This is a genomic window from [Bacillus] enclensis (assembly GCF_001456935.1).
In the GTDB taxonomy this organism is placed as follows: domain Bacteria; phylum Bacillota; class Bacilli; order Bacillales; family Bacillaceae_B; genus Rossellomorea; species Rossellomorea enclensis.
On record NZ_KQ758492.1, the window covers coordinates 1 to 57,671 of the forward strand.

Sequence of the window (57,671 nt, forward strand, 5' to 3'; positions counted from 1 at the left end):
CACTTTATGTGAGTAAGATCCCTGGAAGATGACCAGGTAGATAGGTCAGAGGTGGAAGCATGGCGACATGTGGAGCTGACTGATACTAATCGATCGAGGACTTAACCACAAAGAGTCATTTTTAAATGAACAACGGCAATACCGGTATTCTTGACATCAATCCTTTATCTAGTTTTGAAGGAACAAACCTTCAATTGAATATTCGTCTGGTGATTATGGCGAAGAGGTCACACCCGTTCCCATGCCGAACACGGAAGTTAAGCTCTTCAGCGCCGATGGTAGTTGGGGGATCTCCCCCTGTGAGAGTAGGACATCGCCAGGCAAATAAAAAAAGGACAGCTCTTAGGAGTTGTTCTTTTTTTGTGTGGAGCAAAACGATAAAGGTATAGCAGTGGATAATGTTGACCAAAACGTCTTCACATCTTTTTAATAAAACCATCAAATTTTTCACCTTTTAAGCCCGTTAATTTGTTTATTTTAATAAAAACCCTCGTCCATGTTGAAAAGAGAGTCGTGTTCTTCTTAAAATCGTGCCTATTTCATATAAATATCAAGAAATTGAATAACAGGTTCGCGGCCAGATCCGATTTATTATCGGAAATCGGCTTTTTATTATCGAAATCAACGAAAGGATTATCGGAAATCGAACTTTTATTAGCGAAACGGAAAGTCCTTTTTTCAAATGCGTTTAGATATAATCGAAACCGTATTCTAATTAACGCAACCCAACATTTATTATCAAAATTAACACTTTAAGAATCCAAATAAAATCAGTTACTACATGATTTCACGCCAATGCCAATCAAATGCTCCAATACAAATACCCATACACCATCCCACTCACTCTTACACCCAAACACCGTCCCCAAATCAATTCTACAAACTTTTTTAACAAGACATACACAGACTGGGCGCTCCCTACATAAGATAAAAGTACACTTGATAATTCTGTTAGTTTAAAAGTTTAAAATATTGTATACAATTGGAGCACTTGGGGCACAATAGATTGTATGGAGGTGGGGAACCTTATGATGAATGCAGAGCGTAAGGCGGTTGAAGAGCAGTGTATTGTGTGTCAAAGTGAAAAGTCGGTCGGAATTCATCTGTACACATCATTTATCTGTACGGAATGTGAACGGGAAATGGTCCAGACGGATACAAATGATCCGGTGTACAAATTGTTCGTCCAGCGATTGAAAAAAGTGAATACCCCTCAAATTTATTCATAACCAGGTGATAGACAGCTTGGTTATGATTTTTTTAGTTTAAGAACATAAAATATGGTACGATGAAGATTGATATTTGCGGTGAGAAAGAGGGGTAAACATGAAGGTTGATCAAGCGAGGATGCCTCTTATTGAAGCGATTGAAAGGCATGTTGAGAAAAATCCCATCTCATTTCATGTACCTGGTCATAAAAATGGTTTATTAATAGATGAGAAGGACAAGCAGTTTTTTTATAAAAGGGATTTGACAGAACTTAGCGGATTGGATGATCTACATGATCCGCAGGAAGCGATAAGGGATGCTGAGGCGCTGCTCAGTGATCTGTATGGAAGCAAGAAGAGCTGCTTTCTGGTAAACGGCAGTACGGCAGGGAATATTGCTGCGATACTCGCATCGTGTTCTCAGGGAGAGACTGTTTTGGTACAAAGGAATTGCCATAAGTCCGTGATGAATGGAATAAAGCTTGCGAGGGCGGTACCAGTCCTAATAGAAACAGAGTGGGATGAAGAAGGGAAGATGCCGACCGGGGTCAGTCTTGAGTCGGTCAGGGAGACGATGAAGGCTTTCCCTGATGCCAAGGCATGTGTGCTCACGTATCCTACCTATTATGGAATGACTTTTGATTTGAAATCATTAATCGATGAATTTCACCAACACGGAGTGATCTGTATCATTGACGAAGCACACGGTCCGCATTTTCAGCTGGGAGATCCGTTCCCTGCGTCGGCGCTTGATCTGGGAGGGGACATTGTCATTCACTCGGCCCATAAAATGCTCCCTGCGATGACGATGGGATCTTTTTTACATATAGGAAGTGAACGGGTGAATGAAGGAAAGGTAAAGGAATACTTATCGATCCTGCAGTCAAGCAGTCCCTCTTACCCGATCATGGCTTCACTTGATTATGCCAGATCCTACTTAGCGACGGTGACAGCAGCGGATATAAGAAAGAATATAGACGTAATCAATGAATTTGTGCAAGCTTTAAGCGGTATTCATGAGGGATTATCGGTGAAGCGTACAGATGACCCATTGAAGCTGCTGCTTTCCATGAAGGGGATGTCGGGGTATGAGCTTCAACGCTTGTTGGAGGGAGAAGGTATCTTCTGTGAACTCGCGGATTCTTATTATGTTCTGCTGATCCTGCCTTTAATGAAGGAAGGCTTCTCGTTTCCTTATAAGGAAGCAGCCGGGCACATCCATGCTGTATTGAGTAAGGAAGGGGTGCCGGGACAAGCAGGAGACGCCCCTAAGGCAGTAAGAAAAAAACGGCGTTCTTACACGGAACTTGCATTAACCCACGAAGAAATGGATGATAGGGAAGAGGAGTGGGTATCGTTAGCCGGGGCTGAGGGAGAAATCTCGGCGCGGATGATCACTCCGTATCCGCCGGGCATCCCATTGCTGATCCCGGGTGAAAGAATATCAGAAGAAACGATGGCAAGACTGAAACAATATATGGAGAATAAAGCAAACATACAGGGAGATCACCGTTTGGATGAAAGCCGTGTATGCGTGTATCGATAGATGGAGGGTAAAGGGAAATGAAACAAGGAAGATTTATTACAGTCGAAGGCCCTGATGGTGCGGGAAAGTCTACAATACTCAATGAACTTTACAACAAGCTCGTTGAAGAAGGCCGCAATGTTGTAAAAACACGGGAGCCGGGCGGCGTGTCCATTGCTGAACAGATCAGGGAAGTCATTTTGAATAAAGAAAACACAGCCATGGACATCCGCACGGAGGCATTGCTGTATGCAGCGGCAAGGCGCCAGCATCTGGTAGAGGTCGTCATCCCTGCACTTGAAAAAGGGTCCATCGTCATCTGTGACCGGTTTATTGACAGCTCACTGGCTTACCAGGGAAAAGGCCGGGACATAGGGATGACAGAAGTGATGAACATCAATCAATTTGCGATCGAGGATAAGATGCCGGATCTTACACTTTATTTCGATATAACCCCTGAAGAAGGCTTAAAAAGAATCGCCGGGCATGATGGCCGGGAAGTAAATCGGTTAGATCTCGAGTCCCTTGATTTCCACCAAAAGGTTTATGAGGGGTATCAATCTCTAATCGAACAATATCCGGACCGAATCAAGGTCGTGGACGCAAGCAAAAGCAAAGAAAAAGTATTCACATCAGCATACGACATCGTAAAAAGATTTATAGGGTAACGTTATAAAGGCAGCTTCGATATGACAGAATGAGTCTATAAAGAGGTTGTCTTTTTATTATACGGCGCTAACTATGTGGTAATTATTGTTATTAGGGGATATCCAGAGCTGTCCTGTAGCTGGACATAGCTGGACAGTGCTTTCCTTAGATCATTACGACCGGGGAAGTGAACGGGCCACGCGCGGAAAGCGAATTCTTCCACGGAAATCAACAGCTATAGAGAGTATTTATTAGAGTATTTCTGATAAGTAGGATGTCAGCCCAACCCATTTATTGATATAATAGAAGGAAGTATATGTCTTTGAAACGGAGGAAAGCCGCATATGAAAGTCATTATGGCTGTTGTTCAAGATAAAGATAGCAATCGTTTATCCAATGCGTTGATGGATCACAATTTTCGTTCGACAAAACTTGCAAGCACCGGGGGGTTCCTGAAATCAGGGAATACCACATTCATCATCGGGACGGAAGATATCCGCGTCGACAAAGCCCTGCAGGTGATCAAAGATAATTGCAAATCGCGCGATCAGCTTGTTGCGCCCGTTTCCCCTATGGGAGGGAACGCAGATTCGTATGTTCCATATCCGGTTGAGGTCGAGGTCGGCGGCGCCACAGTGTTTGTCCTGCCAGTTGATCAGTTCCACCAGTTTTAATAAAAGGCTGTTTTCTAAAAGGTTGTTGCTTTTCGTAAATAGGTTGTAACCTAAATGCAGCTTGTTGTCGTGCTCTTTTCGAACTCAAGTTCGATCTAGGGAAGGACTGATAACCCGAAAATACCCAAGTTCTGTTATTTTCTTGTCTGTATAGCAACAAAGTATGCGAAAAGAGCCTAGTCAAAAGGGGTTTAACGTATGAAGATCAATCAGGATACCCGTGTATCTTTAGATAAACTTCACAAGGAAAGCAAGTCAGCAGGGACAAGCCAGGCGAAGTTCGGCCAGCTCGTTCAAAAGCATGATCAGAAAATGCAGATGGAACAGCTCAGTAAGCTTCTGGCCACGATTGAAGATGCCGGCAGCCGCCTGGCAAAGTCCCGTAATTTCAAGGATCTTGCAAAATATAAAACGCTGGTGAAGAAATTTGTGAGAGAAGCAGTCGATTTCGGCATGGATCTGAAACAATCGCATACATGGAATCAGTACGGTGAAGGAAGAAAGCTCAATATCGTGGAAACGATCGACAGTGAGCTTGTCGAACTGACCGAAGCTGTCATGGATAAAGAGAAAAAGTCGATCGATGTATTGGGGAAAATCGGAGAAATAAAGGGATTGCTGATCAATCTCTATATGTAAGTGAGTGGTTCAGATGAAGTTTGAAGAAATACAATCGTTTCAGCCTGTGGTTCTACAGATGCTTCAAAACAGCATCATGAAGGACCGGGTTGCGCATGCCTATTTATTCGAAGGAGAAAAAGGGACACGTAAAAGGGAAGTGGGCTTCCTGTTTGCGAAAGCCCTGCTCTGTGAAAACCGAACGGACGGCAAAGCATGCGAAGAGTGCAATAATTGCAGGCGCGTCAACCATGGAAATCATCCGGACCTCCATCTGGTTGAGCCGGACGGTCTTTCGATAAAAAAAGAGCAGATTAAATCTCTTCAAGAAGAGTTCTCCAAAACCGGGGTCGAATCGAAAAAGAAGATTTATATCATTGTTCACAGTGATAAGATGACGGCCAATGCCGCTAACAGCCTCCTGAAATTCCTTGAGGAGCCCCTTGCGGATGCGACGGCAATCCTGATTACGGAGAATATTCATAGAATGCTTCCTACCATTCTTTCGAGGTGCCAGACGATTTCTTTCAAACCGCTTCCAAAAGAATATTTAACAAAACAGCTGCTGGACGAGGGAATGCCGCCTCATATGGCGCCGCTCGCCGCTAACTTGACAAACCGATATGAGGAAGCTGTAGAAATATGTCAAAATGAGTGGTTTGCACAAGCAAGAATAATAGTGTTAAAATTATATGAAGTCCTCCAGAAAAGTCCCTTCCAGGCAATGGTGAAGATTCAAGAGGATTTTGTACAGCACTTCAAAGAAAAAGATCAAGTTGATCGAGCATTGGATCTTTTACTTCTAATATATAAAGACTTACTTCAAATCCAGTTAGGAAAAGAAGAACAGCTCGTCTACCCGGACCAAAAGGAAAAATGGAAATCAGACGCACTTCAAGTATCGACAAACCGTCTTTCTACTAGTATGACGGCGATCCTTGAAGCAAAACGCAAGTTAAACGCCAATATGAATTCTCAGCTGCTGGTAGAACAGCTTATGCTAAAACTGCAGGGGTGATGGTCCTTTGTACGATGTTGTAGGAGTACGCTTTAAAAAAGCGGGAAAAATCTATTATTTCGATCCGGGCGAACTCGATATCCATAAAAATAATTATGTGATCGTTGAAACTGTCCGCGGGGTCGAATTTGGAAAAGTAGTCGTAGAAAGAAAGCAAGTCGGTGAAAATGATGTAGTGCTTCCTTTGAAAAAGGTGATCCGGATCGCTGATCAGAAGGATCGGCTGACGGTGGAAGAAAATAAAACTTCCGCTCAGGAAGCCTACGATGTGTGTTGTGATAAAATCAATCAGCATCAATTAGATATGAAATTAGTAGATGTAGAATATACATTTGATCGTAATAAAGTCATATTTTATTTTACAGCTGATGGGCGTGTTGATTTCCGGGAGCTGGTGAAAGACCTGGCTTCTATTTTCCGTACGCGGATTGAACTTCGTCAGATTGGCGTTCGTGACGAAGCGAAAATGCTAGGGGGTATCGGTCCTTGTGGCCGTATGCTTTGTTGTTCGACCTTTTTGGGAGATTTTGAACCGGTATCCATCAAGATGGCGAAAGATCAAAATCTATCTCTTAATCCTACCAAGATCTCAGGGCTTTGCGGCCGCTTGATGTGTTGTCTTAAATACGAAAATGACGAATATGAAGCAGCCAAAGCGGAATTGCCTGATATTGGTGAAGTGATTAAAACACCTCACGGGAAAGGTAAAGTGGTAGGTCTTAATATTCTTGAGCGTGTTCTTCAAGTAGATATAAAAGATGCGGAACGCGTATTGGAATTCACTTTAGATGAAATAATGAACGAAGGTGCCGTATCATTCCAAGCCACAGAGTAACGGGGTGTAGTGTCGTGGATAAAAAAGAGTTCTTTGATTCAGTCAGCAATATGGAACAACAGATTGGTGATTTATACAATCAACTTGGCGAGCTTAAGCAGTGTCTTGCCGAAATGCTTGAGGAGAATAATGCGCTCAAGCTTGAAAACGAACATTTGCGCCGAAGACTGGAACAGACTGAGAACTCACCGAAAAAGGTTCAAACAACAGGCGATGCGGGTACGACGAGCGAGTCGGACTTAGAAGATAAACAACTGGATATCGGGGAAGGCTACGATAACCTTGCCCGGCTTTACCAGGAAGGCTTCCATATATGCAATATCCACTTTGGAAGTCCGCGCAAAGACGAGGATTGCTTGTTCTGCCTGTCTTTCTTGAACAAGAAATAAAGCAGGACCTGTAATGCCTAGAATAAGATAAATGATGAAAAGGGCTGATCCATTCAGAAGGGATTGGTCCTTTTTGTTGAACAAGCGGAGGAAACACATGGTTGTATTAAAAGACGATGAAAGATTGGATTATCTGCTGGCAGAAAATATGAGGATCATTCAAAGTCCGTCGGTATTTTCCTTTTCCCTGGATGCGGTATTGCTTGCGCGCTTCAGCTATCTTCCCTTGAAAAGAGGGAAAGTGGTGGATCTATGTTCCGGAAATGGGATCATACCGCTGCTTTTAAGCGCACGGACGAGCGTTGAAATCACCGGGGTGGAAATCCAGGAGCGTCTGCTTGATATGGCTGAGAGAAGCATTCGGTATAATGGCGTTGAGGATCAGGTAACGATGAAGCTTGGCGATGTAAAAGAAATAAACAAACTGCTTCATCATTCCCATTATGATGTGGTGACGTGCAATCCGCCTTATTTCGAAACCGTTCCGACATCCATGCAAAACTTGAATGAACATTATACCATCGCGCGCCATGAAGTCCTCTGCACCCTTGAGGACACCATCCAGGCTGCAAGCTACCCGCTGAAGCAAGGCGGAAAAGCTTCTTTCGTACACAGGCCGGGAAGGCTGATGGATATCCTGTCCCTGATGAGGAAGCACCGTCTTGAACCGAAGCGGATGAGGCTCGTCTATCCGAGGGAGGGAAAAGAAGCCAATACGCTTTTGATCGAAGGAATCAAAGACGGAAAACCTGATTTAAAGATACTCCCGCCTCTATTTGTCTACAATGAAAACAATGAATATTCTCAGGAAGTTTATGAAATGCTTTATGGAAAAGAATAATCCCAGGAGGTGAAACCCATCATGAACCAGCAAAAAAGCTATCAGGAAACCGGCAAAGGCCGCCTCTATCTTGTCCCCACCCCAATCGGGAATCTTGAAGATATGACATTCAGGGCAATTCGCATCATGAAGGAAGCGGATGTCATTGCAGCAGAGGATACAAGAAATACAAAGAAGCTGAGCAACTACTTTGAAATCGATACCCCGATCATCAGTTATCATGAGCATAATAAAGAATCGAGTGGTCCAAAGCTCATTGAGAGAATGGAGCAGGGTGAAACGGTCGCGCTGGTCAGCGACGCAGGGATGCCCTCCATTTCCGACCCGGGTTATGAACTGGTACAGGCAGCGATAGAAAACAATCTGGCCGTCATCCCTCTGCCGGGTGCAAATGCTGCTTTGACGGCATTGATTGCTTCGGGACTTGCCCCCCAGCCGTTTTATTTTTACGGATTCCTTCATAGGGGAAAGAAAGAAAAACGTGCAGAACTCGAACGGCTCCGGTCATTGAAGGATACATTTATCCTGTATGAATCCCCTCACAGATTGAAAGAAACGCTGAAGGAACTTCATCAGTCTCTCGGGAATCGGCAGATTGTCATTTGCCGTGAACTGACAAAGAAATTCGAAGAGTTCATCCGCGGTTCATCGGAAGACGTGCTGGAGTGGGCTGAAACCGGTGAAATAAGAGGTGAATTTTGTGTCATGGTCGAAGGGAATCCGCAGCCAGATGAAGAGGAGCAGGAAGAATGGTGGAATGATTATTCAATTGAAGGCCACGTTCAGTATTATATAGAAGAAAAAGAAATGTCTTCAAAATCGGCGATTAAAGAAGTCGCAAAGGAAAGAAACCTCCCTAAGAGGGAAGTATACCAGGCATTTCATGTGGAGAAATAGAAAAAGGGCTGAGTACATCATGACTCAGCCCTTGTATTTATATCAATGATTAATTTTTTTGGAAAGAATCCTGGATTTCTTTGATTAACTGTTCTGCACCTTCACGGCTCAAAATCAATTTGCCGTCAGCAAGCTTGATGTTATCATCAGATACTTCACCAGTGATTTGGCAAGTCATGCTTGGCTTGTATTTCTTTAAGATGATTCTTTCGTCGTCCACGTAGATCTCAAGCGCATCCTTCTCAGCGATGCCAAGTGTACGGCGAAGTTCGATAGGAATAACGACACGTCCTAATTCGTCAACTTTTCTTACAATACCTGTAGATTTCATATAATTTTCTCCTCCAAAGAATGATTTTATTTTATCTCTCTAGTTTGTTAAAGGTTCGTCAATATTCGACATTTTTCTGTATCTGGTAATATCATACCAACGATTTTATCTATCGTCAATAATTAAATTTGTAAATTTTTTAAAATGGTTTCCAAAGAGAAAGTTGATATGACAAGCTTTACGATGTATTGTAAATAATTGTATTACCAATTTAATATTATTGTAATCAATTAAGATTTGTCGAAAAATCTTTACAGGTGCAATAATTCGACATTAATCGACATATTCCGTCTATCTTTTCGACATTATTTGAAGGTTGGTTAGTGCAGTTGCAGAATCCCTTTATTTTAGGTATATTTTGATGAGATAAGCGGTTAAGATAATAGGTAAGAATATAGAATAAAACCCACTTTATACCATTCGTATCAGATTAAGGATTTATGTGGGCATTATAGAAAAAAAGAGGAGGAAGCGAAAGTGGAAGAGAAATTGAATACCTTCTATATTACAACACCAATCTACTATCCAAGCGGTAATTTACATATTGGCCATGCCTATACGACGGTGGCCGGAGATGCGATGGCCCGTTACAAAAGAATGCGCGGATATGATGTAAGATATTTAACGGGCACAGATGAGCACGGCCAGAAAATCCAGCGTAAAGCGGAAGAGCAGGGTGTCAGCCCGCAAAAATATGTAGATGATATTGTGAGCGGCATTAAAGATTTATGGGGGAAACTTGACATCTCCTATGATGACTTCATCCGGACGACCGAAAAGCGTCATAAAGATATTGTCGAAAAGATCTTCAAGCAGCTTTTAGACCAGGGAGATATTTACCTTGATCAATACGAAGGCTGGTACTGTACACCGTGTGAATCCTTCTTCACAGAAAGACAGCTTGAGAATGGGAATTGCCCAGACTGCGGCCGTCCTGTTGAAAAGGTGAAGGAAGAATCCTACTTCTTTAAGATGAGCAACTATGTAGACCGTCTGCTTGCTTATTATAATGAAAATCCTGAATTTATACAGCCTGAATCTCGTAAAAACGAGATGATCAATAACTTCATCAAACCCGGTCTCGAAGATTTGGCAGTATCACGGACGACTTTTGATTGGGGAGTGAAGGTCCCGGGTGATCCGAAGCATGTCATTTACGTATGGATCGATGCCCTATCCAATTACATCACGTCGCTTGGCTACGGCAGCGAAAATGACAAGAATTATCTGAAGTACTGGCCGGCTGATGTGCATCTGGTAGGGAAGGAAATCGTACGTTTCCATACCATCTATTGGCCGATCATGCTGATGGCATTGGACCTTCCGCTTCCGAAAAAGGTATTTGCACATGGCTGGCTTCTGATGAAGGATGGCAAAATGTCCAAGTCCAAAGGGAATGTAGTCGATCCTGTCACGCTGATCGACCGTTACGGTCTTGATTCACTTCGTTACTATTTATTAAGGGAAGTTCCATTCGGTTCTGACGGGGTATTCACTCCGGAAGGATTTGTCGAACGAATCAACTTCGATCTTGCGAATGACCTTGGTAACTTATTGAACAGAACCGTTGCCATGATCAACAAGTATTTTGACGGTGTTATCCCTGCTTACGAAGGCTCCGACGGGGAGTTCGATCAAAATCTGCTGAACATCAACAAAGATACTGTTAATAAATACGAAGAAGCAATGGAAAACATGGAGTTCTCGGTTGCTTTATCAAGCCTCTGGCAGCTGGTGAGCCGGACCAACAAGTATATCGATGAAACACAGCCTTGGGCCCTTGCCAAAGAAGAAGACAAGAAAGCTGAATTGGGCAGTGTCATGAGCCATCTGGCAGAATCATTGAGAAGAGTGGCCGTCCTGCTGCAGCCGTTCTTGACAAGGACTCCGAAGAAAATCTTTGAACAGCTGAATCTCCATGACGAAAAACTTCAAACATGGGAAAGTTTAGAGACATTTGGTGCCATCCCGTCAGGAACAGAAGTGGTGAAAAAAGGCGAGCCGATCTTCCCGCGTCTTGATCTGCAGGAAGAGGTTGACTTTATCAAAGAAAAAATGCAGGGAAGCAAGCCTGCTGAAGAAGAAAAAGAAGCTGCACCTGCTCCGGAAGAAAGTGATGAAATCACAATTGACGATTTCATGAAAGTAGAGCTCAGGGTAGCACAGGTCGTAAATGCCGAACCTGTCAAAAAAGCGGATAAACTCCTGAAAATCCAGCTTGATCTCGGATATGAAAAGAGACAAGTCGTCTCAGGAATCGCGAAACACTTTAAGCCGGAAGAGTTAGTCGGAAAGAAAGTCATCTGCGTCACAAACCTGAAACCGGTCAAACTGCGCGGTGAACTCTCCCAGGGAATGATCCTCGCAGGAGAAGAAAACGGAACACTATCACTCGCAACCGTGGACCAAACACTGCCAAACGGCACAAAAGTAAAATGAATTCACAAAAAGGATGTTCCACGTGGAACATCCTTTTTGTTATATCAGGAAAATATAATGCGTAACAATACACTAATATAATAGGTTTTGTGATTTTAATATATTATATAGAAATAATTATGAAAATGAATAGAATCAAAATATTTTAGAAATCACCTTAAAGTCTATACAATGAACGGAGAAAGTTAATAATAAAGATGACAACCTTATCCAGCTTTTGATTGGAGTGCAGGACGCAGACTCCTGCGGGAAAAGTAGCTAATGTGAGACCTGTCCAGCTCCAGGGCTTAGAGGCGGTTGGCATAAGTCAACCGCCTCTGACCAAAGCCCTTCCGCTTTTCTAACCCGCAGGAGCGCAGCGACGAGGAGGCTCACCGGCCGCCCGCGGAAAGCGAAGTCTCGCACGGAAATCAATAGCGTTATTTAGAAGACTGACAATGTAATTACTAACTTCCGGTGAAGCGCTAAAGTTAATATTTTCTCATTCACCCATAATTTGTAACCTAAATGTTACGTTACTGAGATGCTTGTTACTCGTTTTTATAATAAAATTACTTTGAATACAAGGAGTGTCACATATGTTATTTGATACACATGTTCATCTGAACGCTGAACAATTCAATGAAGATCTTGAGGAGGTCATCTCAAGAGCAAAAGAAGCAGGAGTCGGAAGGATGGTTGTCGTCGGCTTTGACCGCCCGACCATCGAAAGAGCCATGGAACTGGTGGGACAGTATGACTTTCTTTATGCCAGCATTGGCTGGCACCCTGTTGATGCAATTGATATGAAAGAGGAGGATCTTGCTTGGATCGAAGAACTTTCCTCTCATCCCAAAGTGGTCGCCCTCGGCGAAATGGGCCTTGATTATCACTGGGATAAGTCACCTAAAGATATTCAAAAAGAAGTATTCAGAAAACAAATTCACTTAGCGAAAAAAGTGAAACTGCCAATCATCATACATAACAGGGAAGCGACTCAGGATATAGTTGATATCCTTCGGGAAGAAGGAGCTGAAGAGGTAGGCGGAATCATGCACTGCTTCAGCGGAAGTCCTGAGATTGCCCAGGAATGCGTAGATATGAATTTCTATATTTCCCTCGGCGGACCGGTGACGTTCAAGAACGCGAAAAAGCCGAAGGAAGTAGCCCAGGAAATTCCACTGGAGCGGCTGCTCATCGAAACAGACTGTCCGTATCTTGCCCCTCATCCGAACAGAGGGAAACGGAATGAACCTGCGTATGTAAAGCTGGTGGCAGAACAGATTGCAGAATTGAAAGGCATCTCCTTGGAAGAAGTAGAAACGGTCACAACAGAAAATGCAAATAAATTATTCAACATAAACTGACATCGAATGCTGTCGAGAATTGAGGGAGCTTGTCCGGAAACTTAAAAAAAACAAAAAGTTCTACATGGCAATTGTCCATCATAGGATAACCATGTCGATAACTCTCTCTTTTCTTTTTCTCTTTTTTTCTGCATAATATGTCCTATGTTCCCTGGTTTTCAATATTTTGCTAGATTAAGAAAAAAGAAGTAAGGGTTGACACTCTCTGGAATACTCTATATAATCACTCCGAGAAAAGGAGGCGTTTTTCATGAACATTCAAAACATGAAAAGCCTGTTTTCCAAGTCTTTGAGTCGAAGGAAATGGATCGCTGCTGTCGCAACAATCGCAGCATCGGCAGCTGTTTTCGGAATCCTTTTTTATGAAGGTTCCAAAAACACTGTGGCATTGACCTTAGACGGCGAGCAAAAAGAGATTAGAACGCATGCAAACACCATTCAAGATATATTAAAAGATTTAGAGATTTCAACCCGCTCAGAAGACTATTTGTATCCCTCGGGAACAAGTAAGGTTACGAACAACATGAAAATCGTTTGGGAACCGGCAAAACAGGTAGAGGTATCGGTTGGTGATCAGAAGAAGAAGATCTGGACCAACGCAGATACGGTAAAAGAGTTACTATCGGAGAACAAGATCGAGATTGGGGAACATGATAAGGTCGAACCAGCCTTATCCAAAAAGATTTCAGGGGACATGAAGATTACCATCGAGGAAGCCTTTCCGCTTCAGCTTGTGGATGGAGGCAAAAAGAAAAAGGCATGGTCCACTTCGACTACGGTCGCTGACTTTTTAAAGCAACAGGGCATCACACTTAATAAAACCGATCGCGTTGAACCGGGTTTAGACAATGTCATCAAACCAGATGACGTCGTAAACGTCGTTCGAGTTGAAAAAGTCACCGATGTAGTGGAAGAACCAACTGACTTTACGGTCGTTTCTCGAAAAGACTCAGCCCTTTCCAAAGGCAAGGAAAAAATCGTGCAGGAAGGGAAAAAGGGTCTTGTTGAAAAGAAATACGAAATCGTCAAAGAGAATGGAAAAGAAGTTTCCAGGAAGTTAGTCAGTGAAAACGTGGTAAAAGAAAGTCAGGATAAAATAGTAAACGTCGGAACAAAAGTGCTTGTCGCACAGGTTTCGCGTGGAAGCTCGCCTTCCGCCTCAGCCTCAGCAGAGAGCGGCGGCAGGGAATTCTATGTTAGCTCAACGGCTTACACAGCAAACTGTAACGGATGTTCAGGACATACGGCGACAGGCATCAACCTGAAAGCCAATCCTGGCGCTAAAGTCATTGCGGTCGATCCTTCAGTTATCCCGCTTGGTTCAAAGGTATATGTAGAAGGGTATGGCTATGCAGTCGCAGCCGATACAGGCGGCGCTATCAAAGGGAACAAAATCGATGTTTTCTTCTCATCGCAATCTGATGCGTACCGTTGGGGAAGAAAAACAATCAAAATAAAAATATTAGACTAAGGGCAGGAGTCTTTTTCTCCTGCTTTTTCTTTTTGGATTGATATGGGGACTGACCTTTCTGTATAAGCACTGAACGATTTCAGTTATAATAAAAATATTGGGTTCTACAGATTAGACGAACGTCACGGATAATAAGTTTCAACTTTTTTGGAGGTTTTATGAAAATAAAAGAAATCATCGTCGTGGAAGGAAAAGACGATACGACAGCGATACAGCGTGCTGTATCAGCCGATACGATTGAAACGAACGGCTCTGCGGTTTCTCCTGTTACGATTGAAAAGATCAGGCATGCACAGGAAAAAAGGGGAGTCATCATTTTCACCGACCCCGATTATCCGGGAGAGCGTATCCGGAAGATTGTGAGTGAGGCCGTCCCGGGCTGCAAACATGCTTTTGTCCATAAAAAAGATGCCCTCCCGAAATCAGGCAGGGGGATCGGTGTCGAGCATGCTGCCCCGGAAATCATAAGGGAAGCCCTCAAGGAAGCCCATATGATCGAAAAGGAAAATGAAGAAATTATCACAAAGGATGATCTTGTCACAGCCGGGCTGATTGGCAGTCCGCAGTCAAAGGACAGAAGGGTCGCACTTGGTGAGAAACTCAGAATCGGATACACTAATGGTAAACAGCTTCATAAGCGCTTGATGATGTTCAATATCCAAAAGGATGAGTTCAAGCGTGCGCTAATGGAAATTATTCAGGAGGAAACTAATGCATAAAGATATCGCCACACCGCTGCGTACAAAAGAAATCTTGGGGAAATACGGATTTTCTTTTAAAAAGAGCCTCGGTCAGAACTTCCTGATCGATCCCAATATCCTACGTAATATAACGGAATTTGCAGGCCTCTCTAAGGATACTGCAGCCATCGAAATCGGACCGGGTATAGGCGCCCTGACCGAACATCTGGCCCGTACCTCGGGAAAAGTAGTCGCATTTGAAATCGATCAGCGTCTGATCCCGATACTCGGAGATACACTTTCACCGTATGATAATGTGAAAATCATCAATGAAGATGTGCTTGAGGCGGATGTAAAAGCGATCATAGATGAAGAATTCGCCGGCTACGAGGATATAATGGTGGTTGCCAATCTTCCGTATTACGTGACAACCCCCATCATCTTGAAGCTTCTGATGGAGCGTCTGCCAATCAGGGGCATCTGTGTCATGCTGCAAAAGGAAGTAGGAGCCCGGATCTCTGCAAAGCCCGGCACGAAGGAATACGGTTCGTTATCCATCGCCATTCAATACTATACGGAAGCGGAAATGGTCATGACTGTGCCAAAAACGGTATTTATGCCGCAGCCGAATGTGGACTCTGCCGTCATCCGCTTGACGAAGAGAGAAAAGCCTCCGGTGGACGTGATTGATGAAGACTTCTTCTTTACGGTGACACGCTCTTCCTTCGCCCAGCGGAGAAAAACGATCTTGAACAACCTGACCAGCCAGCTGCCGAGCGGGAAAGAAAAGAAAGAGTATATTTTAGAGGCGTTATCGAATTCGGGAGTGGAACCGACACGAAGAGGTGAGACGCTTTCAATCAAGGAATTCGGTGCGTTGAGTGATGCGCTGTACCCTCATTTCAATTAAAACATTGAAAGGAAAGCTGCCTTTTGGAATCAATTGATGATTTCAAAAGGCAGTTTTTTTATATAAGGATATCCCAAGATATTTACATACACCCACAACCCATGGCCTGCATAGGTTATCAAAGGGAGTCATTACGAATGAAACAGGAGAGCGTGAGAGGGCGATTGGTGTGTTGGGACATCTGGTGGCATCAGCCCTTTATTTGCTTTTTCCTTTCCCGCTTAATGAATGCAAGGCCATGGGAGTGACGGATGTGAAAATCGAAATCAATGATGTCGTGGGTCGACTTTCTTATAAGTGTGATATCTTGTTTAGAGTCATCGATATCCGTCTGTTGGACGGACAGAGAACGGCCATACTTTACGGGGAAGATTATCGATTAATAGCGGATGCTCCTTTTCATGATTTGAAGAAGATGGACCCTAGAGAGCAGGACCGGCTCATTCAAGAGTTCCGTTCGAAGGAAGAGCAATCTTTTGATTTGTTCCGGCAGGATATTGAGCTCCTTAAGCAAAAGCAAGAGTATACCATGACGAATGCTTATAGAGATGAGTTTAACTATTTCCAGGTTCCCGGTAAAGTTCTTCATCTTGATGGAGATCCCAGCTATTTACGAAAATGTCTAGATCTATATGAAAGAATCGGTGTACCGGTAAAGGGGGTACATTGCAGCGAGACAGAGATGCCGAATGAAATCGGCCCACTCATCGATAAATACAGACCGAATATTGTGGTGGTCACGGGTCATGATGCTTATTCAAAAGCAAAGGGGGCAAAGTCGGATATTAATGCTTACCGGCACTCTAAATATTTCGTCCAGGCGGTGAGGGAAGTGCGAAGGAAGTATCCCCACTTGGATCAGCTCGTCATTTTTGCAGGAGCCTGCCAATCGCATTTTGAATCACTGATCCACGCAGGCGCGAATTTTGCCAGTTCACCTTCAAGAGTCAACATCCATGCCCTGGACCCGGTTTATATCGTAGCCAAGATCTGTTACACCGGTTTTAAGGATTCGGTGAACGTTTGGGATGTCATCCGGAATACACTGACCGGGGATAAGGGGCTCGGCGGTGTGGAAACGAAAGGTATGCTGCGTACCGGTATGCCCTATAAAATCGATGAAGAGGAATAAATACCTTTCGACATAAACTGTAGACCCTGCGATTATCATCATGATTGCGGGGGTTATTTTTTGTCAGGAAATATAGGCATTTAACCCTGTTATTGTTGAAAATATCCTGGATAAAAATAGTTTACATAATTTATCAATTACCAGGGAAAGGTAAAAGTGTAGAAAAAACGTATTTTTTGTTGAATAAAATATATTGACAGGTATTTAAATTTCTTGTTAAAATAATAAATTTATTTGACTTAAATTACATAATGTGTTATAATTTTTTTCAGTGAGGTGGAAGCGAAATGCCAAAAACATTAGCCGACATTAAAAGATCCCTTGATTCAAATCTCGGGAAACGTTTAATGCTTAAAGCAAACGGTGGACGTCGTAAAACAATTGAACGTTCAGGCGTTCTAGCCGAAACGTATCCTTCTGTATTTGTGGTCCAGCTTGACCAGGAAGAGAATGCGTTCGAACGAGTTTCTTACAGCTATGCAGATGTTCTCACTGAGACAGTCCAATTAACATTTTATGATGAAGCAACAGGAAATATCATCTTCAGCCAGCAGTAAACAAACGTTTGCTGCTTTTTTATTTGTCCTTTTTTCTTATCTTTTGATGGACTATATGATGTGATGAAATGAATCAGCAGCGTTTTCTTGATCTGAACCGGCCCCAGCTGTTGATTGGAGTGGGAGACGAAGACTCCTGCGGGAGAAGTGACCAATGTGAGACCTGTCCAGCTACAGGGCTTAGAGGCAAATGTAATAAATCAACTCGTCCAAGAAGGCAAAGAACGCCTTCGTGGCCTATTCGCCTTATGCCAAAGCCTCTAAGCAAAGCCCTTCCGCTTTTCTTCTCGCACCTGAAGCCGAGGAGGCTCACGGGTCACCCGCGGAAAGCGGAGTCTCCCACGGAAATCGGGCAGCGGTATTAACTGCCGAACTTAAAGAATCTTTCTAAAATTGGTTCCCGTCCCCTAGTAAAGAATCGTCCATCCAGGTACATATTAAACATATGGTACATCTTAAGGGGGAATAACCATGAGCAGAAGAAGAGGAATCATGTCTGAACAATTAAAAGAAGAACTTGCACAGGAACTCGGTTTCTATGACGTTGTTCAGAAAGAAGGCTGGGGCGGCATCACATCACGGGACGCCGGGAACATGGTCAAACGTGCAGTCGAACGAGCCAGCAGCCAACTGTCATCCATGAACAGCCTGTAATTCTTTTCTTTTAGGAGTATCTTGCCTTTTATACGTACCAAAAGAGGATCATCTCAGGTTCAACACCATGAGATGATCCTTTTTCTATCAGGCTGTCTTTTCTATTGTTAGGTAACGTGGTAAAATATCGTATTTGTATGAGTATTGCAAGATGATGACACTTCCTGAAGAAGTGTATGATACAATAAGTGAAAAGAGTATGGTAAGAAGGTGATGAAATGAGGTTATCAGTCAAGGCGCCGGCAAAAATTAACCTGTCACTCGATGTATTACATAAACGCCCCGATGGATACCACGAGGTTGAGATGATCATGACGACCATCGATTTAGCAGATCGAATCGAACTCACGGATCTTTCTGAAGATACGATTAAGATTCTTTCTCATAATCGATTTGTCCCGGATGATGGAAGAAATCTCGCCTATCAGGCTGCGCAGCTGTTAAAGGACCGGCTCAACATCAGAAAGGGAGTGGCAATTTCCATTGATAAGGTAATCCCGGTGGCTGCGGGACTGGCCGGGGGAAGCAGTGATGCGGCTGCCACGTTAAAAGGATTGAACCAATTATGGGATCTGGGGCTCAGTTTGGACGAGCTTGCCGATCTTGGAGCGGAAATAGGATCGGATGTCTCTTTCTGTGTGTACGGCGGGACTGCACTTGCAACCGGCCGCGGTGAAAAGATTGAACATCTTCCCGCACCTCCCAATTGCTGGGTCATTCTGGCGAAACCGACTATAGGGGTTTCAACAGCGGATGTTTATAAGAATTTAAATGTCCAGAATATCAAGCACCCTGACACAGCAGCGATGATCTCCGCTTTGAACCGCGGTTCGTACAGTGACATATGTTCAAACCTTGGGAATGTACTTGAGTCGGTGACCCTCGATTTGTATCCTGAAGTCGCACAGATAAAGGATCAAATGGAGCGCTTCGGAGCCGATGCAGTGTTGATGAGCGGGAGCGGGCCGACAGTTTACGGACTTGTGCAATATGAGTCAAGGCTTCACCGGATCTATAATGGGCTGAGGGGATTCTGTGACCAAGTTTTCGCAGTCCGCATGCTTGGTGAATAAGTGTTTGCTTAAATCCGTATATTAATGGTATATTTACTATATAATATTCGGATTTGGAGGTAGTTTTGGTGAAGTTCAAGCGTAGTGAACGATTGATTGACATGACTCATTATTTAGCAGAGCGCCCTCACCAACTTGTACCTTTGACATTTTTCTCTGAGCGTTATGGTTCTGCCAAGTCCTCCATCAGTGAAGACTTGACGATCGTTAAAGAAACCTTTGAAGGACGCGGGATAGGAATTGTTCAGACGGTACCGGGAGCGGCAGGGGGAGTGAAATACATCCCCAAGGTAAATGCCAGTGAGGCAAAAGAAGTGATAGAGGAACTGTGCCAGCATATGGAAAGCTCGGACAGGCTCCTTCCAGGCGGTTATTTATATATGACGGATCTCTTAGGGAATCCACTCTTGATGAAAAAAGTAGGGAAGCTCCTTGCTTCGGCATTCGCTGAAAAAGAAATCGATGTCATCATGACGGTCGCAACAAAAGGGATCCCAATTGCCAATGCAATAGCAGCATACCTGAATGTCCCGGTCGTCATCGTCAGAAGGGACAGCCGTGTGACGGAAGGCTCGACGGTGAGCATCAATTATGTTTCCGGATCTTCCAAGAGAATTCAATCGATGGTGCTTTCAAAGAGAAGCCTGAAAGAAGGCTCGAACGTACTGGTGGTCGATGACTTCATGAAAGCCGGAGGAACGGTGAACGGGATGAAAAATCTTCTCGAAGAATTTTCAGCAACGTTATCCGGCATCGGTGTGCTGGTGGAATCGGAAAATGCTGAAGAGCGTTTAGTGGACGATTACGTATCACTATTGAAATTATCTGATGTGAACGAAAAAAATAAACAGATTTCCTTGAAAGAAGGAAATTACTTTCAATCAAACCTGACATTCTTATCATAAAGGGAGGCAGCTACAATGCGTGTTGTTTCAACAAATCAAGCACCTGCAGCAATCGGTCCGTATTCTCAAGGGATCGTGGTCAATAATCTATTCTACAGTTCAGGACAGATTCCGTTGACGGCAGAAGGAAGCATGATCGAAGGAGATATCGCCGTTCAGACACACCAGGTCTTTAAAAACCTGCAAGCCGTTTTAAAAGAAGCAGGCGCTTCTCTCGAAACTGTTGTGAAAGCTACTGTATTCATCAAGGATATGAATGATTTCGGTGTCATCAATGAAGTATACGGAGAGTATTTCAATACTCATAAACCGGCACGTTCCTGTGTGGAAGTTGCCCGCCTGCCAAAAGATGCAGGGGTTGAAATCGAAGTAATCGCACTCGTGAAGTAATCTTCACGGGTGTTTTTTTATGCAGAAAAAGCTGCAAGCGGCTGTGTTAACGGTTTTAGGACAAAAGATGTATGCAAAGATTAAGTGAAAAATAAAATTTTTCAAAAAATTTTACATTTAAAGAAGGAATATCTAATCGAATCGTTGAATTAGTACAGTAGATTTCATCTAGGGAAAAAGGTGGTGAACAGAATGGAAGTAACTGACGTAAGATTACGCAGGGTAAACACCGATGGCCGCATGAGAGCAATTGCATCGATTACATTGGATAATGAATTTGTTGTCCATGACATTCGTGTAATTGATGGGAACAATGGCTTATTCGTAGCAATGCCGAGTAAGCGTACTCCTGATGGGGAATTTCGTGATATCGCTCACCCAATCAATTCCGGTACCCGCGGCAAAATACAAGATGCCGTGTTAGCAGAGTACCACCGTCTAGGTGAGCTTGAAGAAGTGGAGTTAGAAGAAGCTGGCGCTTCCTAAAAGAGTCTATTGCAACAAGAGCCTACTTCCACAGTAGAGCTCTTTTTTTTCTTTTCTTCCTATTACCCCGATAAACCCCTCTCGAAACCTATATTAGAAAAAAATTCAACATTTTTTAAAAATTACTGTGTTCAACTTTAAACGGTCTTAAAAATAGGTTGCCTGTAATAAATGAATAATTATTTGTTATTGAATGTTGCCAGCGGTTGATTGCAGTGCAGGACGAAGACTCCTCATTTCCTTACCGGGGATAAATGTCTAGCTGCAGGGCTTAGAGGCACCTGTCATAAGCCAAACCGTCCAAGAAGGCAAAGAACGCCTTCACGGCCGATTCGTCTTATGCCACACGCCTCTGACCAAAGCCCTTCCGCTTTTCTGATGGAAAACAAAGTCTTACACGGAAATCAAAAGCGGCTTATAGAAGTGTATCTTCTTTTTTTATAAGCAAAATTAGCGCTGCATTACTATTCTCCTTTATCCATCTTACAAAGTCACAGTCACCGGAATATTATTAACAAATCTATTACTTGACAAATATATGTATATTTTTCTCTATCCTTGAAATGAAAGAGCTTTTAGGATATATTCGTTATGGATAAAAAGGTTATTGGAGGACCAAAAATGACAAAACGATATGCCGTTATATTAGCTGCCGGACAGGGAACAAGGATGAAATCGAAGCTATACAAAGTTCTTCACCCTGTATGCGGTAAGCCTATGGTGGAACATGTGGTCGACCAAATTACAACATTGAATATAGAGAAGACCGTTACGATCATCGGCCATGGTGCTGAACTTGTGAAATCTCACCTTGAAGGCAAAAGCGATTTTGCCCTACAGGAAGAACAACTGGGTACAGCTCATGCGGTCATGCAATCAGAAGATGTTCTCGGCAATTTAGAGGGTACAACGCTGGTTGTGTGCGGAGATACTCCCCTGATCAAGGGAGAGACAATGGAAGCGCTTGTGAAGCATCATGAAGAACAAGGTGCAAAAGCAACCATTCTGACCGGTCACACAGAATCTCCTGATGGATACGGAAGAATCATCCGCAATGATTCAGGTTTGGTGGAGCGCATCGTAGAACATAAAGATGCGTCAGAAGACGAAAGAAAAGTAAAAGAAATCAATACAGGTACGTACTGCTTTGATAATAAAGCACTATTCAATACGCTGAAAAAGGTATCAAATGACAATGTCCAAGGTGAGTACTACCTGCCGGATGTCATTGAAATCCTTCAGACAGAGGGCGAAATCGTGAGCGCTTATCAAACAAGCGACTTTGATGAAACACTTGGCGTAAATGATCGCGTGGCATTATCGCAAGCAGAGACGACAATGAAGAAACGCATCAATGAACAACATATGAGAAACGGTGTGACGATTCAAGATCCTGCCAACACATATATTGATGCAGGCGTGACCATCGGCAGAGACACTGTCATCTTGCCGGGGACCGTGATTAAAGGTAACTCTTCAATAGGCGAGGATTCCATAATCGGGCCGAATACGGAAGTAAAGGATTCCACAATCGGCGATCGCACCGTTGTGAAGCAATCTGCAGCACATGACAGTTCCATCGGTTCCGATGTTCAGGTCGGTCCTTTCGCTCATATCCGTCCTGATTCAAGCATCGGGGATGAAGTGAAAATCGGTAACTTCGTTGAAATCAAAAAAGCATCCTTTGGTAAAGGAAGCAAAGCTTCTCACTTAAGCTACATCGGTGATGCCGAGGTAGGAAGTGACGTCAATATCGGATGCGGATCGATTACAGTCAACTATGACGGTAAGAACAAGCATCTTACAACGATTGAAGACGGAGTGTTCGTTGGCTGCAACTCCAACCTGGTTGCCCCTGTGAAGGTTGGTAAGGGTGCCTATATCGCAGCAGGTTCGACGATCACCGAAGATGTTCCCGGAGAGTCGCTGTCAATTGCAAGGGCTCGTCAGGTCAATAAAGAAAACTATGTACAAAATCTTAATCATAAGAAATAAACTGGAGGTCCACCATGCCAAACTCTTATATTAATTCTAAGTTGAAAATATTCTCACTTAATTCAAACCACGAACTTGCGAAAGAAATCGCAGATGAAGTCGGCCTTGAGTTAGGAAAATCGTCTGTTAAACGCTTCAGTGACGGAGAAATCCAAATCAATATCGAAGAAAGTATCCGCGGATGTGATGTCTTCGTTATTCAGTCGACATCTCAGCCTGTCAATGAGAACCTGATGGAACTGTTGATCATGGTTGATGCATTAAAACGTGCATCTGCCAAAACGATCACAATCGTTATGCCTTATTATGGGTATGCACGCCAGGACCGTAAAGCAAGAGCGCGTGAACCGATCACAGCCAAGCTTGTAGCAAATCTATTGGAAACGGCAGGAGCTACACGTGTGATCACACTTGATCTGCATGCTCCACAAATCCAAGGATTCTTCGATATCTTGATTGATCACCTAATGGGAGTGCCGATCTTGGCTGAATACTTCCAGGAAAAAGGATTCAAAAACGAAGACATCGTCATTGTATCTCCAGACCATGGCGGTGTTACGAGAGCCCGTAAACTTGCGGAGCGCCTGAAGGCACCGATCGCGATCATCGATAAACGACGCCCTAAGCCTAATGTGGCGGAAGTCATGAATATCGTTGGTAATATCGACGGCAAAGTGGCAATCTTGATCGATGATATCATCGACACTGCAGGCACGATCACACTGGCTGCAAACGCACTTGTGGAAAACGGTGCAAAAGAAGTGTTCGCTTGCTGTACGCACCCTGTCCTTTCAGGTCCTGCAATCGAGCGCATCGAGAATTCCAACATCAAGGAGCTGGTCGTATTGAACACGATCCAGCTGCCTGAAGAGAAGATGATCGGCAAAATCAAGCAGCTTTCCGTGGCAAAACTGATCAGCGAAGCCATCATCCGCGTCTACGAACAAAAATCCGTAAGTACGCTATTCGATTAAGAATTAATATCAGTGTTTGTGCTATGACAAGAACCCGTTTTCTCAACTTGAGAAGGCGGGTTCTTTTACTATGCTTCAGTTCTGATCACCGCGTTGGATTTCCGTGCAAGACTTCGCTTTCCGCAAGGGATGAACTGTCCAGCTGCAGAGCTTAGAGGCACATGTCATAAGCCAAACCGACCAAGAAGGCAAAGAACGCCTTCGTGGCCGATTCGTCTTACGCCACCCGCCTCTGAGCAAAGCCCCTCCACCTTTCCAACCCGCAGGAGCATAGCGACGAGGAGCCTCACCCCTGGCCCCGCGGAAAGCGAGCACCTGCAGCGGAAATCAACGGGCTTTGTTAACGGGGGGAAATCTACAATTCACATGTTTATTCCCCACACAAATAGGGTAATTACTATATATAGAACTCTACAATTAAAAGATCAGGGAAGGTGTTGGATTAAACATGGCAACAGAATTAAAAGCAAATACAAGAGATGATTTCAAACGCTCAACGTTAACGAAGCTGAGACATGAAGGGAACATCCCGGGCGTTGTCTACGGCTATAAAGCTGAAAACACACCAATCGCAATCGACGCGATCACATTCATCAAGACAATCCGCGAAGTAGGAAGAAACGGAATCATTTCGTTAAACGTAAATGGCAACAAACAAAATGTCATTTTAAGTGATTATCAGCAGGATCATATTAAAGATCAGATCACTCACGTTGATTTCCTTGCGGTTAACATGTCTGAGGAAATTGACGCAGACGTCCGCATCGAGCTTACAGGTGAGTCTGCCGGCGTTAAAGACGGAGGGGTGCTGCAGCAGCCGCTTCATGAAGTATCCGTCACGGCCAAGCCGTCTGATATACCGGAATCAATCGAAGTTGATATTTCAGAGCTCCAAGTAGGGGACACCGTGACGATCGCAGATGTGCGTGACAAGTACAGCGTCACATTGAATGAAGAAGATGACCGCACCATCGCCTCCGTCCTGGCTCCTAGACAGGAAGAAGAAATTTCTACAGGTGAAGAGCAGGAAGCCGGCGTTCCTGAGAACGAAGAAGGCAGAGAAACTGAAGCAAGCGAGGAAAGCGAGTCTTCTGAAGAATAATTAATATTTTTAGCGTAACCTTTTGCAGGTTGCGCTTTTTACGTTTATCCTAGTAGTATTAGGTCAGAATGAGGTGGAAGCATGAAATTAATCGTCGGACTCGGCAACCCGGGCTCGCAATACGAAAAAACAAGGCATAATATCGGGTTTGTCATCGTGGATGCACTCGCAGAGCGGCTGGGTGTCTCTTTAAACCAATCAAAGTTCAAAGGGGTCTACGGTACCTATCATTATAACGGAGAGAAAATCGTCCTTTTAAAGCCGCTTACATATATGAATTTATCAGGTGAAAGCATTGTCCCGTTAATGGATTATTTTAATATAGATGAAGAAGACCTGCTTGTCATCTATGATGATCTGGATCTGCCAGTAGGAAAGATCAGGCTGCGTCAGAAAGGCAGTGCAGGCGGACATAACGGCATCAAGTCAACGATCGCCCATTTGGGCACCCAGAACTTCAACCGGATACGCGTCGGCATCGACCGTCCAACAAACGGCATGAGTGTCCCGGACTATGTGCTCGGCAGATTCAGTAAAGACGAGCAGGCAGAACTGGACAAAGTCATCAACGACTCTGTTGAGGCCTGTGAAACATGGTTTAATAAGCCGTTTCTGGAAGTCATGAATAAATTCAATTAAGCAGCTTCAATTGATTTCACCGGTCCCAGCGGAAATAAATAGCGGTGTTGAAAATGGTAAAACTAAGCAGCAACTGAATAACTCCCTTCTATTCCGTTCATACTAATCGTATAAATGGAATTGGAGGGATATCAATTGGCTATCCACTATCATTGTCGTCATTGCGGGACAAATGTAGGTACGATTTCCAATATGTCGGTCCACTCAGAACAACTTGGCATCCACAAACTGACTGAGGAAGAACGTCTGAATATGGTTCAGTATCAGGACAACGGAGATATCCACGTCCGCACAATCTGTGAAGACTGCCAGGAAAGTCTTCAACGAAATCCGGATTATCATCAGCTGGATTATATCATTCAGTAAGTATATAAGCATGAAAAGGAACAGCGCTTTGGTGGCAGAACCAAAGCATTTTTCTGTTTTTACTATAGAGATCCATTTCGCACGAATATAGCATAGAGATAGAAAGATCCACGGGGAGGAGCGTATTCTTGAAAGGTATTTTAAAACAAATCCACCAAAGTGAAGAACTTCAATCCCTCATCACGGGAATTGATGAACAATTATCAGAACAGCTTGTTGCAGGGCTGTCAGGCTCATCGCGCACAGCCTATATCGCCGATGTTTATTTAGAGACTGGCAAATCCTCAATGGTCGTCACGCACAATCTTTTCCAGGCCCAGAAAATATATGACGATCTCATTCAATTCCTTTCAGAAGATGAGGTATTCCTATATTCCGCCAACGAATTGATTGCAGCAGAGCTCAGTGTGGCAAGTCCCGAACTGCGTTCTCAGCGGATCGAGGTGTTGAATAAGCTGTCAAAAAATCAAAAAGGTGTATACATTGTACCTGTCGCAGGGCTTAGAAAAATCCTTCCAGAGAAAAAACAATGGGAAAAGAATCAAATCACCTTTACCCAGGGAGAAGATATCGATCTGGATGATATGCTGAATCAATTGGTTCAAATGGGATATCAGCGCACGGGGATGGTCAACACCCCGGGAGAATTCAGTCTCCGCGGCGGTATTGTCGATATTTACCCGCTGACCCTTCCGAACCCTGTCCGGATTGAACTTTTCGATACAGAAATCGATTCGATCCGTACGTTCTCAGTGGATGATCAGCGCTCAATCGACAAGCTTACAACCATCGAAATCGGCCCTTCTTCAGAAGTGTTGATGAATTATGAGGATATGGACAGCTTGATCAAGAAGATTGAATCCGGAATGGCAAAAAGTCTGAAAAAGATAAAAACGGACAGTGTAAAAGAAAAGTTGACCGAATACATCGGACACGAAATCGCGCAGCTAGAAAACGGTCAGATTCCCGAGCAAATCTTCAAGTATCTCTCGCTTGCCTACGAGACGCCTAGTAGTTTGCTAGACTATCTGCCTACCGACAGCGTGATCTACTTCGACGAATACAGCAGGATCCTGGAGACAAGCGAATCTCTGGAAAGAGAAGAAGCAGAGTGGTATACGTCCCTGCTGCAGGATGGACAAATCATCCACGATATTTCGGTGTCCCATAAGTTTCAATCCTTGACGGCGAATACGAAGCTGCCTAAGGTTTATTTTTCATTGTTCCTCCGCCATATCCCGAATACAAGCCCTCAGAATATTTTCAATGTGTCCGCGAAACCGATGCAGAGTTTTCATGGGCAGATGAATGTCCTGAAAGCAGAGCTAGACCGCTGGAAGAAAGGGAAATATACGGTCGTCCTGCTGGGGCCGGATGAAGAACGTGTTAAGAAGCTTCAGCGAGTACTTGACGATTATAAAATCGAAATAGCCTTTGTCGAAGACAGTTCCAAATTATTAAAGGGCAAAGTCCAGATGATCAATGGAAGCCTGACGAACGGGTTCGAGCTTCCGATGCAGAAGCTTGCCGTCATCACCGAAGAAGAACTGTTCAATAAAAAAACCAAAAAGAAACCGAGAAGGCAGAAGCTTTCGAATGCTGAAAGGATCAAAAGTTACTCCGAACTGAAAGTCGGGGATTATGTAGTGCACGTGAACCACGGGATCGGAAAATACCTTGGGCTTGAAACACTTGAAATCAATGGAGTCCACAAGGATTATCTTCATGTTAAATACCAGGGCAGCGATAAACTGTATGTCCCGGTTGAACAGATCGAGCTTGTCCAAAAGTATGTGGGTTCTGAAAGTAAAGAACCGAAGCTTTATAAACTCGGCGGCACTGAGTGGAAGAAAGTCAAATCCAAGGTACAGTCATCCGTCCAGGATATCGCAGACGACTTGATCAAGCTGTATGCTGAGCGTGAAGCCGCAAGGGGATATGCGTTCTCGCCGGATGGCGATATGCAGCGTGATTTCGAAACGGCCTTCCCATATGAAGAAACGGATGATCAATTAAGGTCGATCCACGAAATCAAGCACGATATGGAAAAAGAAAGGCCGATGGATCGATTGCTCTGCGGAGATGTCGGATACGGGAAGACGGAAGTGGCGATCCGTGCTGCCTTCAAAGCGATCGCTGACGGCAAGCAGGTAGCCTTCCTGGTACCGACCACCATACTCGCCCAGCAGCATTATGAAACGATCAAGGAGCGTTTTCAGGACTTCCCGATTGAAATCGGCCTGTTGAGCCGGTTCCGGTCGAGGAAGCAGCAGCAGGAGACCATCAAGGGATTGAAGGCAGGAACGGTCGATATCGTAGTCGGCACACACCGTCTATTATCAAAAGATATCCAATACCGTGATATCGGACTGCTCATCATCGATGAAGAGCAGAGATTCGGTGTCACCCATAAAGAAAAAATCAAACAGCTCAAAACAAATATCGACGTGCTGACGCTGACGGCCACCCCGATCCCCCGCACCCTTCATATGTCGATGCTCGGGGTGAGGGATTTATCTGTCATCGAAACACCGCCTGAAAACCGCTTCCCTGTGCAGACATATGTCATGGAGTACAACGGACCTCTCATCAAAGAGGCGATCGAGCGGGAGATGGCGCGGAACGGACAGGTGTATTTCCTCTATAACCGGGTCGAAGATATTGAACGGAAAGCGGATGAAATCTCGATGCTCGTGCCTGATGCCAGGATTGCGTACGCACACGGACAGATGAGTGAAAGTGAGCTCGAGTCGGTCATCTTAGGCTTTCTTACAGGGGAATATGATGTGCTCGTCACGACCACGATCATCGAGACAGGGGTCGACATCCCGAATGTCAATACACTTATCGTCTTCGATGCCGACCGCATGGGCTTGTCCCAGCTGTATCAGCTGCGTGGACGGGTAGGACGTTCGAACAGGGTGGCGTATGCGTACTTCACGTACCGGAAGGACAAGGTTTTGACCGAAGTGGCTGAAAAACGCCTCCAGGCCATCAAGGAGTTCACGGAGCTCGGGTCCGGATTTAAAATCGCCATGCGTGACCTCACGATCCGTGGTGCAGGGAATCTGCTCGGGGCGCAGCAGCACGGATTCATCGACTCAGTCGGATTCGATCTGTATTCGCAAATGCTGAAAGAAGCCATCGAGGAACGGAAGGGAGATCTTCCGAAACAGCCTGCCTCCACGTTTGAAGTCGATATTGAAGTGGATGCCTATATCCCGGATGACTACATCAAGGACGGACATCAGAAGATTGAGATGTATAAGCGATTCCGCTCGATCTCTTCACTGCCTGAAATAGAAGAGTTGCAGGAAGAGATGCTCGACCGCTTTGGTGAATATCCGGAAGAAGTGGAATACCTATTCCTCATTTCCGAGATGAAGGTCTTTGCCAAAAACACGGACCTGGAAAACATCAAGCAGGAGCAGAAAAACGTAAACATCTATATGTCTCCGGAAGGAACAAACCGGATCGACGGATCCAAAGTATTCGATATCTGCAACAAACACGGACGTGCAGTCGGACTCGGAATGGAAGGCTCCAAACTGAAAATATCCATCAACACCGCACGCCTTGAAACATCCAAATGGTTCCACATGGCCTATGACATCATCAAAAACCTGGATACTGCCCTAAAAGAAGAAAACCACGTTTCGTGATGACAGCCTACTAACTATTTTGATTTAGAAAACATATAGAGGGTAGAGGTAAATCTTTTTGTTTTAGAATAGGTTTTGTTAAAAATACTTGATATGTATAACTGATATCCAGCTGTTGATTGGAGTGGAAGACGAAGACTCCTGCGGGAAGAGTAGCTTATGTGAGACCCCGGAGGCGAAGCCGGGGAGGCTCACGGGCTACCCGCGGAAAGCGAAGTCTTCCACGGAAATCAACAGCGGTGTTTATGGATTTAAACAAATTTATTATTCTTTGTGCTTTGCGAAAAAGTCTTGCTGACAGCCGTCACTTTCGATACAATCAGATGATTTTCGACATTTAACTCTAATATTCGTTATCACATTGTAACTGAACTGTAAATGCGTTCACTGGTTTATTTTACTATGATAAGGGTATTAGTATTAATGCAGCTGCCAACTTTGGAAAAAGTAACCTGCAATAGCATTTTAGTGAAATGACAGAAAAAATAACTGAATGTGTATAGAACTTCTAAGATGTAAGATACTAAACTCAACAATGGCAAAGTATTCAAACCAAATGGATGCCTTGCTAAATAAAAATCATCTGATGAAAGTGAGGCAACTATAGATGAAAGCAACTGGAATTGTTCGTCGTATTGATGATTTAGGACGCGTTGTTATTCCGAAAGAAATCCGCAGGACGTTAAGGATCCGCGAGGGAGATCCCCTTGAGATCTTTGTAGACCGCGACGGGGAAGTCATCTTGAAGAAATACTCTCCGATCAGCGAACTGAGTGATTTCGCGAAGGAATATGCAGAAGCATTATACGACAGCTTGGGAAGTGCCGTCCTGATCTGTGACCGCGATGCAGTTATCGCGATTGCCGGTGCATCGAAGAAAGAGTATTTGAACAAAAATGTCAGCGAATTGATTGAAAAGGTCATGGATGACCGTACATCATTCCTGCACACGCAGCAAGGACAAGCCGAGCTTGTCGATGGACATGAAGAAGACCTGAATTCTTATACGATCGCTCCGATTGTAGCAAACGGAGACCCGATCGGGGCCGTGACGATTTTCTCAAAGGATCGTACGGTTGGCGAAGTGGAACAAAAGGCAGTGGAAACGGCAGCTGGCTTCTTGGCAAGACAGATGGAATCATAATGCAGAGGGAGTGGCAGCCGCCACTCTCCTTTTTTTCTTCTTTCAATCATCCTCTGAAAGCGAAGTCTTGCACGGTATCTGTCAGCGACTTATGATAAAATAAACTTAATTTCTACATAACCGGTTCAATGGAAGTTTCACATGGAAAGGCAGGAAGCTCGTTGAGGAAGCAATACTCCTCCAAGCAATTTCTCAAAGGCGCCATGGTATTGACAGTGGCTGCGCTCGTGACCAAAATATTGAGCGCCGTCTACCGGGTCCCTTTTCAGAATATCGTTGGAGACATCGGATTTTATATATATCAGCAGGTTTATCCTTTCTATGGGATCGCGATCGCGTTATCCACTTACGGGTTTCCTGTTATCATTTCAAAGCTTGTTGCGGAGAAGCTTGAGGAGAATGATGAGGAAGGTGCGAAGGACGCTGCCCTGACATCTTTTCTTTTTTTGTGTATCACAGGCTTGGTTTGGTTCATGGCCGTCTTTTTCGGTGCAGGCATGATCGCGGGGTGGATGGGGGACCCGCATCTCAAGCCTCTCATCCAGGTCATTTCGCTGTCCTTCTTGCTCCTCCCCCCGCTGTCGGCCCTGAGGGGGTATTACCAGGGGAAAGAAGATATGCTCCCGACTGCCGTTTCGCAGGTGGCGGAACAGAGTTTCAGGGTGGTCACCATCCTGGTGTTCTCCGTCATTCTGGTCGGTCAGGGACAATCATTATACACGGTCGGAAAGGGTGCATTATTCGGGTCGATCACCGGCGGGATTGCGGCGGTCATCGTGCTGATTTTCTTCCAGGCATTGAAAAAGGAAAAGAAGCTGTCATCAGGGATCTTTACACTTTCGAAAGATTATCTTTCCATTTGGAAACGGCTGTTGAAAGACGGTACGGCAATCTGTGTGAGCGCCATGCTGCTGATTCTTCTTCAATTCATCGATTCATTGAACGTGTATGCGTTATTGACTTCTTCCGGGATGGAAGAAAGTGCGGCCAAGGCGTGGAAAGGGATCTATGACCGCGGACAGCCTTTTGTGCAGCTGGGGAATGTGGTTGCCACATCGATTTCCCTCACCATTGTCCCTCTTGTTACAAGTGCGTATATCGGTAAAAAAGAATCACTCGTAAGGGAATACAGTCAATTGTCACTGAAGATCAGCATCATCATCGGATTCGCCGCATCGCTTGGCCTGATCAATCTCATTGTCCCGACGAATACGATGCTGTTCGAAAATGCAGAAGGTTCCGGTGTCATTGCCGTTTTTTGCATCTCGATTTTTTTCAGCTGCCTGATCCTGACGTTTGCAGGGATTTTTCAGGGAATCGGAAAGATTTATTTTCCGGCGTATTGCATCATTGCAGGGGTTCTGCTTAAATATGCGGGCAACGCCGTCCTTGTCCCTTCGTTCGGCACGATGGGAGCGTCCCTATCAACCGTCATTTCCCTGGCAGTGATCACGGTGCTGATGGTGTTCCAGTTAAAAAAACTTTTTCCGATAAGGCTGATCGATCCCTCCTTTTATTTGACGCTTTTAGCGAGCGGTGCTGCAATGACGGCTGTTCTGCAGGGACTTATGTATCTGTACGTCCTGATGTTGAACGCCGGGATGCCGGAGCGTCCGTTGTCGGTTGTCTTCTCTTTAGGGGGAGTGATGACCGGCGGAGCGGTGTTTATGATTGTGCTTCTGAGAGGGAATGTCCTTAGTGAGGATGAAATCGGTTTTCTGCCGTTCGGAAGCAAGTGGGTCCGGCTGTTGGGGAAAATCCAGCCAATTTCAAAAAGAAGATAGGAGAGTCTTATGAATACGATTACGGTTGTCGGCCTCGGAGCCGGGGATTTGGAGCAGCTGCCTCTGGGCGTCTATCGTCTTATTAAAGGCAGTGAAACGCTATTTTTACGTACAAAGGAACATCCTGTGGTCAATGATTTAACTGCAGAAGGAGTGGAGTTCCATTCTTTTGATGAAATATATGAAAAGCATGACCGGTTTGAAGAAGTATATGAAGAAATTACACAGATTCTTGTCTCACAGGCTGAAAAGGGACCGATCGTTTATGCCGTGCCGGGTCATCCGCTTGTAGCTGAAAAAACGGTACAGCTTCTGCTCGAGCTTCAGCAGGAAGGCAAGATCGACGTAAAGGTCGGCGGAGGACAAAGCTTTATCGATGCCCTCTTTGCATCGGTGGGGGCCGACCCGATCGACGGTTTTCAATTATTGGATGGGACGAGTCTGAGGCTTCAGGACATCCATATGAACCAGCAGCTCATCATCGGTCAGGTGTATGACGGCTTCATCGCTTCCGAAGTAAAGCTTACCCTGATGGAACTGTATCCGTACGATTATGAGGTCATGCTGGTAACCGCTGCTGGCAGTAAAGATGAACAAGTGGAGAGAATCCCTCTTGTAGAACTGGACCGCACCGCGGGTCTCAGTAATCTGACAAGCCTTTATGTGCCGGCAGTCAAGGGGATGGAGGATTCCTTCAAGCAATATGGTACGCTGCGGGAGATCATCTCAACTCTTCGCGGGCCGGACGGGTGTCCCTGGGATAAGGAACAGACACACCAATCATTGAAAAAGTACCTGATTGAAGAAACCTATGAACTACTGGAAGCAATCGATGAAGATGATATCGATCATATTGTCGAAGAGCTTGGTGACGTCCTCCTCCAAGTGATGCTGCACGCACAGATCGGGGAGGATGAAGGAATGTTCACGATGGAGGAAGTGATCGAGACGATCGCTTCCAAGATGGTGCGCCGTCATCCTCATGTGTTCGGTACAGTGGAAGTGGAAGATGCAGAACAGGTCACAGCGAACTGGGATAAAATCAAGCAGCAGGAAAAAGGCGGAGTGGAAGGACAGGAACCGATGCTCAAAAATACGGCCAAGGGAATGCCTGCCCTCCTAAAAGCATATGAATATCAGAAAAAGGCTGCCAAGGTCGGTTTCGACTGGCCGGATGCAAAGGGAGCCTGGGATAAAGTATGGGAAGAGTTGAAGGAATTTGAGAGTGAAGTGGAGAAGAGTAGTGAAACGGCGATAAAGAAAGAATTCGGTGACATTCTTTTTGCTCTTGTCAATGTTGCACGCTTCTATAAGATTTTTCCTGAGGAAGCGCTCGCGATGACAAATTCGAAGTTTTACCGCCGTTTTTCTTATGTGGAAGAAAAAGTCCACAGCTCGGGGAAGACCTTTGATGATTTCACGCTGGAAGAACTCGATTCCTTCTGGAATGAAGCGAAAAACAAAAATATCGGGTAGGGGAGTTTTATAGATGGTATCAATGAGATTGGATAAATACTTAAAAGTGTCCAGATTGATCAAAAGAAGGACGCTTGCGAAAGAAATAGCAGATCAGGGGAGGATCCTGGTCAACGGCACCCAGGCGAAAGCAAGCTCTAATGTAAAAGTCGGGGATGAGCTCAGTGTGAGGTTTGGACAAAAAGTGATGAGGGTAAAGATTGAGAGGCTTCTTGATACGACCAAGAAAGAAGAGGCGAGCAGTCTATACTCCGTCCTTTCCGAAGAACGGATCAAAGAGGAATCGGAGTAAGCTGGCTTTCTTTTTGTTCTAAAATCCCCTTGTCCACATACATATAGTACAAAGCTTGTACTATGTGAATGTGAGGGATAAAAGATGAACCAATACTATGATGGAAACAAAGACAAGACTTCTTACCAGGAACATGATGTCATCATGAGAGGCAGGAAGCTTCTCGATATTACAGGCGTTAAACAGGTGGAAAGCTTTGATAATGAAGAATTCCTGCTTGAAACGGTCATGGGCATCCTGTCTGTCCGGGGGCAGAACTTGCAAATGAAAAACCTGGATGTCGATAAGGGGATCGTCTCGATTAAAGGAAAGGTGTTTGACCTGATTTATCTGGACGAGCACAATTCGGAGAAAGCTAAAGGACTCTTTAGCAAGCTGTTTCGATGACCCTGACGACCCAGTTTTACACCATGCTTTCAATGATCGGTATGGGAGCATTATTTGGTGCGTCGCTGGATACGTACAACCGGTTTCTGAACAGGTCCCAGCGGAAGCGTTGGCTGGTATTCTTAAATGATCTGCTTTTTTGGATCTATCAGGCACTTGCCATTTTCTATATCCTGTTTTCCGTCAACTACGGGGAACTCCGTTTTTATATTTTCATCGCGCTTCTATGCGGGTTTGCCGGCTACCAGGCGCTGCTTAAACAAGCATATCTCCGCTTGCTGGAAAGACTGATCCTGTTTGTGATTTCACTTTATAATTTTTTCGTTTCCATGGTGAAAAAGCTGGTCTATTCGCCGATAAAATGGATAGTGGTACTGCTGATCACGCTCGTTCTTTCACTGGCGAAAGGGCTATGGAAAACCGCAGCATTCCTGTTTAAAATCGTTTATACCATCCTTAAATGGATGTTTAAGCTCGTATGGAGTCCAATTTGGTGGATTCTTAAAGGTATTTGGAATTTATTGCCGAATTATCTTACAAAAAGAGTCGAGAAGTTATATAATAAAATGGCAGGAATAATGACGTTCAATATCAAAAAAATATATAGAGTCATAGAAAAGGTGAAAAAGCGCTTCAAGAAATAGCGCCTTTTCCCTTTCTTGTCTTTAGTAAAAAAGGAGGTTTGGGAATGAGGAAAAACGTTACGTCAATGGAAAATGAATATGTTCGTCATCAGGAGCATATACATAAGTCGTCATCGAAGAGAAAAAAACGTTTGGTCCGCAGATTATCCCTATTTTTTGTATTAGTGCTGGCAATTAGTGGATTTATGGTCTCGACTCTCATTTCCAGAGCCCAAATGTTAGAAGAAAAACGCGCGGAAAAAACACAGCTTGAAAATAAAATGGAACAGCTTAAAGATCACCAAAACGCCTTGGAAGAAGAGATTGTCAAGCTCAATGACGACGACTATATCGCCAAGCTAGCACGCCGCGATTACTTCTTATCCGACGATGGTGAAATTATATTCAATATCCCGGAACCGGAGAAAAAGAAAGAATAAGAAGAGGTGTCTTATTGACACTCTTTTTTTTAATTGGCTATAATATATAGTAAGGTTTATCTTTTATAATTTTAAGGAGGAGCATTTCTTTTATGTCAATCGAAGTAGGCAGCAAGTTACAGGGTAAGGTAACAGGCATTACAAATTTTGGAGCGTTCGTGGAGCTATCGGAAGGTTCAACTGGTTTGGTACACATTAGTGAGGTTGCAGACAATTACGTTAAGGATATCAACGAACACCTTAAAGTCGGTGACGAAGTAACGGTTAAAGTCATTAATGTAGAAAACGATGGAAAGATCGGATTATCCATCCGTAAAGCCAAAGATCAGCCACAACGCCCGCAGCGCCAACAGCGCCCTCAGCGTCCGCGTAACAACAAACCGAATGATACGCGTACGAAAGAAAATTTCGAACAAAAGATGGCGCGCTTCCTGAAAGACAGTGAAGACCGTCTGTCATCTTTAAAGAAAAACACTGAATCGCGACGCGGCGGAAGAGGAGCGAAACGAGGCTAACTTGCTGTCTATTAACTCATATAGCAGGTTGTAAGACAGGGAACAGGCACATTCATTTTGAGTGTGCCTGTTTTTTTGTGTGCAACTTTGTGTGAAGGGGAACGGTCATGGCGCGGTTATCGATTTTGATTTCGATAATACAGAAGCTTGATTGATCATAAAAAAGTCAATTCAATAATAAGCAGGAAGGTATCGATCATATATTTTTTTTAAATAAGCTATTCGATAATAAAACTCGCTTTTTCAATAATAAAAGTTAAGAATTCGATAATAAAACTTTGATTTTCGATAATAAAGTCATCGTCTGGTTTTGGTTTTGAAGGAAAGTCGGGGACATCTGCAGTATGTAGGGCAATGTCTCTCGGAAATACCCTAATATACTGCAGTAATACAGCTTTGAATGCAAAAAGCCGGCCAATATAAACAATTTTGATACTATAAAAAGGAGTTCTATTCCCCGCCACCGAATATATGTTTGTAAACAGACAAACGGGGTGGGGTTAATATGAATAGGGAAGAACTTCTCAATCATCATGACTATTTTATTTTGTGGATGAAGGAATTGAAGGATATAGAAGAGGCGAAATGGTTCGCACCGATGGAAGAAGGGAAATGGTCGATCGCTGCAAATGTTTCGCATATCATAAAATGGGATGCTTATCTTATTGAGAATATACTGCCGAACCTGTCGGAAGGGGCTGTCCTTTCTGCATTTCCGGATTTCGACCCGTTTAACAGGGAAGCTGCAGAATATGCCCACGGCGGGGTCACCCAGGAACGGCTTCTGGAGGAGGGCATTGAAACGCGGAAGTCCATCCTTCATTTTATTGACGGCCTGGAGGAGTCGCAGCTGGGCCTATCCTTTGAAGTGGATGACCATCACTATACACTGAGCGAGTTCTTTGACGATTTCATCTGGCATGACAAGCATCACCAGAAACAGATCGAAGAGACGCTTTGCAAAGAGAAGGCATAATAAAAAAGACTATCCGGAATCGGATAGTCTTTTTTATTGTTTACCTTCAGCGCCAAACTCAGTTTAGGGCGCTTCCGCTTTTCTAATATGACCCGTACGGGATTCGAACCCGTGTTACCGCCGTGAAAGGGCGGTGTCTTAACCGCTTGACCAACGGGCCTAAAAAAATATGGTAGCGGCGGAGGGGATCGAACCCCCGACCTCACGGGTATGAACCGTACGCTCTAGCCAGCTGAGCTACACCGCCATATGTGTTTTAAGCACAAAATCTATAATACATACAAACAAAAATCTTGTCAACAGAATTTATAAAAAGAATTTGTCAAAATTCCTTCAAGTCAGTCTGCGTCTTGCGTATAGGAGCAAATTGGAAAAAAACACTCCGGTAGAGAGTGAAATTATCAGAATATTATAACGTATTCGCTAGAATGCCGTCGAAACATTCTTGGGCTTCATTCCCTCATTTTGACAAACTTCTGAACTTGTCCCATTTATACTAGACAAAAAAGTAAATGGGGAGTGTTTGTTACATGGGTAAAGCCGATCAGTCAATCATAGAACCTGTTCAAAATGTAGACATTGAACACACTAGACTGGAATTTTCCAAAGGAATCAAGTCGGTTTATTCCAAATTGGAATGGCTGTTTGTACAAAAAGGGATCGCATTGTTCATCATCGGATTTTTATTGGGAAGGGCACTCATTCTGTCACATTTGACTCCATTTGCCCTGCCTTTCTTTGCGTCTGTCTACCTTGTCCGGAGGGAGAAATCCCCGATTGCTTTACTGGGGCTGCTCGCAGGGGCCGTCACATTATCTTTCTCTAGTATTACGTATACGTTTGCAAGTACGATACTATTCCTGTTAATTTTCCGGTTAACGCAGAAGTATCATAAAAATGAACTTAAATATGTAGCATTTTATGTGTTATTCACTGCACTGAGTGTGAAGCTTGCCTTCAATTACATCCAGCAAGATCAGGTCCTGACCATCTATAACGGGGTCATGGCCATGATCGAGGCAACTCTTGCCTTTCTATTAACCTATATTTTCATACAAAGTATACCGCTTGTGACCGTACAGCGGAGAAGGCGGTCGCTCAAAACAGAAGAAGTGGTCAGCCTGATCATCCTGCTCGCGTCGATCATGACAGGTACGATCGGCTGGGCTGTATACAGTTTGTCCATCGAACACATCCTGTCCCGCTACCTGGTGCTGTTATTCTCTTTTGTGGCAGGGGCTACAATCGGATCGACTGTCGGGGTCGTGACCGGTCTGATTTTCAGTCTGGCAAGTGTTGCGAGCTTTTATCAAATGAGTTTGCTTGCTTTTTCTGGACTTCTGGGCGGATTGATGAAAGAAGGAAAGAAATTTGGAGCGGCAATCGGTTTACTGATCGCTACCCTGCTTATGGGAATGTACGGAGATAGTGATACTGTTTTGACAAAAACATTGTATGAATCCGGAGTGGCGATTCTCTTGCTGTTTTTAACACCGCAGAGTCTGGCCCTTAAAATAGCCAAACATATCCCGGGTACACCTGAATATCAGCAGGAACAGCAGGGATATATGAGAAGAGTGAGAGATGTGACCGCAAACCGGGTCACTCAGTTTTCGTCTGTGTTTCAAGCGTTATCGAAGAGTTTTCAGCAAATCGAAGACCAATTTGAAGAGGAGGAAGATAAGGAGTTTGACTATTTTTTAAGCAATGTCACGGAAAAAACGTGTCAGACATGCTTTAAAAAAGATCAATGCTGGTCACGGAATTTCGATAAAACCTATAATCTGATGAAAGATGTGATGAATGAGTTCGACCAGGGGAAAATACCGCTCAATCCGCGCCTTCACCGGGAATTGGACAAGCATTGTACGAAAGAAAAGAAGCTGCAGGATACGATTTATCAGGAACTGACCTTTTACCAGGCCAATTTGAAACTGAAAAAACAAGTAAAGGAGAGCAGGAGATTAGTAGCCGATCAATTACTGGGTGTTTCAGAAGTCATGGGCAATTTCGCGAAAGAGATTCAAAGAGAAAGGGAAAATCATTTTATACAGGAGGAGCATATCCTCTCGAGTATCAATGAATTCGGGATTGATATAGAGAATATTGAAATTTACAATCTGGAACAGGGGAATGTTGATATAGATATTACGACCCCTTACTGCGGGGGACATGGACAGGGGGAGAAACTGATTGCTCCGATGCTTTCGGATATCGTTGGGGAAAATATTATCCTGTTTAAGGAGGATTGTGCCCAATTTCCGAACGGGTACTGTCAGATGACATTCAGGTCGGCAAAGAAATTCGTGGTCGATACAGGTGTATCGCATGCGGCCAAAGGAGGGGGACTTGTATCGGGTGACAGTTATTCGATGATTGAACTTGGTGCCGGGAAGTTTGCGGTTGCGATCAGTGATGGAATGGGGAACGGGGAACGAGCCCATTATGAGAGCAACGAAACGCTCAGGCTGCTTCAAAAGATACTTGAATCGGGAATCGAGGAGGAGGTGGCGATCAAGTCCATCAATTCCATCCTGTCACTCAGGACGAATGATGAAATTTTCTCGACACTGGACCTGGCGATGATCGACCTTCAAAATGCATCCTCTAAATTCCTGAAGATCGGTTCCACACCGAGCTTTATTAAGCGCGGGGATAAAGTGATGAAAATAGAAGCCAGCAACCTGCCGATGGGGATGCTGCAGCATGATTTCGATGTGGATGTCGTGTCCGAACAACTGAAAGCGGGCGATCTGTTGATCATGATGAGCGACGGTGCCTTTGAAGGGCCGAAGCATGTAGAGAACTATGATGTCTGGATGAAACGCAAAGTGACGGAACTTCAAACGGATGACCCTCAAGAAGTGGCGGATATACTCATGGAGGAAGTGATACGTTCAAGTTCCGGTCTGATAGAGGATGATATGACGATCATGGTATCGAAGATCAAACATAATATCCCGAAATGGTCATCGATTCCAGTGCAGAAACCATATGAAAAGGATAAGAAAAGAATCTCCTAGGAAAGGCGGTCTTCTCTATAAATATAGTGAATTGAAGTATAAATCTCTCCTGATTCGGCGAAGATGATACCATCTTTTGAATTAGGAGGGGAGTCTGATGAAGACAGGTACACTTCGTCAAATTCTATTGTTAACGGATGGCTGTTCGAACCAGGGTGAAGACCCGATTGCCATGGCGGCACTCGCCAAGGAGCAGGGGATCACGGTCAATGTAATCGGTGTAATGGATAATGATGTGATTGATGATAACGGCATGCAGGAGATTGAAGGGATCGCCCTGTCAGGCGGCGGGGTCAGCCAGATTGTCTATGCCCAGCAGCTGTCCCAGACGGTCCAGATGGTCACGAGGAAAGCGATGACCCAGACGCTGCAGGGATTGGTGAATAATGAACTGAAACAGATCCTCGGGAAATCGGCTTCGATGGAAGAATTACCTCCCGACCAGCGCGGAGAAGTGATGGAAGTGGTGGATGAGCTTGGCGAGAATGTGGACATGGAAGTGTTGATTCTTGTCGATACGTCTGCGAGCATGAAGCATAAGCTTCCGACGGTCAAGGAAGCCTTGCTGGATCTGTCTTTAAGCCTGAATGCGAGAATGGGAGACAACAAATTTTCAGTGTTTGTATTTCCCGGGAAACGACAGGATGTCGAAAAATTGCTGGATTGGACACCTAAACTCGAAACACTTACGAGTATTTTCTCTAAGTTGTCCCCAGGCGGTATCACCCCGACGGGTCCGGCCATTTCTGAAGCTCTGACATACTTCAAGAAAAAACGTTCATTAAGGGGATTGCTCTCTCGTGGCGATGATGAACAATACTTCGAAGAAACCATTTAATTTCCCTGCGGGGACGGTGATCCGCGGAAAATGGTATAAACATATTTATACGATTGTGAAAGAGTTGGGCTATGGCGCCAACGGAATGGTCTATCTGGTGCAGGGCGCCTCCGGCTACCTCGCATTGAAGATGAGTGACAGCAATGTCTCCATCACTTCGGAAGTCAACGTATTGAAGTCTTTTTCCAAGGTCCAGGGAACTCCCCTTGGACCTAAGCTTCATCAAGTTGATGACTGGGAGACCAGGGGCGTCATCATTCATTTTTATACGATGGAATATATACAGGGTATGAATCTATTAAGTTTTGTACAATCGAAAGGGCCTTCATGGACAGGTGTCCTGATTGCGCAGCTGCTCTCTGACCTTGAGCGGATTCATCAGGAAGGCTGGGTGTTCGGTGATCTCAAGCCGGAGAATCTGATTGTGACAGGGCCGCCTTACCGGATACGCTGTATCGATGTCGGCGGGACAACGATACAGGGAAGGGCAATAAAGGAATTCACCGAGTTCTTCGACCGGGGTTACTGGCTCGGGGGTTCCAGGAAAGCAGAACCTACCTATGATCTTTTCTCAGTGGGTATGATCTTAATTAATCTAGCCTATCCCCAGCGTTTCAATAAGACCGGAACGGGGAATATGCAGCAATTAAGGAAGGCAATTGCATCGAATGACCAATTGAGCAAGTTTCAGCCCACCATTGAAAAAGCGCTGGAGGGTAGTTTCCGCACAGCGGGTGAGATGAGAATTCATTTGTTGAACGGGCTCTCGCATGGAAGAAGCGCTCACTCTGCCGGTCCAGCGGTAAAAGCCGCTTCATCTTCTCCGAGGCAGCCGGCTTCCCAGCGGAGCAGGGTACAGAAGCAACAGAGGAAGAAATCGAGCCACTTCCTTGAAACGGTACTGGTGGTCATGATCGTCTCCCTTCTTTATGTCTTATACATATACGGAGAGCTGATGTAGATTGGTAGTAGCGGAGCGCTGAAATTGTTACAATGAGGAAAAAGAGCCCGGGAAGAGGAACGTAACATGTTTGAGCATACGGTGAAAGTTTTCATACAGCGTCATGGGTTGATCGAAGCAGGCGACCGGATCGTGACAGCCGTCTCCGGAGGACCGGATTCGCTGGCCCTTCTTCATTTTCTTCATGTGAATAGAAAAGAATGGGGAGCCGAAGTGATTGCTGCTCATCTCGATCATATGTTTCGGGGAGAGGAGTCATATCAGGAGCTCCTTTTTGTTAAGGACTTTTGTGAAAAGCGGGACATCCCTTTCTACAGTGAAAGAATTGATGTCGGGAAAGTCATGGAAGACGAATCGGGCAGTCTGCAGGAAAGCGCCCGCAATGTCCGGTATGGGTTCCTCCGGGAAGTCATGGAGGAAGCCATAGCGGACAAGCTGGCACTCGGCCATCACGGGGATGATCAGATGGAAACGATCTTGATGAGGATGACCAGGGGTTCTGCCGGAAAGGGAAGGGCAGGCATCCCGTATAAGCGCGAGTTCCACAGGGGAATGATCATCCGTCCATTCCTGACTGTGACCAAAAAGGAAATCTGGGACTACTGCCGGGAGCACGGACTCACACCCCGCATCGATCCCAGCAATGAAAAAGATCTCTACACAAGGAACCGCTTCAGGAGGGCGGTCATTCCTTTCCTGAAGGAAGAAAACCCCCAGGTCCATCATCAATTTCAACAATTTAGTGAAGAAATAACAGAAGATGAAGAGTTTTTAGAGGAATTAACACGGGTAAAGTTGAATAAAGTATGGAATAATACTGAGGTTTTCTCGGTATTGAATATCGAAGGCTTCCTTGCAATGGCTGAGCCTTTACAAAGAAGAGGGATTAATCTAATATTAAACTATCTTTACAAACTAAGACCATCTTCTTTATCGACTATACATATTTACGATGTATTGGGTATATTAAGAGGAAATTCACCTAATGCTAGCTTGGATTTACCTGGAGGTCTCACAGTAACAAGGGCATATGACACCTGTTATTTTCACTTTGGGAAATTAGAGTCTGGTCAAGCCCCTTATTGCTATGAGTTAAAGGAACATACACCTCTCACACTTCCAAGCGGTTATCAATTTATTCTCAAGGATTCTTCAGAAGTCCGCGGTTCAAGCGGCGGTGACTGCATTTATCTCCATCGAGGGGATACAGCGCTCCCGTTATCCATCCGGACGAGGAAGACAGGGGATCGATTGAAAATCAAGGGTTTAAATGGGACAAAAAAGCTTAAATCCTTATTCATTGATGAAAAGGTCCCTCGCCATTTGCGCGACGCGTGGCCGGTTGTCACGGATGCCGAGGATAACATCCTCTGGGTTCCAGGCATAAAAAAGTCAATATACGATTTAGGAGAAGCCCGGGAAAATAGTTTAGTATTACAATTTACAAGCAATCATCTTCTAGGAGGCAGTTGAACATTGTTAAATCAGGATATTGAAAAAGTATTGATCTCAGAGGAAGAACTTCAGGCAAAAATCAAGGATTTAGGGGCGCAGCTGACAGAGGAGTATCAAGATAAATTCCCACTCGCCATCGGTGTGCTGAAAGGTGCAATGCCATTCATGGCTGACCTGTGCAAACGCATGGACACACATATGGAAATGGATTTCATGGACGTATCAAGTTACGGGAACTCCACTGTTTCTTCCGGTGAAGTCAAGATTGTGAAAGACCTGGATACAAAAGTTGAAGGCCGTGACATCCTGATCATCGAAGACATCATCGACAGCGGTTTGACGCTGAGCTACCTTGTAGAATTATTCCGCTACCGCAAAGCGAAATCGATCAGCATCGTCACACTTTTAGATAAGCCGTCCGGCCGCAAAGCGGACATCGTAGCAGACTATGTCGGCTTTATCGTTCCGGATGAATTCGTCGTTGGCTACGGTCTGGATTATGCGGAAAGATACCGTAATCTTCCTTACATCGGTGTCTTGAAACCTGAAGTGTATACAACAGGTGAATAAGCGTAATCTAAAGAGGAATCATTCTATTCGTTTTAACGGAAAACATCAAGGCCTATTTGTTGTAATGCCATGATTTACTATGATACTATTTTAGTTAGTTTGTTTACCCGTGGGAGGAGGTAAGGGATGAACCGGATCTTTCGTAACACCATATTCTATTTACTGGTCTTTTTAGTCATTATAGGTGTGGTGAGTTATTTCAGTAACAACAACGAACCAACCAAAAATATCGAATACAGCACGTTCATCAACCAGCTTGAAAAAGGGGAAGTCGAATCATTCTCCATTCAGCCTGGAAGAGGTGTATATGAGGTAAAAGGAGAACTGAAAGGTGCTAAAGAAGGAGAATCCTTCTTAACCTATGTCCTTACAACCGATGGCAAGTTAATGGACCAAATCAATGCTGCAGCTTCCGAGCAGGGTATTGATGTAAATGTATTGCAGGCCAAAGAAACAAGCGGATGGGTATCGTTCTTTACAACGATCATTCCATTTGTCATCATCTTCATACTGTTCTTCTTCTTACTGAACCAGGCTCAGGGCGGCGGAAGCCGAGTCATGAATTTCGGTAAGAGCAAGGCGAAGCTTTACAGTGAAGAGAAAAAGAAAGTCCGCTTTAAAGATGTAGCAGGAGCGGATGAAGAGAAACAGGAACTTGTAGAAGTCGTGGAATTCCTTAAGGATCCGCGTAAATTCTCTGAAATAGGTGCACGCATACCTAAAGGGGTGCTGTTGGTAGGACCTCCGGGTACCGGTAAAACATTGCTTGCCAGAGCAGCGGCAGGAGAAGCGGGAGTACCGTTCTTCTCCATCAGTGGTTCTGACTTCGTTGAAATGTTTGTCGGTGTCGGTGCATCACGTGTACGTGATCTATTTGAAAACGCAAAGAAAAATGCGCCTTGTATCATCTTCATCGATGAGATTGATGCAGTGGGACGCCAGCGTGGAGCGGGACTTGGCGGAGGCCACGATGAACGTGAGCAGACGCTTAACCAGCTTCTTGTTGAAATGGACGGTTTCGGAGCCAACGAAGGGATCATCATCGTTGCCGCAACGAACAGACCGGACATTCTTGACCCGGCATTACTTCGTCCAGGACGTTTTGACCGTCAGATTACGGTTGACCGCCCGGATGTCATCGGCCGTGAAGCGGTACTGCAGGTACATGCCCGCAACAAGCCGCTTGATGATACAGTTGATTTGAAGGCAATCGCCATGAGGACCCCTGGTTTCTCCGGTGCCGACCTTGAGAATCTTCTGAACGAGGCAGCACTCGTTGCAGCCCGTGAGGACAAAAAGAAAATCGATATGCGTGACATCGACGAAGCAACGGACCGCGTCATTGCAGGGCCAGCTAAGAAGAGCCGCGTCATATCTGAAAAAGAACGTAAAATCGTTGCTTACCATGAAGCCGGCCATACGGTGATCGGGGTCATACTTGATGAAGCGGATATGGTACATAAAGTGACCATCGTTCCACGCGGTCAGGCTGGCGGATATGCCGTCATGCTTCCTAAAGAAGATCGCTACTTTATGACAAAGCCTGAGCTTCTTGATAAAATCACGGGCTTGCTTGGAGGACGTGTCGCAGAGGAAATCATCTTCGGCGAAGTATCCACCGGTGCCCACAATGACTTCCAGCGTGCAACGGGTATTGCACGCAAGATGGTGACCGAATACGGTATGAGCGACAAGCTCGGACCGCTTCAATTCGGTTCACAGCAAGGCGGTCAAGTGTTCCTGGGCCGTGACATCAATAGTGAACAAAACTATTCTGATGCCATCGCTCATGAAATCGACACGGAAATGCAGCGCCTGATCAAAGAAAGCTATGCACGTGCGAAGAAGATTCTCACCGAGAACCGCGACAAGCTTGAACTGATTGCCAAAACGCTGCTTGACGTCGAAACACTCGATGCAGCCCAAATCAAACACCTCGTCGATCACGGAAAACTGCCTGAACGCGTTTACGAATCTGACAAAACAGACAACGGTGACGTAAAGGTAAACATCCAAAAGAAAAACGAACAAAACGTGATCGAAGCAGAAACACCAGACACAACACCAAAAAACGACGATCCTGACAAAACAGATCGCGTATAATAAGAGAAGACTGTACCTGTAACGGGTGCAGTCTTTTTTTATATTCATTTCACAATGGCGGGTTGCACAACACAAAACATTCATTAAAACCGGCTCCAGCGTTGATTGGAGTGCAAGACGGAGACTCCTGCGGGAAGAGTAGCTAATTAGAAAAGCGGAAGGGCTTTGTATAGAGGCGGCTGGCATAAGACGAATCGGCCACGAAGGCGTTCTTTGTCTTCTTGGCCGGTTTGGCTTATGACATGTGCCTCTAAGCCCTGCAGCTGGACAAGTGAGACCCCGCAGGAGCGAATGCGACGAGGAGGCTCACGGGCTACCCGCGGAAAGCGAAGTTTTGCACGGAAATCCTAAGCGGTATTTAAGAACAATCTAAGTTTTAAATTTGCAGTGCTCAACCGCTCAGTTTTTGTACTTACCTATTATTTATTAGATATGGTATGATGTTGGCAGTGTGTAAAACAATACGCTTAGTAGGTGAGAATATTGATTTTTGTAATGGACGTAGGGAACACAAACATCGTCTATGGCGTCTATGAAGGCGACCATTTAAAATATCACTGGAGATCTGAAACCAACAGGCACAAAACCGAAGATGAATTCGGTATGCTGGTCAAGAATCTCTTTCAGCATGTAGACTTGAAATTCGAAGAAATAGACGGCATCATCATTTCGTCCGTCGTTCCGCCAATCATGTTCAGTCTGGAGCGCATGTGCGAAAAGTATTTCAATGTCACGCCGCTTGTTGTCGGACCCGGGATCAAAACAGGTTTGAATATCAAATATGAAAATCCCCGTGAAGTCGGTGCAGACCGGATCGTGAACGCGGTTGCCGGCATCCATGAATACGGCGGGCCGCTGATCATCGTCGATTTCGGTACCGCGACTACTTACTGCTACATCAACGAGGAAAAACAATATATGGGCGGGGCGATCGCGCCCGGAATCGGCATTTCGACTGAAGCCCTTTATTCGAAGGCGGCAAAGTTACCGAGGATCGAAATCGCCCGTCCGGATAACATCATCGGAAAGAACACGGTAACCGCGATGCAGGCCGGCATCCTTTATGGATATGTAGGACAAGTTGAGGGAATCGTACAAAGGATGAAATCCCAAAGTAAAAAGAAACCGACCGTGATTGCAACCGGGGGACTGGCGACGTTGATATCCAAAGAATCGAACACAATCGATGTCGTCGATCCGTTCCTTACCCTTAAAGGATTAAAACTGATTTATAAACGAAACATGAATTAAGAAAAAGGAAAGGAGCTTGAATATGAGCGACTACTTAGTGAAAGCCCTGGCTTATAATGGGCAAGTGCGAGCGTATGCCGTCAAAAGTACAGATACTGTCGGCGAAGCGCAGAGAAGACATGACACCTGGCCGACAGCTTCAGCTGCTCTTGGCCGTTCCATCAGTGCCGGTGTCATGATGGGCGCGATGCTTAAGGGAGAAAATAAACTGACGATCAAGGTGGAAGGCGGAGGTCCGATCGGTGCCATCATCGTAGACAGCAACGCCAAGGGTGAAGTGAGGGGATATGTCTCCAACCCGCATGTCCATTTTGATTTGAATGAACATGGAAAGCTCGATGTCCGTCGTGCGGTGGGTACATCAGGAACTCTTTCGGTCGTAAAAGACATCGGAATGAGAGATCATTTCTCAGGACAGGTACCGATTGTTTCAGGAGAACTGGGCGAAGATTTCACCTACTACTTCGTGACTTCAGAACAGGTGCCTTCATCTGTCGGAGTCGGAGTATTGGTCAATCCCGACAATACAATCCTTGCTTCAGGCGGCTTCATCCTGCAATTGATGCCGGGTACGGACGATGAAACGATTACAAAGATCGAAGAAAGATTGTCAAAAATCCCGCCGATATCAAAGCTGATTGAAAAAGGCCTGACTCCTGAAGAAATATTGGAAGAAGTGCTTGGAGAAGGTGAAGTGAAGGTCCTTGAAACGATGCCGGTATCATTCCAGTGTAAGTGTTCAAAAGACCGTTTTGCCAATGCGATCATCAGCCTGGGTGAAAATGAGATTCAGGATATGATCGATGAAGAAGGACAAGCAGAAGCGAAATGCCACTTCTGTAATGAGACATATATGTTTTCCGGGAAAGAATTGGAAGAACTTAAAAACGAAGCGAAATAGTAAAAAAATCAGGGAGACACACAATCGATGAAACGTAAACCAAAACCTTTTCTGATTGCTGCGGCCGTACTGCTGGTGACGAATATCATCACTTTATTTTTATGGTTGAAACCTGATGCTTCCCCGGGTGTTGGCGGAATCAGTGCGGGCAGCGAGGTCGTTGCCACGGTAGGCGGTGATTCTGTCACCAGGGAAGACTGGCTTTATACGCTTGAACAAAAGTACGGCGAACAGGAGCTGAGACAGCTGGTCAATCAAAAAGTGATCGACAAAGCTGCGAAGAAGTATAATGTTTCCATTTCCGATAAAGAAGTCGATCAAGAATTTGATCTGATACGCTCTGCGTATGACTCTTTCGATGAAGAGTTCACTGCAGACGAGGAAACGGTCAAAGCCCAGATCAGGACCGACTTACTGCTGGAAGAGCTGCTGACCAAGGATGTAGAAATATCGGAAGAAGACATGAAAAACTTCTATACCCAAAATGAAGAAATGTACTCGATCCCTAAAATGTTCAACCTGAAACAAATCAAAGTAAAAGACAAATCCGATGCCGGGCAGGTCATCAAGGAATTAGAGAGCGGCTCAAGCTTCGATGTCCTGGCAATGGAGCGTTCCACCGATGACGGGAGTGCCAATCTGGGCGGGGACATCGGCTATGTGCCTGCAGAGGGAGAGCTTTTATCACCTGAAGCGGTGAAGGAGCTCGAATCCACCAAGAAAGGCAAATGGAGTCAGCCGGTGAAAACGGGATCAGATTATGTCATTTATCTTTTAAAAGATACCGTAAAAGAAAGACAATACAGTTATAAAGACGTAAAAGATCAGATCCGCCGCCAGCTTGCGATGGAACAAGTGGAAACACCGCTTACGCCTGAAGCATTCTGGGATGAAGCAGAAGTGGAATGGTTTTACGGCACGGAACAATGATGGAAGACTGGCTTAGCGGCCAGTCTTTTTCCATTTACATAAACATAAGGGGTTTAACGAATCATAGTAGGGATATATGGTGAATAGAGTAGGAAAAGAGAAATGCGTGCTCACGAGAGATAGACCCTGCGTCTTTCTTTGTCCAGCTTCAGGGCATAGATGCCATAAGCTAAACCCAAGAAGGCAAAAACGCCTTCACAGCAATTCATCTTATGCCAAACGCCTCTGAACAAAGCCCATACGTATTTATGGTTGTCCATCTACGCCGGGTATATCCTCGAGGTCATTTCAATTGACAATTTGATTGAAAATTGGTACGTTTTAGATAATAAATCCAACAAAATTACTTGGGATTGGGAGTGTGGAATGTATGGTAAGAGTGGCTAATTCAATTTCGGAATTAATCGGTCAGACTCCAATAGTGAAGCTTAATCGACTAGTCGATGACAACAGCGCGGATGTGTACTTAAAATTAGAATATATGAATCCAGGAAGCAGTGTGAAAGACAGGATAGCCCTGGCGATGATCGAAGAGGCTGAAAAAGCAGGGAAGATCAAGCCTGGGGATTCCATCGTGGAACCGACGAGCGGAAACACAGGGATCGGCCTTGCCATGGTGGCTGCAGCAAAAGGTTACAAATCAGTACTTGTCATGCCTGACACCATGAGTATGGAAAGACGAAACCTTCTGCGTGCATACGGAGCGGAGTTAGTATTGACGCCGGGATCCGAAGGGATGGGCGGCGCGATCCGCAAAGCCGAAGAACTATCTAATGAAAAAGGATACTTCATGCCGCAGCAGTTCAAAAATGAAGCAAACCCGAAAGTGCATAGAGAAACGACAGGGAAAGAAATCGTTGAGCAAATGGGCGGGCAGCTTGATGGTTTTGTTGCAGGGATCGGAACCGGCGGAACGATCACCGGAGCCGGCGAAGTATTGAAGGAGCATTATCCATCCATCAAATTGTATGCGGTGGAACCAACCGACTCCCCGATTCTGTCGGGCGGTAAGCCAGGTCCTCATAAAATCCAGGGGATCGGCGCGGGGTTTGTGCCTGACATCCTGAATACTTCTCTTTACGACGAAGTCATCCAGGTGAAGAATGATGAGGCTTTTGATTATGCAAGGAGAGCCGCCAGGGAAGAAGGGATCCTCGGAGGCATCTCATCCGGAGCCGCGATCTGCGCTGCACTGAAAGTCGCAAAAGAACTCGGCAAAGGAAAGAAAGTCCTCGCCGTCATCCCGAGTAACGGGGAACGCTACCTGAGCACTCCGCTTTATCAATTTGATGACGAATAAATAAATGAACCAAATCCTGAAGCAGGCAATTGCTTCGGGATTTTTCTTTTGTTGTATGAAATTTTACCCCCTGTGGTTGAAAGAATTTGGGGGAGTATCCAGCAGCTGGTTGAGCACACTGGGCGTGGAGGGGACCAGCAGGTTAATTCCTTATTTTTACATGTGACGGAATTATCCACGGAATTGAAAGATTAATTGCCGAATTTGAAAGATTAACGGTCAAAATTCGAAGATTATCAGCTGAAATCTCGAAGATTATCGTCCCGAATTCGAAGATTACCCGCCCCGAATGAAGTGAAGCCTCCCCATCCGGAAGGTTTTCAACCCAAAGTCAAAGGTGGCGGTCCCGGATTCGAAGATTGACTGCCTTAACCTAAAATCGCCGACCCCATCCCGAGGATTTACACCCCGAATTCAAAGATCACAGCCCCAACTCCGAAGATTTTCCTCCCCAAACCTGATAATTAAAAGCCCAAACTCAAAGTTCAATGAACCAAACCACAAGATTCCTACAAAACTCACCCTTTCCATACTTTCAACAGTGAAACCTTCCCAAACTTCATGTATCATGAAAGGAGATAAAACAGTAGGAGTGTGAAGTACGTGCAGCACTTATATTTTCATAAAACCCGAACAACAAAAGAACAATTCTTCTCAGCATATGAACAACTGAGCCGGGACCAATCGCATCATGTATTGCTGGAAAGCGGCCGGGGAGGAAGATATAGTGTTGCCGGACTTCAACCGAAAGCAATCGCGGAAAGCTCAGGGGATGGCCTTATCATTCAGGATGCTGAAAATACGGAAATCAGACATGGTGATCCATTGATCGAACTGGAAAAATGGCTGCACCCCCTTAAAACCGAAAGAAATCCCGATCTTCCCGATTTCCAGGGGGGTGTCATCGGTTTTCTGAGCTATGACTACGCAAGGAGAATCGAGAAACTGCCGGAACTGAGTCAAGATGATCTCGGGATTCCAGAAGTGTATTTCTTTTATTTAGATCAGTGGGTGGTATTTGACCACCAAGAAGATATACTGTGGACGATGATTCTCACACAGGCAGAAGAGTCCGAAGCTGAAGCACTGCTGCAAACGTGGACGGATGTGTGGAAGGGGAAGCTTGCAAATCGTGACATCCAAGTGGATGCTCAGCCGGATATGGAAACCGCCGGCCGCGGAGTATCCATGGATGAAGGACAATTTTCAAATGCGGTAAAAAGGATTCAGGATTATATCTCACAGGGCGATGTCTTTCAGGTCAATCTATCGGTCAGGCAATCCGAGAAGCTCAGTGTCGAGCCGTTCGCGGTTTATAAAAAACTACGTGAACTGAATCCTTCTCCATATATGAGCTACATCCAGACGCCTGACTTCCAGATTGTGTCGGGATCACCGGAGCTTTTGGTCAAGAAAAAGGGTACGGAAGTGAGTACAAGGCCGATTGCAGGCACGCGCTCCCGCGGGAAAGATGCCAATGAAGATGCGGCGCTTGCACAGGAGCTCATCGGCAATGAAAAGGAACGGGCCGAACACGTCATGCTCGTCGATCTTGAGCGGAATGACTTGGGAAGGGTCTGTGTCTACGGGACGGTTGAAGTCAATGAATTCATGGTCATCGAGAAGTATTCGCATGTCATGCACATCGTTTCAAATGTAAGAGGGAGACTGGATGAGCAGAAGACCAAGGCCGATGTCATCCGTTCTGTTTTTCCGGGAGGCACGATCACCGGGGCACCAAAAGTAAGGACGATGGAAATCATCGAAGAATTGGAGCCGGTCAGAAGGGGCATTTATACAGGGTCGATCGGCTGGATCGGCGTGAACGGTGACATGGAATTGAATATCGTCATCCGCACCATGCTGGTGAAGGACCAGCAAGCTTACATCCAGGCGGGTGCGGGCGTTGTCATCGACTCGAACCCGAAATATGAATACAAGGAATCGCTGAAGAAAGCCAGGGCGCTCTGGGTTGCCAAGGCCATGGCGGAAGGAAACGGGGGACAACCATGATACTCATGATCGATAATTATGACTCATTCACATATAATCTTGTTCAGTTTTTAGGAGAGCTTGGTGAAGAATTGGTCGTCAGACGGAATGACGAAATCACCATCCCTGAAATTGAAGCGATGTCACCCGATTACCTTATGATATCTCCCGGGCCCTGCAGTCCGGACGAAGCAGGGATCAGCCTTGAGGCGATTTCTCATTTTGCAGGGAAAATACCGATCTTCGGTGTATGCCTGGGCCACCAGTCGATTGCCCAGGTCTTTGGAGGGGATGTCATCCGCGCCGAACGTCTGATGCACGGTAAAATCTCGGACATGCACCATGACGGAAAGACCCTCTTCAAGGGACTCAAGAACCCGTTTGAAGCAACACGCTATCATTCGCTGATTGTAAAGCGTGAAACCCTGCCGGATTGTTTTGAGATCACAGCGGAGACTTCCAAGGGAGAAATCATGGCCATCCGCCATAAAGAGCTCCCGATCGAGGGTGTGCAATTTCATCCAGAGTCAATCATGACCCAGTCTGGAAAGCAGCTTCTGAAAAACTTCCTGGAAACCTATAAGAAAGCCGAGCTGCCGGTATAATGTATATCTATTCCAACGGCAAAATCGTTCATCATTCAGAAGCCGCCATCTCCCCTTTTGATCACGGTTACCTTTACGGTCTTGGTGTCTTTGAAACCTTTCGGACGTACGGCGGCCATCCCTTTTTATTGGGTGACCACTTAGCCAGGTTGAATAAGGGTCTCCAAGCACTGAACATCGAAGTGGATCTAGATGAAGCGGAAATAAAGCACGTTGTGGCCTCGCTTATAAGAAAAAATGGACTGGACGATGCCTACTGCCGGCTGAATGTCTCGGGAGGTCCGGGTGAAATCGGATTGCAGACAGCTCCCTACGGAGATCCCACGGTCATCCTTTTTCAAAAAGAATTGCCGCCATCCGTGCCACTGCGCGAAAAGGAGGGCGTCCTCCTTAAGCTGAGGAGAAGCACCCCTGAGATAAAAGAGAGATTAAAGTCCCATCATTATCTCAATAACCTTGCTGCTAAAAGGGAAATCGGTCCTGCCCCGGATAAAGAAGGGATCTTTCTTACGGGTGACGGCTATCTATGTGAAGGAATCACATCGAATCTCTTCTGGATGAAAGAAGGAGAGCTTTTTACCCCTGCTGTTGAAACCGGACTTTTAAACGGGATCACCAGACAGTTCATTCTCGCCCTGGCGGAGAAGTTGAATCTTCCTGTCCGTGAAGGATTTTTTCAAGAGAGCGATCTGGAAGCGGCAAGCGAAGTATTTTTTACGAATTCCGTGCAGGAAATCGTACCGGTAAGGAAAATCGGGGCTCAAACATATGCAGGTCGTGACGGCTGCTTGGTCAGGCAGCTGCATGAACAGTATCAGGAATACGCACCTTATTTAAACTCCATTGAAGACATGAAAGAAGGGAACATCCATGACAAAAACGATTAAATGCGGAAACTATGAATTGGACTATTCCAGCAAAACCCTCATCATGGGCATCCTTAATGTGACGCCCGATTCCTTTTCTGACGGAGGCTCATATGACTCTGTTCAGAAAGCGGCGGCGCGTGCGAAGGAAATGGTGGAAGAAGGAGCGGACATCATTGACGTCGGCGGCGAATCGACCCGTCCGGGACATACCCCGGTCACGGCAGATGAAGAGATTTCAAGGGTGATCCCGATCATAAAAGAGCTTGTTAAAGAAGTCGATGTACCGATTTCGATCGATACGTATAAGGCTGAGACTGCCAAAGCGGCTGTCGAGGCAGGCGCCCATATCATCAATGACGTGTGGGGCGCGAAGAAGGATCCGCTGATGGCAGCGGTGGCAGCTGAAAAGGGCGTGCCGATTATCCTGATGCACAACCGGGAGGATAAAGAGTATGAAGTCTTCATGAGGGATGCCGTACAGGACCTCCAGGAAAGCATCTTCCTTGTAAAAAAAGCAGGGGTGAAAGATGAACAGATCATCCTCGACCCGGGAATCGGTTTTGCCAAATCATTCGAACAGAACCTTGAAATGATGAGGAACGTCGACACCCTCGTATCCCTCGGTTATCCAGTCCTTTACGCCACCTCGCGAAAACGTGTCATCGGCCATGTGCTGGACCTGCCGGTGGAAGAAAGGATGGAAGGGACGGGGGCGACGGTATGCTGGGGCATTCAGAAGGGCTGCCAGCTCGTACGTGTACACGATGTGAAGGAAATGGCCCGGATGGCGAAGATGACGGATGCTTTAATGGGAAAGGGGCAGTACGATGGATAAGATCATGTTGAATGAAATGGAATTCTACGGCTATCACGGGGTTTTTTCAGAAGAAAACAAGCTCGGCCAGCGGTTCCGGGTGAGTGTGGAGCTGCATCTGGATTTGAAAAAATCAGGCCAAACCGATAATCTCGAGGATTCCGTCAATTATGCGGATGTGTATTCTATAGCCAAGTCTGTGGTGGAAGGGGAACCCCTTAATCTGGTGGAAGCGGTGGCCGAAAGGATCTCCTCGGAATTATTGGAATCATTCTCTGCTGTTGAAAGCTGCACGATAACACTGATCAAGCCCGACCCGCCGATTCCCGGTCACTACCGGTCGGTGGCGGTGGAGATTACGAGGAGTCGATCATAATGAAGAGTATTGCATACCTTTCCCTGGGCTCGAATATGGGGGAGCGGGAGGCTTATCTGGAAAAAGCCATTAATATCCTGGATAGTCATGGTAAGATAGAGGTAAGAAGGAAATCGTCCATCTATGAAACGGATCCAGTAGGTTTTACCGATCAAGGCGAATTTTTGAATATGGTGATTGAAGTCCGTACGGATTTACGTCCGGAAATATTGCTGCAGCAATGCCTGCAGGTGGAACATGACCTTGGGCGAAAAAGGGAGTTCAAGTGGGGACCGAGGATCATAGACATTGATATCCTGCTTTATGATCACAAATCGATTGATTCAGAGGATCTCCTCGTCCCTCATCCAAGGATGCAGGAGAGAGCGTTTGTTCTCATACCGCTTTTAGAGCTTGAACCGTCCATCCCGCATCCTGCTGACGGCACCCCGTTCAATCGCTTTCTGGACGAAATACCTGACAAAGAAGGAGTTCGGTTATGGAAACAGATAAATGGGGAAGACGCGTTCGTGCATTCAGAAAGCTGAAAGGATTCACTCAGGAAGGTCTGGCAAAGGAACTGGGCATCTCCGTCTCCGTTCTCGGAGAAGTGGAGAGAGGGAGCCGCATTCCCAAAGAAGACTTCATGGTGAAGGTGGCAGATGTGCTCGGCATTACGCTCGAGGACCTGGACCCTCAGGGTGATTTGGAGCATAGTGAATAATCCATCAGTGATAAATCAATCGAAATCTGTTATTCTGAAAAAGGCTGGATTCCAATCATGATACCCCTCATGAACGGAGCAGCCTTTTTTAGATAGATTCTTTATTGCAGTATCCGTGTGCCCCGGTCGGCACACACGGGACAGTTTTCTCAAAGAACTGGAACTTTAGGGGTGTTACAATCCCTGATATTGTGTAAAATAGTATGGTATATATTCGTATCAGTCTAGTAAAGCAGGAAAGCAGATAGAATAGGAGTGAAACACAATGAGTCACGAAGAAATAAATGACCAGTTCCGCGTAAGGCGCGAAAAAATGGAATCCATCCGTGAAAAAGGAATGGATCCTTTCGGTAAACGTTTTGAACGCACACACAGCTCATCAGATATCAAATCACAATATGATGAGTTTTCTAAAGAAGAGTTGGAAGAAAAAGAGGTTTCGGTAACGATTGCCGGCCGTATCATGACGAAGCGCGGAAAAGGGAAAGCGGGATTTGCCCACCTTCAGGACCTCGAAGGACAAGTTCAAATCTATGTCCGTAAAGATGCAGTAGGCGAAGAAGCGTATGAATATTTCAACACTGCAGACCTTGGAGATATCGTCGGTATTACAGGGACAGTTTTCAAAACGAAGGTTGGAGAGCTTTCAGTTAAAGCAAAGGAATTTACCTTGCTGACAAAAGCGCTGCGTCCTCTTCCCGAGAAGTTCCACGGTTTGAAAGACGTAGAGCAACGTTACCGCCAGCGCTACCTGGACCTGATCACAAGCCAGGAAAGCAAAGAGACATTCATCGCCCGGAGCCGCATCATCCAATCGATGAGAAGATACTTAGATAACAACGGCTACCTTGAAGTAGAAACACCGATGATGCACAGCATCGCGGGAGGAGCATCAGCACGTCCTTTTACAACGCATCACAATGCCCTCGATATGCCGCTGTATATGCGTATCGCAATCGAGCTGCACTTGAAGCGCCTGATCGTCGGCGGTCTTGAAAAAGTATACGAAATCGGCCGTGTATTCCGTAATGAAGGGGTGTCTACGCGACACAACCCTGAATTCACAATGATCGAGCTTTATGAAGCCTATGCAGATTACCGCGATATCATGGCATTGACTGAAAACCTTGTTGCGCATATCGCAAAAGAGGTATTCGGTTCTGCAACCGTTCAATACGGTGATTATGAAGTGAACTTGGAGCCTGAGTGGACCCGTCTTCATATGGTAGACGCCGTAAAAGAACATACTGGAGTAGACTTCTGGAAAGAAATGTCCGCTGAAGAAGCACGTGCACTGGCTAAAGAGCATGGCATTGAAATCAAGGACAATATGCAATACGGTCATGTCGTAAATGAATTCTTCGAGCAAAAAGTAGAAGACAAGCTTATTCAGCCTACATTCATCTACGGCCACCCGGTGGAGATTTCTCCGCTTGCGAAGAAAAACGATGAGGATCCTCGATTCACAGATCGTTTCGAATTGTTCATCGTGGGCCGTGAGCACGCAAACGCGTTTACAGAGCTTAACGATCCAATCGATCAAAGAGAACGCTTTGAAGCTCAGCTGAAAGAAAGAGA

56 protein-coding genes, 2 tRNA genes and 2 rRNA genes (1 of these 60 running past the window's edge) are annotated in these 57,671 nt (G+C 45.2%); 57 read left to right on the top strand and 3 right to left on the bottom strand.

Translation table 11 applies throughout. The annotated features are described in order from the left end of the window. The 12 genes from AS034_RS20670 to rsmI all read left to right on the top strand — a co-directional run. A 23S ribosomal RNA gene (locus tag AS034_RS20670) occupies positions 1–109 on the top strand; the annotation flags it as partial. Positions 110–205: 96 nt separating this feature from the next. Next, positions 206–322 (top strand): 5S ribosomal RNA (rrf, locus tag AS034_RS20675). Between the two features lie 706 nt (positions 323–1,028). Next, complete coding sequence (locus tag AS034_RS20680; protein ID WP_244888213.1) at positions 1,029–1,229, top strand: sigma factor G inhibitor Gin; 201 nt, start codon at positions 1,029–1,031, stop codon at positions 1,227–1,229. A gap of 97 nt (positions 1,230–1,326) precedes the next feature. Further along, entirely contained in the window at positions 1,327–2,754 is a 1,428-nt protein-coding gene (locus AS034_RS20685; protein WP_058300011.1) for an aminotransferase class I/II-fold pyridoxal phosphate-dependent enzyme, read from the top strand. Between the two features lie 17 nt (positions 2,755–2,771). Beyond that, the gene (gene tmk, locus AS034_RS20690; protein ID WP_058300012.1) at positions 2,772–3,401 is read left to right on the top strand and encodes a dTMP kinase; all 630 of its coding nucleotides are present in this window, start codon (positions 2,772–2,774) and stop codon (positions 3,399–3,401) included. A gap of 324 nt (positions 3,402–3,725) precedes the next feature. Then, positions 3,726–4,055 carry a cyclic-di-AMP receptor gene (locus AS034_RS20695; protein WP_032085232.1) on the top strand — a complete coding sequence of 110 codons (330 nt, stop codon included), beginning with the start codon at positions 3,726–3,728 and terminating at the stop codon, positions 4,053–4,055. Between the two features lie 198 nt (positions 4,056–4,253). After that, on the top strand, positions 4,254–4,694 hold the full coding sequence (locus AS034_RS20700; protein WP_032085231.1) for a YaaR family protein: 441 nt from the start codon (positions 4,254–4,256) through the stop codon (positions 4,692–4,694). A 13-nt stretch (positions 4,695–4,707) separates the two neighbouring features. Then, complete coding sequence (gene holB / locus AS034_RS20705; RefSeq protein WP_032085230.1) at positions 4,708–5,691, top strand: DNA polymerase III subunit delta'; 984 nt, start codon at positions 4,708–4,710, stop codon at positions 5,689–5,691. 7 nt (positions 5,692–5,698) lie between these two features. Continuing rightward, the gene (locus AS034_RS20710; protein ID WP_032085229.1) at positions 5,699–6,526 is read left to right on the top strand and encodes a PSP1 domain-containing protein; all 828 of its coding nucleotides are present in this window, start codon (positions 5,699–5,701) and stop codon (positions 6,524–6,526) included. A gap of 14 nt (positions 6,527–6,540) precedes the next feature. Continuing rightward, entirely contained in the window at positions 6,541–6,915 is a 375-nt protein-coding gene (gene yabA, locus AS034_RS20715; RefSeq protein ID WP_032085228.1) for a DNA replication initiation control protein YabA, read from the top strand. Positions 6,916–7,012: 97 nt separating this feature from the next. After that, a complete protein-coding gene (locus AS034_RS20720) occupies positions 7,013–7,756 on the top strand; it encodes a tRNA1(Val) (adenine(37)-N6)-methyltransferase (RefSeq protein WP_058300013.1) in 744 nt (247 codons plus the stop codon). A 21-nt stretch (positions 7,757–7,777) separates the two neighbouring features. Then, positions 7,778–8,653: a 16S rRNA (cytidine(1402)-2'-O)-methyltransferase gene (gene rsmI / locus AS034_RS20725; RefSeq protein ID WP_058300014.1), complete on the top strand. Its 876-nt coding sequence runs from the start codon at positions 7,778–7,780 to the stop codon at positions 8,651–8,653. A gap of 49 nt (positions 8,654–8,702) precedes the next feature. Here the strand turns inward: rsmI and AS034_RS20730 are convergent, their stop codons facing one another. After that, complete coding sequence (locus AS034_RS20730; RefSeq protein WP_032085225.1) at positions 8,703–8,984, bottom strand: AbrB/MazE/SpoVT family DNA-binding domain-containing protein; 282 nt, start codon at positions 8,982–8,984, stop codon at positions 8,703–8,705. A gap of 477 nt (positions 8,985–9,461) precedes the next feature. Between AS034_RS20730 and metG the strand changes: the two genes are divergently transcribed. The 27 genes from metG (at position 9,462) to AS034_RS20865 (ending at position 37,402) form a co-directional block, all read left to right on the top strand. After that, a complete protein-coding gene (metG, locus tag AS034_RS20735) occupies positions 9,462–11,423 on the top strand; it encodes a methionine--tRNA ligase (protein WP_058300015.1) in 1,962 nt (653 codons plus the stop codon). A 578-nt stretch (positions 11,424–12,001) separates the two neighbouring features. Beyond that, positions 12,002–12,769, top strand: coding sequence for a TatD family hydrolase (locus AS034_RS20740; protein WP_058300016.1), 768 nt, complete (start codon positions 12,002–12,004; stop codon positions 12,767–12,769). A gap of 250 nt (positions 12,770–13,019) precedes the next feature. Next, positions 13,020–14,240 (top strand): G5 and 3D domain-containing protein, encoded by a 1,221-nt coding sequence (locus tag AS034_RS20745; RefSeq protein ID WP_231937996.1) that lies wholly within the window; start codon positions 13,020–13,022, stop codon positions 14,238–14,240. A 158-nt stretch (positions 14,241–14,398) separates the two neighbouring features. Continuing rightward, complete coding sequence (gene rnmV, locus AS034_RS20750; protein ID WP_058300017.1) at positions 14,399–14,959, top strand: ribonuclease M5; 561 nt, start codon at positions 14,399–14,401, stop codon at positions 14,957–14,959. Further along, positions 14,952–15,830 (top strand): 16S rRNA (adenine(1518)-N(6)/adenine(1519)-N(6))-dimethyltransferase RsmA, encoded by an 879-nt coding sequence (rsmA, locus tag AS034_RS20755; protein WP_058300018.1) that lies wholly within the window; start codon positions 14,952–14,954, stop codon positions 15,828–15,830. Before rnmV ends, rsmA begins: the two co-directional genes overlap by 8 nt. Before the next feature lie 253 nt (positions 15,831–16,083). After that, positions 16,084–16,962 carry a sporulation peptidase YabG gene (gene yabG / locus AS034_RS20760; protein WP_176716116.1) on the top strand — a complete coding sequence of 293 codons (879 nt, stop codon included), beginning with the start codon at positions 16,084–16,086 and terminating at the stop codon, positions 16,960–16,962. A 287-nt stretch (positions 16,963–17,249) separates the two neighbouring features. Further along, the gene (gene veg, locus AS034_RS20765; protein WP_032085220.1) at positions 17,250–17,519 is read left to right on the top strand and encodes a biofilm formation stimulator Veg; all 270 of its coding nucleotides are present in this window, start codon (positions 17,250–17,252) and stop codon (positions 17,517–17,519) included. A gap of 471 nt (positions 17,520–17,990) precedes the next feature. Beyond that, a complete protein-coding gene (locus tag AS034_RS20770) occupies positions 17,991–18,173 on the top strand; it encodes a small, acid-soluble spore protein, alpha/beta type (protein ID WP_032085219.1) in 183 nt (60 codons plus the stop codon). A gap of 218 nt (positions 18,174–18,391) precedes the next feature. Continuing rightward, positions 18,392–19,246 carry a 4-(cytidine 5'-diphospho)-2-C-methyl-D-erythritol kinase gene (gene ispE, locus AS034_RS20775; RefSeq protein ID WP_058300019.1) on the top strand — a complete coding sequence of 285 codons (855 nt, stop codon included), beginning with the start codon at positions 18,392–18,394 and terminating at the stop codon, positions 19,244–19,246. Positions 19,247–19,314: 68 nt separating this feature from the next. After that, positions 19,315–20,151 carry a pur operon repressor gene (gene purR, locus AS034_RS20780; RefSeq protein ID WP_032085217.1) on the top strand — a complete coding sequence of 279 codons (837 nt, stop codon included), beginning with the start codon at positions 19,315–19,317 and terminating at the stop codon, positions 20,149–20,151. A 15-nt stretch (positions 20,152–20,166) separates the two neighbouring features. Further along, positions 20,167–20,541 (top strand): RidA family protein, encoded by a 375-nt coding sequence (locus AS034_RS20785; RefSeq protein WP_058300020.1) that lies wholly within the window; start codon positions 20,167–20,169, stop codon positions 20,539–20,541. 192 nt (positions 20,542–20,733) lie between these two features. Then, positions 20,734–21,027, top strand: coding sequence for a septation regulator SpoVG (gene spoVG, locus AS034_RS20790; protein ID WP_032085215.1), 294 nt, complete (start codon positions 20,734–20,736; stop codon positions 21,025–21,027). A 621-nt stretch (positions 21,028–21,648) separates the two neighbouring features. Then, positions 21,649–23,022: a bifunctional UDP-N-acetylglucosamine diphosphorylase/glucosamine-1-phosphate N-acetyltransferase GlmU gene (glmU, locus tag AS034_RS20795; RefSeq protein WP_058300021.1), complete on the top strand. Its 1,374-nt coding sequence runs from the start codon at positions 21,649–21,651 to the stop codon at positions 23,020–23,022. 14 nt (positions 23,023–23,036) lie between these two features. Then, on the top strand, positions 23,037–23,996 hold the full coding sequence (locus AS034_RS20800) for a ribose-phosphate diphosphokinase (RefSeq protein WP_032085213.1): 960 nt from the start codon (positions 23,037–23,039) through the stop codon (positions 23,994–23,996). A 448-nt stretch (positions 23,997–24,444) separates the two neighbouring features. After that, entirely contained in the window at positions 24,445–25,098 is a 654-nt protein-coding gene (locus AS034_RS20805; protein WP_032085212.1) for a 50S ribosomal protein L25/general stress protein Ctc, read from the top strand. A gap of 81 nt (positions 25,099–25,179) precedes the next feature. Then, complete coding sequence (gene pth, locus AS034_RS20810) at positions 25,180–25,737, top strand: aminoacyl-tRNA hydrolase (protein WP_032085211.1); 558 nt, start codon at positions 25,180–25,182, stop codon at positions 25,735–25,737. 135 nt (positions 25,738–25,872) lie between these two features. Next, positions 25,873–26,103, top strand: coding sequence for an anti-sigma-F factor Fin (locus tag AS034_RS20815; protein WP_032085210.1), 231 nt, complete (start codon positions 25,873–25,875; stop codon positions 26,101–26,103). 128 nt (positions 26,104–26,231) lie between these two features. Continuing rightward, positions 26,232–29,765, top strand: coding sequence for a transcription-repair coupling factor (mfd, locus tag AS034_RS20820; RefSeq protein WP_058300022.1), 3,534 nt, complete (start codon positions 26,232–26,234; stop codon positions 29,763–29,765). A 607-nt stretch (positions 29,766–30,372) separates the two neighbouring features. Further along, the gene (gene spoVT / locus AS034_RS20825; protein ID WP_032085208.1) at positions 30,373–30,909 is read left to right on the top strand and encodes a stage V sporulation protein T; all 537 of its coding nucleotides are present in this window, start codon (positions 30,373–30,375) and stop codon (positions 30,907–30,909) included. 161 nt (positions 30,910–31,070) lie between these two features. Beyond that, complete coding sequence (locus tag AS034_RS20830; protein ID WP_244888214.1) at positions 31,071–32,693, top strand: putative polysaccharide biosynthesis protein; 1,623 nt, start codon at positions 31,071–31,073, stop codon at positions 32,691–32,693. 9 nt (positions 32,694–32,702) lie between these two features. Then, positions 32,703–34,169 (top strand): bifunctional methyltransferase/pyrophosphohydrolase YabN, encoded by a 1,467-nt coding sequence (gene yabN / locus AS034_RS20835; protein WP_058300023.1) that lies wholly within the window; start codon positions 32,703–32,705, stop codon positions 34,167–34,169. A 22-nt stretch (positions 34,170–34,191) separates the two neighbouring features. Continuing rightward, entirely contained in the window at positions 34,192–34,461 is a 270-nt protein-coding gene (locus tag AS034_RS20840; protein ID WP_032085238.1) for an RNA-binding S4 domain-containing protein, read from the top strand. Positions 34,462–34,545: 84 nt separating this feature from the next. Continuing rightward, complete coding sequence (gene yabP, locus AS034_RS20845) at positions 34,546–34,848, top strand: sporulation protein YabP (RefSeq protein ID WP_032085205.1); 303 nt, start codon at positions 34,546–34,548, stop codon at positions 34,846–34,848. Then, on the top strand, positions 34,845–35,492 hold the full coding sequence (gene yabQ / locus AS034_RS20850; RefSeq protein ID WP_032085204.1) for a spore cortex biosynthesis protein YabQ: 648 nt from the start codon (positions 34,845–34,847) through the stop codon (positions 35,490–35,492). The genes yabP and yabQ overlap by 4 nt, the downstream gene beginning before the upstream one ends. A gap of 44 nt (positions 35,493–35,536) precedes the next feature. Next, positions 35,537–35,911 (top strand): FtsB family cell division protein, encoded by a 375-nt coding sequence (locus AS034_RS20855; protein WP_032085203.1) that lies wholly within the window; start codon positions 35,537–35,539, stop codon positions 35,909–35,911. 92 nt (positions 35,912–36,003) lie between these two features. Further along, complete coding sequence (locus AS034_RS20860; RefSeq protein ID WP_032085202.1) at positions 36,004–36,426, top strand: S1 domain-containing RNA-binding protein; 423 nt, start codon at positions 36,004–36,006, stop codon at positions 36,424–36,426. Between the two features lie 505 nt (positions 36,427–36,931). Further along, a complete protein-coding gene (locus AS034_RS20865) occupies positions 36,932–37,402 on the top strand; it encodes a DinB family protein (protein ID WP_032085201.1) in 471 nt (156 codons plus the stop codon). An 88-nt stretch (positions 37,403–37,490) separates the two neighbouring features. On the opposite strand, the gene AS034_RS20870 is transcribed toward AS034_RS20865, so the two are convergent. After that, a tRNA-Glu gene (locus AS034_RS20870) sits at positions 37,491–37,562 on the bottom strand. A 10-nt stretch (positions 37,563–37,572) separates the two neighbouring features. Beyond that, positions 37,573–37,649: transfer RNA gene (locus AS034_RS20875), tRNA-Met, on the bottom strand. Between the two features lie 283 nt (positions 37,650–37,932). Here AS034_RS20875 and spoIIE point away from each other — a divergent pair. The 18 genes from spoIIE to lysS form a co-directional block, all read left to right on the top strand. Then, the gene (gene spoIIE / locus AS034_RS20880) at positions 37,933–40,425 is read left to right on the top strand and encodes a stage II sporulation protein E (protein ID WP_032085200.1); all 2,493 of its coding nucleotides are present in this window, start codon (positions 37,933–37,935) and stop codon (positions 40,423–40,425) included. A 97-nt stretch (positions 40,426–40,522) separates the two neighbouring features. Beyond that, the gene (locus AS034_RS20885) at positions 40,523–41,263 is read left to right on the top strand and encodes a VWA domain-containing protein (RefSeq protein WP_032085199.1); all 741 of its coding nucleotides are present in this window, start codon (positions 40,523–40,525) and stop codon (positions 41,261–41,263) included. Beyond that, positions 41,232–42,224 (top strand): protein kinase domain-containing protein, encoded by a 993-nt coding sequence (locus tag AS034_RS20890; protein ID WP_058300038.1) that lies wholly within the window; start codon positions 41,232–41,234, stop codon positions 42,222–42,224. Before AS034_RS20885 ends, AS034_RS20890 begins: the two co-directional genes overlap by 32 nt. A gap of 66 nt (positions 42,225–42,290) precedes the next feature. Then, the gene (tilS, locus tag AS034_RS20895; protein ID WP_074440099.1) at positions 42,291–43,697 is read left to right on the top strand and encodes a tRNA lysidine(34) synthetase TilS; all 1,407 of its coding nucleotides are present in this window, start codon (positions 42,291–42,293) and stop codon (positions 43,695–43,697) included. Between the two features lie 3 nt (positions 43,698–43,700). Beyond that, positions 43,701–44,249, top strand: coding sequence for a hypoxanthine phosphoribosyltransferase (gene hpt, locus AS034_RS20900; protein ID WP_032085197.1), 549 nt, complete (start codon positions 43,701–43,703; stop codon positions 44,247–44,249). A 126-nt stretch (positions 44,250–44,375) separates the two neighbouring features. Then, the gene (ftsH, locus tag AS034_RS20905; RefSeq protein WP_058300024.1) at positions 44,376–46,352 is read left to right on the top strand and encodes an ATP-dependent zinc metalloprotease FtsH; all 1,977 of its coding nucleotides are present in this window, start codon (positions 44,376–44,378) and stop codon (positions 46,350–46,352) included. 483 nt (positions 46,353–46,835) lie between these two features. After that, the gene (locus AS034_RS20910; RefSeq protein ID WP_162266047.1) at positions 46,836–47,603 is read left to right on the top strand and encodes a type III pantothenate kinase; all 768 of its coding nucleotides are present in this window, start codon (positions 46,836–46,838) and stop codon (positions 47,601–47,603) included. A gap of 22 nt (positions 47,604–47,625) precedes the next feature. Continuing rightward, positions 47,626–48,504, top strand: coding sequence for an Hsp33 family molecular chaperone HslO (gene hslO, locus AS034_RS20915; RefSeq protein ID WP_058300025.1), 879 nt, complete (start codon positions 47,626–47,628; stop codon positions 48,502–48,504). Between the two features lie 27 nt (positions 48,505–48,531). Further along, a complete protein-coding gene (locus AS034_RS20920) occupies positions 48,532–49,434 on the top strand; it encodes a peptidyl-prolyl cis-trans isomerase (RefSeq protein WP_058300026.1) in 903 nt (300 codons plus the stop codon). 370 nt (positions 49,435–49,804) lie between these two features. Then, the gene (cysK, locus tag AS034_RS20925) at positions 49,805–50,734 is read left to right on the top strand and encodes a cysteine synthase A (protein ID WP_058300027.1); all 930 of its coding nucleotides are present in this window, start codon (positions 49,805–49,807) and stop codon (positions 50,732–50,734) included. Between the two features lie 603 nt (positions 50,735–51,337). Further along, complete coding sequence (gene pabB, locus AS034_RS20930) at positions 51,338–52,747, top strand: aminodeoxychorismate synthase, component I (protein WP_141687784.1); 1,410 nt, start codon at positions 51,338–51,340, stop codon at positions 52,745–52,747. Continuing rightward, positions 52,744–53,331 carry an aminodeoxychorismate/anthranilate synthase component II gene (pabA, locus tag AS034_RS20935; protein WP_058300029.1) on the top strand — a complete coding sequence of 196 codons (588 nt, stop codon included), beginning with the start codon at positions 52,744–52,746 and terminating at the stop codon, positions 53,329–53,331. The genes pabB and pabA overlap by 4 nt, the downstream gene beginning before the upstream one ends. Then, positions 53,331–54,218: an aminodeoxychorismate lyase gene (pabC, locus tag AS034_RS20940; protein WP_058300030.1), complete on the top strand. Its 888-nt coding sequence runs from the start codon at positions 53,331–53,333 to the stop codon at positions 54,216–54,218. Before pabA ends, pabC begins: the two co-directional genes overlap by 1 nt. Continuing rightward, entirely contained in the window at positions 54,202–55,035 is an 834-nt protein-coding gene (folP, locus tag AS034_RS20945) for a dihydropteroate synthase (protein WP_058300031.1), read from the top strand. Before pabC ends, folP begins: the two co-directional genes overlap by 17 nt. Then, positions 55,028–55,390 (top strand): dihydroneopterin aldolase, encoded by a 363-nt coding sequence (gene folB, locus AS034_RS20950; RefSeq protein WP_032085187.1) that lies wholly within the window; start codon positions 55,028–55,030, stop codon positions 55,388–55,390. Before folP ends, folB begins: the two co-directional genes overlap by 8 nt. Continuing rightward, the gene (gene folK / locus AS034_RS20955; protein WP_058300032.1) at positions 55,390–55,917 is read left to right on the top strand and encodes a 2-amino-4-hydroxy-6-hydroxymethyldihydropteridine diphosphokinase; all 528 of its coding nucleotides are present in this window, start codon (positions 55,390–55,392) and stop codon (positions 55,915–55,917) included. Before folB ends, folK begins: the two co-directional genes overlap by 1 nt. Next, a complete protein-coding gene (locus tag AS034_RS22550) occupies positions 55,869–56,093 on the top strand; it encodes a helix-turn-helix domain-containing protein (protein ID WP_032085185.1) in 225 nt (74 codons plus the stop codon). The genes folK and AS034_RS22550 overlap by 49 nt, the downstream gene beginning before the upstream one ends. A gap of 265 nt (positions 56,094–56,358) precedes the next feature. Further along, positions 56,359–57,671 carry the 5' portion of a lysine--tRNA ligase gene (gene lysS, locus AS034_RS20960; RefSeq protein ID WP_058300033.1) on the top strand. The gene runs 175 nt beyond the window's last position, so 1,313 of the gene's 1,488 nt are visible here — the first part of the coding sequence; the start codon lies at positions 56,359–56,361; its stop codon lies beyond the right edge, outside the window.

Excerpts from the sequence above, each read along its gene's own strand:
- AS034_RS20680 (WP_244888213.1), top strand. The coding sequence starts at position 1,029 with ATGATGAATGCAGAGCGTAAGGCGGTTGAAGAGCAGTGTATTGTGTGT.
- AS034_RS20685 (WP_058300011.1), top strand. The coding sequence starts at position 1,327 with ATGAAGGTTGATCAAGCGAGGATGCCTCTTATTGAAGCGATTGAAAGG.
- tmk (WP_058300012.1), top strand. The coding sequence starts at position 2,772 with ATGAAACAAGGAAGATTTATTACAGTCGAAGGCCCTGATGGTGCGGGA.
- AS034_RS20695 (WP_032085232.1), top strand. The coding sequence starts at position 3,726 with ATGAAAGTCATTATGGCTGTTGTTCAAGATAAAGATAGCAATCGTTTA.
- AS034_RS20700 (WP_032085231.1), top strand. The coding sequence starts at position 4,254 with ATGAAGATCAATCAGGATACCCGTGTATCTTTAGATAAACTTCACAAG.
- holB (WP_032085230.1), top strand. The coding sequence starts at position 4,708 with ATGAAGTTTGAAGAAATACAATCGTTTCAGCCTGTGGTTCTACAGATG.
- AS034_RS20720 (WP_058300013.1), top strand. The coding sequence starts at position 7,013 with ATGGTTGTATTAAAAGACGATGAAAGATTGGATTATCTGCTGGCAGAA.
- rsmI (WP_058300014.1), top strand. The coding sequence starts at position 7,778 with ATGAACCAGCAAAAAAGCTATCAGGAAACCGGCAAAGGCCGCCTCTAT.
- AS034_RS20730 (WP_032085225.1), bottom strand. The coding sequence starts at position 8,984 with ATGAAATCTACAGGTATTGTAAGAAAAGTTGACGAATTAGGACGTGTC.
- AS034_RS20740 (WP_058300016.1), top strand. The coding sequence starts at position 12,002 with ATGTTATTTGATACACATGTTCATCTGAACGCTGAACAATTCAATGAA.
- AS034_RS20745 (WP_231937996.1), top strand. The coding sequence starts at position 13,020 with ATGAACATTCAAAACATGAAAAGCCTGTTTTCCAAGTCTTTGAGTCGA.
- rnmV (WP_058300017.1), top strand. The coding sequence starts at position 14,399 with ATGAAAATAAAAGAAATCATCGTCGTGGAAGGAAAAGACGATACGACA.
- rsmA (WP_058300018.1), top strand. The coding sequence starts at position 14,952 with ATGCATAAAGATATCGCCACACCGCTGCGTACAAAAGAAATCTTGGGG.
- veg (WP_032085220.1), top strand. The coding sequence starts at position 17,250 with ATGCCAAAAACATTAGCCGACATTAAAAGATCCCTTGATTCAAATCTC.
- AS034_RS20770 (WP_032085219.1), top strand. The coding sequence starts at position 17,991 with ATGAGCAGAAGAAGAGGAATCATGTCTGAACAATTAAAAGAAGAACTT.
- ispE (WP_058300019.1), top strand. The coding sequence starts at position 18,392 with ATGAGGTTATCAGTCAAGGCGCCGGCAAAAATTAACCTGTCACTCGAT.
- AS034_RS20785 (WP_058300020.1), top strand. The coding sequence starts at position 20,167 with ATGCGTGTTGTTTCAACAAATCAAGCACCTGCAGCAATCGGTCCGTAT.
- spoVG (WP_032085215.1), top strand. The coding sequence starts at position 20,734 with ATGGAAGTAACTGACGTAAGATTACGCAGGGTAAACACCGATGGCCGC.
- glmU (WP_058300021.1), top strand. The coding sequence starts at position 21,649 with ATGACAAAACGATATGCCGTTATATTAGCTGCCGGACAGGGAACAAGG.
- AS034_RS20800 (WP_032085213.1), top strand. The coding sequence starts at position 23,037 with ATGCCAAACTCTTATATTAATTCTAAGTTGAAAATATTCTCACTTAAT.
- AS034_RS20805 (WP_032085212.1), top strand. The coding sequence starts at position 24,445 with ATGGCAACAGAATTAAAAGCAAATACAAGAGATGATTTCAAACGCTCA.
- pth (WP_032085211.1), top strand. The coding sequence starts at position 25,180 with ATGAAATTAATCGTCGGACTCGGCAACCCGGGCTCGCAATACGAAAAA.
- spoVT (WP_032085208.1), top strand. The coding sequence starts at position 30,373 with ATGAAAGCAACTGGAATTGTTCGTCGTATTGATGATTTAGGACGCGTT.
- yabN (WP_058300023.1), top strand. The coding sequence starts at position 32,703 with ATGAATACGATTACGGTTGTCGGCCTCGGAGCCGGGGATTTGGAGCAG.
- AS034_RS20840 (WP_032085238.1), top strand. The coding sequence starts at position 34,192 with ATGAGATTGGATAAATACTTAAAAGTGTCCAGATTGATCAAAAGAAGG.
- yabP (WP_032085205.1), top strand. The coding sequence starts at position 34,546 with ATGAACCAATACTATGATGGAAACAAAGACAAGACTTCTTACCAGGAA.
- yabQ (WP_032085204.1), top strand. The coding sequence starts at position 34,845 with ATGACCCTGACGACCCAGTTTTACACCATGCTTTCAATGATCGGTATG.
- AS034_RS20855 (WP_032085203.1), top strand. The coding sequence starts at position 35,537 with ATGAGGAAAAACGTTACGTCAATGGAAAATGAATATGTTCGTCATCAG.
- AS034_RS20860 (WP_032085202.1), top strand. The coding sequence starts at position 36,004 with ATGTCAATCGAAGTAGGCAGCAAGTTACAGGGTAAGGTAACAGGCATT.
- AS034_RS20865 (WP_032085201.1), top strand. The coding sequence starts at position 36,932 with ATGAATAGGGAAGAACTTCTCAATCATCATGACTATTTTATTTTGTGG.
- spoIIE (WP_032085200.1), top strand. The coding sequence starts at position 37,933 with ATGGGTAAAGCCGATCAGTCAATCATAGAACCTGTTCAAAATGTAGAC.
- AS034_RS20885 (WP_032085199.1), top strand. The coding sequence starts at position 40,523 with ATGAAGACAGGTACACTTCGTCAAATTCTATTGTTAACGGATGGCTGT.
- AS034_RS20890 (WP_058300038.1), top strand. The coding sequence starts at position 41,232 with ATGATGAACAATACTTCGAAGAAACCATTTAATTTCCCTGCGGGGACG.
- tilS (WP_074440099.1), top strand. The coding sequence starts at position 42,291 with ATGTTTGAGCATACGGTGAAAGTTTTCATACAGCGTCATGGGTTGATC.
- ftsH (WP_058300024.1), top strand. The coding sequence starts at position 44,376 with ATGAACCGGATCTTTCGTAACACCATATTCTATTTACTGGTCTTTTTA.
- hslO (WP_058300025.1), top strand. The coding sequence starts at position 47,626 with ATGAGCGACTACTTAGTGAAAGCCCTGGCTTATAATGGGCAAGTGCGA.
- AS034_RS20920 (WP_058300026.1), top strand. The coding sequence starts at position 48,532 with ATGAAACGTAAACCAAAACCTTTTCTGATTGCTGCGGCCGTACTGCTG.
- cysK (WP_058300027.1), top strand. The coding sequence starts at position 49,805 with ATGGTAAGAGTGGCTAATTCAATTTCGGAATTAATCGGTCAGACTCCA.
- pabA (WP_058300029.1), top strand. The coding sequence starts at position 52,744 with ATGATACTCATGATCGATAATTATGACTCATTCACATATAATCTTGTT.
- pabC (WP_058300030.1), top strand. The coding sequence starts at position 53,331 with ATGTATATCTATTCCAACGGCAAAATCGTTCATCATTCAGAAGCCGCC.
- folP (WP_058300031.1), top strand. The coding sequence starts at position 54,202 with ATGACAAAAACGATTAAATGCGGAAACTATGAATTGGACTATTCCAGC.
- folB (WP_032085187.1), top strand. The coding sequence starts at position 55,028 with ATGGATAAGATCATGTTGAATGAAATGGAATTCTACGGCTATCACGGG.
- folK (WP_058300032.1), top strand. The coding sequence starts at position 55,390 with ATGAAGAGTATTGCATACCTTTCCCTGGGCTCGAATATGGGGGAGCGG.
- AS034_RS22550 (WP_032085185.1), top strand. The coding sequence starts at position 55,869 with ATGGAAACAGATAAATGGGGAAGACGCGTTCGTGCATTCAGAAAGCTG.